Origin of the sequence: Fibrobacter sp. UBA7003 (assembly GCA_002449765.1) — a bacterium.
GTDB lineage: Bacteria > Fibrobacterota > Fibrobacteria > Fibrobacterales > Fibrobacteraceae > Fibrobacter.
In genome coordinates this window covers 251,369-309,039 of the sequence record DJXN01000014.1, presented here as the reverse complement: position 1 = coordinate 309,039, position 57,671 = coordinate 251,369, and the positions used below count along the sequence as shown (strand labels likewise).

49 protein-coding genes (1 of these 49 cut by a window edge) are annotated in these 57,671 nt (G+C 54.0%); 32 read left to right on the top strand and 17 right to left on the bottom strand.

Going from position 1 to position 57,671, the window contains the following annotated elements:
* The 5 genes from B2952_RS12150 to B2952_RS12130 form a co-directional block, all read left to right on the top strand.
* Nucleotides 1-75, top strand: partial view of a fibrobacter succinogenes major paralogous domain-containing protein gene (locus tag B2952_RS12150; RefSeq protein ID WP_290781633.1) — the final stretch only. The gene continues 2,916 nt to the left of window position 1, outside the view; 75 of the gene's 2,991 nt are visible here — the last part of the coding sequence; the start codon falls outside the window, past its left edge; its stop codon occupies nucleotides 73-75.
* A gap of 24 nt (nucleotides 76-99) precedes the next feature.
* Complete coding sequence (locus tag B2952_RS12145) at nucleotides 100-936, top strand: fibrobacter succinogenes major paralogous domain-containing protein (protein ID WP_290734123.1); 837 nt, start codon at nucleotides 100-102, stop codon at nucleotides 934-936.
* A 191-nt stretch (nucleotides 937-1,127) separates the two neighbouring features.
* Nucleotides 1,128-1,631 carry an RNA polymerase sigma factor gene (locus B2952_RS12140; RefSeq protein WP_173366593.1) on the top strand — a complete coding sequence of 168 codons (504 nt, stop codon included), beginning with the start codon at nucleotides 1,128-1,130 and terminating at the stop codon, nucleotides 1,629-1,631.
* A complete protein-coding gene (locus B2952_RS12135) occupies nucleotides 1,628-2,398 on the top strand; it encodes a hypothetical protein (RefSeq protein WP_290734125.1) in 771 nt (256 codons plus the stop codon). Before B2952_RS12140 ends, B2952_RS12135 begins: the two co-directional genes overlap by 4 nt.
* Nucleotides 2,399-2,402: 4 nt before the next feature.
* Nucleotides 2,403-4,688, top strand: coding sequence for a caspase family protein (locus B2952_RS12130; protein ID WP_290734127.1), 2,286 nt, complete (start codon nucleotides 2,403-2,405; stop codon nucleotides 4,686-4,688).
* A 9-nt stretch (nucleotides 4,689-4,697) separates the two neighbouring features.
* Here B2952_RS12130 and B2952_RS12125 read toward each other — a convergent pair whose 3' ends face one another.
* Complete coding sequence (locus B2952_RS12125) at nucleotides 4,698-5,042, bottom strand: Hpt domain-containing protein (RefSeq protein ID WP_290734129.1); 345 nt, start codon at nucleotides 5,040-5,042, stop codon at nucleotides 4,698-4,700.
* Nucleotides 5,039-6,742: a putative bifunctional diguanylate cyclase/phosphodiesterase gene (locus B2952_RS12120; RefSeq protein ID WP_290734131.1), complete on the bottom strand. Its 1,704-nt coding sequence runs from the start codon at nucleotides 6,740-6,742 to the stop codon at nucleotides 5,039-5,041. Before B2952_RS12120 ends, B2952_RS12125 begins: the two co-directional genes overlap by 4 nt.
* Nucleotides 6,743-6,866: 124 nt before the next feature.
* Between B2952_RS12120 and B2952_RS12115 the strand changes: the two genes are divergently transcribed.
* The 5 genes from B2952_RS12115 to B2952_RS12095 are packed head-to-tail and all read left to right on the top strand — an operon-like array spanning nucleotide 6,867 to nucleotide 14,264.
* Entirely contained in the window at nucleotides 6,867-7,142 is a 276-nt protein-coding gene (locus B2952_RS12115; protein ID WP_290734133.1) for a response regulator, read from the top strand.
* A 37-nt stretch (nucleotides 7,143-7,179) separates the two neighbouring features.
* On the top strand, nucleotides 7,180-10,071 hold the full coding sequence (locus tag B2952_RS12110; RefSeq protein ID WP_290734135.1) for an amino acid permease: 2,892 nt from the start codon (nucleotides 7,180-7,182) through the stop codon (nucleotides 10,069-10,071).
* A 20-nt stretch (nucleotides 10,072-10,091) separates the two neighbouring features.
* A complete protein-coding gene (locus tag B2952_RS12105) occupies nucleotides 10,092-13,199 on the top strand; it encodes a response regulator (protein WP_290734137.1) in 3,108 nt (1,035 codons plus the stop codon).
* A 31-nt stretch (nucleotides 13,200-13,230) separates the two neighbouring features.
* The gene (locus B2952_RS12100; protein ID WP_290727804.1) at nucleotides 13,231-13,608 is read left to right on the top strand and encodes a sensor histidine kinase; all 378 of its coding nucleotides are present in this window, start codon (nucleotides 13,231-13,233) and stop codon (nucleotides 13,606-13,608) included.
* Nucleotides 13,530-14,264, top strand: coding sequence for a response regulator (locus tag B2952_RS12095; protein WP_349679630.1), 735 nt, complete (start codon nucleotides 13,530-13,532; stop codon nucleotides 14,262-14,264). The genes B2952_RS12100 and B2952_RS12095 overlap by 79 nt, the downstream gene beginning before the upstream one ends.
* Before the next feature lie 8 nt (nucleotides 14,265-14,272).
* On the opposite strand, the gene nagZ is transcribed toward B2952_RS12095, so the two are convergent.
* The gene (nagZ, locus tag B2952_RS12090) at nucleotides 14,273-15,454 is read right to left on the bottom strand and encodes a beta-N-acetylhexosaminidase (protein ID WP_290727799.1); all 1,182 of its coding nucleotides are present in this window, start codon (nucleotides 15,452-15,454) and stop codon (nucleotides 14,273-14,275) included.
* Nucleotides 15,455-15,585: 131 nt separating this feature from the next.
* Here nagZ and B2952_RS12085 point away from each other — a divergent pair, with 131 nt between their 5' ends.
* The 4 genes from B2952_RS12085 to B2952_RS12070 are packed head-to-tail and all read left to right on the top strand — an operon-like array spanning nucleotide 15,586 to nucleotide 21,870.
* A complete protein-coding gene (locus tag B2952_RS12085) occupies nucleotides 15,586-18,087 on the top strand; it encodes a TonB-dependent receptor plug domain-containing protein (protein ID WP_290734139.1) in 2,502 nt (833 codons plus the stop codon).
* Entirely contained in the window at nucleotides 18,071-19,699 is a 1,629-nt protein-coding gene (locus tag B2952_RS12080) for a hypothetical protein (protein ID WP_290727795.1), read from the top strand. Before B2952_RS12085 ends, B2952_RS12080 begins: the two co-directional genes overlap by 17 nt.
* Nucleotides 19,700-19,719: 20 nt before the next feature.
* On the top strand, nucleotides 19,720-21,018 hold the full coding sequence (locus B2952_RS12075; protein WP_290727793.1) for an HD domain-containing phosphohydrolase: 1,299 nt from the start codon (nucleotides 19,720-19,722) through the stop codon (nucleotides 21,016-21,018).
* A 6-nt stretch (nucleotides 21,019-21,024) separates the two neighbouring features.
* A complete protein-coding gene (locus B2952_RS12070; RefSeq protein ID WP_290727791.1) occupies nucleotides 21,025-21,870 on the top strand; it encodes a 50S ribosomal protein L11 methyltransferase in 846 nt (281 codons plus the stop codon).
* 3 nt (nucleotides 21,871-21,873) lie between these two features.
* Here B2952_RS12070 and B2952_RS12065 read toward each other — a convergent pair whose 3' ends face one another.
* From B2952_RS12065 to B2952_RS12055, 3 genes are read right to left on the bottom strand one after another with little or no spacing between them, the layout of a single operon-like run.
* On the bottom strand, nucleotides 21,874-24,012 hold the full coding sequence (locus B2952_RS12065; RefSeq protein WP_290727789.1) for a YgiQ family radical SAM protein: 2,139 nt from the start codon (nucleotides 24,010-24,012) through the stop codon (nucleotides 21,874-21,876).
* A 35-nt stretch (nucleotides 24,013-24,047) separates the two neighbouring features.
* Nucleotides 24,048-24,704 carry an N-formylglutamate amidohydrolase gene (locus B2952_RS12060; RefSeq protein ID WP_290725716.1) on the bottom strand — a complete coding sequence of 219 codons (657 nt, stop codon included), beginning with the start codon at nucleotides 24,702-24,704 and terminating at the stop codon, nucleotides 24,048-24,050.
* A gap of 3 nt (nucleotides 24,705-24,707) precedes the next feature.
* The gene (locus B2952_RS12055) at nucleotides 24,708-25,403 is read right to left on the bottom strand and encodes a peptidase-C39 like family protein (protein WP_290725718.1); all 696 of its coding nucleotides are present in this window, start codon (nucleotides 25,401-25,403) and stop codon (nucleotides 24,708-24,710) included.
* A gap of 213 nt (nucleotides 25,404-25,616) precedes the next feature.
* Between B2952_RS12055 and B2952_RS12050 the strand changes: the two genes are divergently transcribed.
* The 3 genes from B2952_RS12050 to B2952_RS12040 all read left to right on the top strand — a co-directional run bounded on the left by B2952_RS12050 (nucleotide 25,617) and on the right by B2952_RS12040 (nucleotide 28,247).
* Nucleotides 25,617-26,447, top strand: coding sequence for a TIGR02147 family protein (locus B2952_RS12050; protein WP_290734141.1), 831 nt, complete (start codon nucleotides 25,617-25,619; stop codon nucleotides 26,445-26,447).
* A gap of 145 nt (nucleotides 26,448-26,592) precedes the next feature.
* Nucleotides 26,593-27,429 (top strand): hypothetical protein, encoded by an 837-nt coding sequence (locus tag B2952_RS12045; RefSeq protein WP_290734143.1) that lies wholly within the window; start codon nucleotides 26,593-26,595, stop codon nucleotides 27,427-27,429.
* A gap of 47 nt (nucleotides 27,430-27,476) precedes the next feature.
* Nucleotides 27,477-28,247, top strand: coding sequence for an outer membrane beta-barrel protein (locus B2952_RS12040; protein ID WP_290734145.1), 771 nt, complete (start codon nucleotides 27,477-27,479; stop codon nucleotides 28,245-28,247).
* On the opposite strand, the gene B2952_RS12035 is transcribed toward B2952_RS12040, so the two are convergent.
* The 3 genes from B2952_RS12035 to B2952_RS12025 all read right to left on the bottom strand — a co-directional run bounded on the left by B2952_RS12035 (nucleotide 28,244) and on the right by B2952_RS12025 (nucleotide 30,939).
* Nucleotides 28,244-28,903, bottom strand: a complete 660-nt coding sequence (locus tag B2952_RS12035; protein WP_290734147.1) for an epoxyqueuosine reductase QueH — start codon at nucleotides 28,901-28,903, stop codon at nucleotides 28,244-28,246. The genes B2952_RS12040 and B2952_RS12035 overlap by 4 nt on opposite strands.
* 15 nt (nucleotides 28,904-28,918) lie before the next feature.
* Nucleotides 28,919-29,311: a hypothetical protein gene (locus tag B2952_RS12030; protein ID WP_290734149.1), complete on the bottom strand. Its 393-nt coding sequence runs from the start codon at nucleotides 29,309-29,311 to the stop codon at nucleotides 28,919-28,921.
* Nucleotides 29,312-29,538: 227 nt separating this feature from the next.
* Nucleotides 29,539-30,939, bottom strand: coding sequence for a hypothetical protein (locus B2952_RS12025; RefSeq protein ID WP_290734151.1), 1,401 nt, complete (start codon nucleotides 30,937-30,939; stop codon nucleotides 29,539-29,541).
* A gap of 95 nt (nucleotides 30,940-31,034) precedes the next feature.
* Between B2952_RS12025 and rsmG the strand changes: the two genes are divergently transcribed.
* The gene (gene rsmG, locus B2952_RS12020; protein WP_290734153.1) at nucleotides 31,035-31,820 is read left to right on the top strand and encodes a 16S rRNA (guanine(527)-N(7))-methyltransferase RsmG; all 786 of its coding nucleotides are present in this window, start codon (nucleotides 31,035-31,037) and stop codon (nucleotides 31,818-31,820) included.
* Nucleotides 31,821-31,835: 15 nt separating this feature from the next.
* Here rsmG and B2952_RS12015 read toward each other — a convergent pair whose 3' ends face one another.
* Nucleotides 31,836-34,031 carry a PorV/PorQ family protein gene (locus tag B2952_RS12015; protein WP_290727774.1) on the bottom strand — a complete coding sequence of 732 codons (2,196 nt, stop codon included), beginning with the start codon at nucleotides 34,029-34,031 and terminating at the stop codon, nucleotides 31,836-31,838.
* Nucleotides 34,024-34,590 carry a hypothetical protein gene (locus B2952_RS12010; protein WP_173366397.1) on the bottom strand — a complete coding sequence of 189 codons (567 nt, stop codon included), beginning with the start codon at nucleotides 34,588-34,590 and terminating at the stop codon, nucleotides 34,024-34,026. Before B2952_RS12010 ends, B2952_RS12015 begins: the two co-directional genes overlap by 8 nt.
* A 77-nt stretch (nucleotides 34,591-34,667) precedes the next feature.
* On the opposite strand from B2952_RS12010, the gene B2952_RS12005 reads away from it, so the two are divergent.
* Genes B2952_RS12005 through B2952_RS11980 form a run of 6 tightly spaced genes read left to right on the top strand, consistent with a single transcriptional unit; the run spans nucleotide 34,668 to nucleotide 41,936 of the window.
* The gene (locus B2952_RS12005; protein WP_173366396.1) at nucleotides 34,668-35,912 is read left to right on the top strand and encodes an FKBP-type peptidyl-prolyl cis-trans isomerase; all 1,245 of its coding nucleotides are present in this window, start codon (nucleotides 34,668-34,670) and stop codon (nucleotides 35,910-35,912) included.
* The gene (locus B2952_RS12000) at nucleotides 35,912-37,444 is read left to right on the top strand and encodes a DUF1538 domain-containing protein (RefSeq protein ID WP_290727770.1); all 1,533 of its coding nucleotides are present in this window, start codon (nucleotides 35,912-35,914) and stop codon (nucleotides 37,442-37,444) included. The genes B2952_RS12005 and B2952_RS12000 overlap by 1 nt, the downstream gene beginning before the upstream one ends.
* A gap of 8 nt (nucleotides 37,445-37,452) precedes the next feature.
* Nucleotides 37,453-37,878: a hypothetical protein gene (locus B2952_RS11995; protein ID WP_290734155.1), complete on the top strand. Its 426-nt coding sequence runs from the start codon at nucleotides 37,453-37,455 to the stop codon at nucleotides 37,876-37,878.
* Nucleotides 37,875-38,240, top strand: a complete 366-nt coding sequence (locus B2952_RS11990; RefSeq protein ID WP_173366393.1) for a P-II family nitrogen regulator — start codon at nucleotides 37,875-37,877, stop codon at nucleotides 38,238-38,240. Before B2952_RS11995 ends, B2952_RS11990 begins: the two co-directional genes overlap by 4 nt.
* A gap of 51 nt (nucleotides 38,241-38,291) precedes the next feature.
* Nucleotides 38,292-38,906, top strand: coding sequence for a hypothetical protein (locus B2952_RS11985; protein WP_173380961.1), 615 nt, complete (start codon nucleotides 38,292-38,294; stop codon nucleotides 38,904-38,906).
* A gap of 15 nt (nucleotides 38,907-38,921) precedes the next feature.
* Nucleotides 38,922-41,936, top strand: a complete 3,015-nt coding sequence (locus B2952_RS11980; RefSeq protein WP_290734157.1) for a fused MFS/spermidine synthase — start codon at nucleotides 38,922-38,924, stop codon at nucleotides 41,934-41,936.
* Here B2952_RS11980 and B2952_RS11975 read toward each other — a convergent pair.
* Nucleotides 41,933-42,760: an outer membrane beta-barrel protein gene (locus tag B2952_RS11975; RefSeq protein ID WP_290727766.1), complete on the bottom strand. Its 828-nt coding sequence runs from the start codon at nucleotides 42,758-42,760 to the stop codon at nucleotides 41,933-41,935. The genes B2952_RS11980 and B2952_RS11975 overlap by 4 nt on opposite strands.
* Nucleotides 42,761-42,929: 169 nt before the next feature.
* Nucleotides 42,930-43,958: a porin family protein gene (locus B2952_RS11970; RefSeq protein WP_290734159.1), complete on the bottom strand. Its 1,029-nt coding sequence runs from the start codon at nucleotides 43,956-43,958 to the stop codon at nucleotides 42,930-42,932.
* A gap of 113 nt (nucleotides 43,959-44,071) precedes the next feature.
* On the opposite strand from B2952_RS11970, the gene leuS reads away from it, so the two are divergent.
* On the top strand, nucleotides 44,072-46,759 hold the full coding sequence (leuS, locus tag B2952_RS11965; RefSeq protein WP_290734161.1) for a leucine--tRNA ligase: 2,688 nt from the start codon (nucleotides 44,072-44,074) through the stop codon (nucleotides 46,757-46,759).
* A gap of 263 nt (nucleotides 46,760-47,022) precedes the next feature.
* Here leuS and B2952_RS11960 read toward each other — a convergent pair whose 3' ends face one another.
* Together B2952_RS11960 and B2952_RS11955 are read right to left on the bottom strand one after the other, a co-directional pair.
* Complete coding sequence (locus tag B2952_RS11960) at nucleotides 47,023-47,307, bottom strand: type II toxin-antitoxin system RelB/DinJ family antitoxin (protein WP_173382996.1); 285 nt, start codon at nucleotides 47,305-47,307, stop codon at nucleotides 47,023-47,025.
* Nucleotides 47,308-47,744: 437 nt separating this feature from the next.
* Nucleotides 47,745-48,269 carry an acyl-CoA dehydrogenase family protein gene (locus B2952_RS11955; RefSeq protein ID WP_290727760.1) on the bottom strand — a complete coding sequence of 175 codons (525 nt, stop codon included), beginning with the start codon at nucleotides 48,267-48,269 and terminating at the stop codon, nucleotides 47,745-47,747.
* On the opposite strand from B2952_RS11955, the gene B2952_RS11950 reads away from it, so the two are divergent.
* The gene (locus B2952_RS11950) at nucleotides 48,268-48,426 is read left to right on the top strand and encodes a hypothetical protein (protein ID WP_173366281.1); all 159 of its coding nucleotides are present in this window, start codon (nucleotides 48,268-48,270) and stop codon (nucleotides 48,424-48,426) included. The genes B2952_RS11955 and B2952_RS11950 overlap by 2 nt on opposite strands.
* A gap of 109 nt (nucleotides 48,427-48,535) precedes the next feature.
* Entirely contained in the window at nucleotides 48,536-49,702 is a 1,167-nt protein-coding gene (locus B2952_RS11945) for a hypothetical protein (protein ID WP_290727757.1), read from the top strand.
* Between the two features lie 163 nt (nucleotides 49,703-49,865).
* Here the strand turns inward: B2952_RS11945 and rhuM are convergent, their stop codons facing one another.
* Nucleotides 49,866-50,744, bottom strand: a complete 879-nt coding sequence (rhuM, locus tag B2952_RS11940; protein ID WP_290725757.1) for a virulence RhuM family protein — start codon at nucleotides 50,742-50,744, stop codon at nucleotides 49,866-49,868.
* Nucleotides 50,745-51,108: 364 nt separating this feature from the next.
* Between rhuM and B2952_RS11935 the strand changes: the two genes are divergently transcribed.
* The 5 genes from B2952_RS11935 (at nucleotide 51,109) to B2952_RS11920 (ending at nucleotide 56,277) form a co-directional block, all read left to right on the top strand.
* A complete protein-coding gene (locus B2952_RS11935; RefSeq protein WP_290727755.1) occupies nucleotides 51,109-52,881 on the top strand; it encodes an FISUMP domain-containing protein in 1,773 nt (590 codons plus the stop codon).
* A gap of 370 nt (nucleotides 52,882-53,251) precedes the next feature.
* Complete coding sequence (locus B2952_RS14220; RefSeq protein WP_367280926.1) at nucleotides 53,252-53,374, top strand: IS3 family transposase; 123 nt, start codon at nucleotides 53,252-53,254, stop codon at nucleotides 53,372-53,374.
* A 136-nt stretch (nucleotides 53,375-53,510) separates the two neighbouring features.
* A complete protein-coding gene (locus B2952_RS11930; protein WP_290727752.1) occupies nucleotides 53,511-54,857 on the top strand; it encodes a potassium channel family protein in 1,347 nt (448 codons plus the stop codon).
* A gap of 80 nt (nucleotides 54,858-54,937) precedes the next feature.
* Nucleotides 54,938-55,456, top strand: a complete 519-nt coding sequence (locus B2952_RS11925) for a helix-turn-helix domain-containing protein (RefSeq protein ID WP_290727750.1) — start codon at nucleotides 54,938-54,940, stop codon at nucleotides 55,454-55,456.
* Nucleotides 55,357-56,277 (top strand): IS3 family transposase, encoded by a 921-nt coding sequence (locus tag B2952_RS11920; protein WP_349678380.1) that lies wholly within the window; start codon nucleotides 55,357-55,359, stop codon nucleotides 56,275-56,277. The genes B2952_RS11925 and B2952_RS11920 overlap by 100 nt, the downstream gene beginning before the upstream one ends.
* 391 nt (nucleotides 56,278-56,668) lie before the next feature.
* Here B2952_RS11920 and B2952_RS11915 read toward each other — a convergent pair.
* Nucleotides 56,669-57,671 (bottom strand): acyl-CoA dehydrogenase family protein (locus B2952_RS11915; RefSeq protein WP_290781631.1); only part of this gene is annotated, 1,003 nt, incomplete at its 5' end.

Here is a 57,671-nt window from a genome sequence, read left to right as displayed (position 1 = left end):
GACGAATTCGACAAAGCTGACTTGTACGGCAGCGGCAAGGACTACGGGTACTCTGTCCGCTGCATCAAGGACTAATTTTAGGGTAGAGAGGTTAGGACAATGAAAAGAGTTTTGGCAATATGTGCCGTGTCTGCATTCTTGTTTGCGGCTTGCGGCGATGACGACAGCAGCGGTTTTACAACCCGCCCTGACGAGGATTCGTCTTCGTCTGTTTGCGAGGACTGCGACGGTTCAAGTAGTAGTTCTGCGGAATCGTTATCAAGTGATGCGTCGAGTATCAGTTTCTTTGAAGATGGAGTTACAGGAACTATGACTGATGGGCGTGACGGGCAAATATACAAGATTGTAAAAATCGGCAGACAAATCTGGATGGCGGAGAATTTGAACTACGCCTACACAGGTGTTCCCTTTGAAAGTGGCGATATTACCTTCGATTCCACGAGTTGGTGCTATGACAATGATCCTGCCAACTGCGCCAAATACGGTCGCCTTTACACGTGGTCCGCCGCAATGGATAGCGTGGGCAGGTGGAGCACGAATGGCAAAGGTTGCGGCGATGAAACGATGTGCTCGCCGACATACCCGGTGCGTGGTATTTGCCCCGAGGGCTGGCACCTGCCAACGGAATTAGAATGGGGTAGGCTATTTATATTAGACGGGTATACATCGACGGCGGCGGAGAGGCTCAAAACGACAAGTGGTTGGGCCGATAACGGCAATGGCTCCGATATCTATTCCTTTGCCGTATTGCCTGTTGGCATCAGGAGTGCAATTGAAGGGTACGTGGGTGAGGGCTACTGCACAACCTTTTGGACTTCTGATAGCGACGACGACTACTATGCGGATGCTAAGACCATGAACTACAACAGCAAAGGGGTGAGTGAGTATGGCTTCCACAAGAACTCCGGGTTCTCTGTCCGCTGCGTGAAAGACTAGCAATGAGGCGAGAGCAGCGCAGAAATGCTTGCGTTTTTGCATTGCCGAGCCGATTAGCGAGGGACTCCGTAGAAGTCCCCTGGCAAGCCGTTTGTTAGAAAGAAATGACCTCGCTAGCGCGCTAGCGGGGTTTTTGAGTTTTTTTTTAAATTTGCGGTGACACTTTTTACCTCCATAGGTGTTATACTAGCATGAAGGGCAATAATCAGGCAAATCGCGAGAAAATGTCCGGGCTGTACGAGACCTACGCCCCGATGGTTTTCAGGCGCTGCCTCTATATGCTCAGGGACGAATCCGAGGCCCAGGACATGATGCAGAACGTGTTTTTACGCGTTTTTGAGCATTGGGACCGCCTCGACGCGACGCAGCCGAGCAGCCTCTTGTGGAATACGGCGACCAGGCTCTGCCTGAACCGCATCCGAGACAAGCACCGCCGAGGCCTCGATGTGGATTCGAACGAACTGTTGTTGACTATTGCCTGCGCGGACGAAGACCATGAAGAACAGGAGGCGAAGGGAATCCTCGCGAAACTGTTCTCGCACGAGCCGGAGTCTAGCCGCACGATGGCCGTGCTGCATTTTGTGGACGGCATGACGCTCGAGGAGACTGCCCGCGAGGTTGGGCTCTCGGTGAGTGGTGTGCGCAAGCGTTTGCGTGGCCTGCAGGCCAAGGTAAAGAATCTGGAGGTAAAGTGATGATCCCCGATTGGAAACTGGAACGATACCTTACGGGCGACCTGCCCGAAGGCGAGATGCGCGAGATTCGCGAACTCGAGAAGACGGACGAGATGCTCGCCCATCGTGTGAAGCTGCTGCGCGAGGACAACGCGGCAATTCTCCGCAAGATGCCTTTCGAGAGGCTCGCGGAGAAGATGGATGCCCGCGACAATGGTGCGGAACGCAAGGACAACGTGGCGCGTTTCGGTTTCGTGAAGTTCGCGGCCGCCGCGGCCCTGGTGCTTGCGGTGGTGTCGGTGGCGCTCTTTAGCCAGCGCGAGATCGGCCCGGCTACGGACGGTGGTGCGCGGGCGATGGATGTTGCCTTGGCCGATGTCCCGGATGACGGCACGCGCATCAAGGGTCTGGATGCCCGCATGGAAGTCTGGAAGAAGACTGGCGACAGCGCGGTACAGATGTCGAACCTGGGCGAGGCACGCGAGGGTGACGAAATCCAGTTGCGCTACGCGGTGCCCGAAAAGTGCTACGGAATGCTCTTCAGCATGGATGGAAACGGGACCGTCACGATGCACATGGCCGATGGCTCGCAGGCGATTGCTCTCGAACCCGGCAAGATGACGACGCTCCCGTTCGCCTACAAGCTCGACAACGCGCCGAAATTCGAGAAGTTCTTCTTGCTCACGTCGCGTGCGGCGTTCGAGCTGGACGCGAACAACATTGATGCGCTGCTCAAGAGCAAGGGCGTGCGCTCCGTATCTATCACATTACGCAAGGTTGGGGAATAGTAGGATGAAGAACATTATCGAAAAGTTGGACGCGTCGATTACGCTCCATATAATTTCACTGATTGCAATTCTTTTTTTCGCTGCGGCTTCTAATGCGAATGCGGCCCAGCAGGGCGATAACGCGCGCATCAACCGCTACGTGGTGGCGGTGAGCGCGAACTATGGCGGGCAGGGCCGGCCGGTGCTTCGCTATGCGGAAAGTGACGCGAAGTCGTTCGCGAAGGTGCTCGGTGAGATGGGCGGCGTGCAGGCGGGTAACGTGGTGCTCGTGAAGGAGCCGGGCGTGGCCGCCCTCCAGAAGCAACTCGACGGTCTTGACGCGAAAATCGCGCAGGGCAAGAACGCTGCGGGCCGCAACGAGGTGCTGTTTTACTACAGTGGGCACGCCGACGAGAAGGGCCTGCGCCTGGGTAATGAGGTTTATGCCTGGAAGGAACTGCGCAAGCGCATCGACGCGATGAAGGCCGACGTGAAGATTGCAGTTATCGATGCCTGCGGCTCGGGTGCTATCACACGCCTGAAGGGCGGTGTGGCGGTGCCTGCGTTCATGGTGGACCAGAGCAGCGACATGAAGGGCTACGCGTTCATTACCAGCAGCACGCAGGATGAATCTAGCCAGGAAAGCGACAAGCTCAGGGGCTCGTTCTTCACGCACTCGCTGGTGAGCGGGCTCCGCGGCGCCGGCGACCTGAGCGGTGACGGCAAGGTCACTTTGTCCGAAGCCTACCAGTTCGCCTTTAACGAGACCCTGCAGCGCACCGAGAAGACGATGGGCGGCGCCCAGCACCCGAGCCGCGACATGAACCTCGCGGGAACGGGCGATGTGGTGATGACTGATTTGCGCAGCACAAGCGCTGGCCTCGAACTCGACGAGGACGTGGATGGCCGCCTGTTTATTCGCGATGAAAAAGGCGAACTCGTCGCGGAACTCTACAAGAAGGCGGGACGCGCGATGAGCCTCGGGTTCCCTGCCGGCAAGTACACCGTGCGCCTGGAACGCCCTGCGGAATTCAGCGAGGCGGCGGTGACGCTCCAGAACAACCGCCGCGAAAAGCTTTCGCACAGGCAGTTTGCCGCCGTGAGTGCCGAACAGACGACGCTCCGTGGCGAAATCGGCGGATTGCGTGACTGCACTGCGGGTGATTCTATCGCGTGCTCGCTCGACTCTCTCGATCGCAATGGCAAATACCGCGTGACCTTCCACGCGGTGGATAGCGACAAGGATCCGCGCAAGGGAATCCAGATTGGCGTCTTTGTCGCAGAGGCCGATGACTACATGCTCGGAACGCAGCTGAGCTTTATCGCGAACGTCGCGAAAAAGGAGATGCACGGCCTGCAGGTGACCGACATCTACAACGGCGCGAATGCGCATTTCGAAGGCGCGCAGATTAGCGGCATGATCAACTACGCGCAGTCCTTTGACGGTGCGCAGATTGCGTCGACGCTCAATATCGCGGGCAAGAATTCTTCGGGTGCGCAGGTTTCGGGTACGGCGAACTTCATTGCCGACTCGCTCAACGGCGCCCAGGTTTCTCCGGCTTTAAACTATGCGGGCCAGGCCGACGTGCAGGTGACTGCCGCCTTGAACATTGCGGGCGAGGCGGGTGTACAGGTTGATGCCGCCATGAATATCGCAGGAAAGTCGGACGTGCAGGTGACGGCCGCCATGAACATCGCAGGCACTGTCGAAGGCGCGCAGGTGAGTACCATGAACATCGCGGGCCGTGCGAACGGAAGGCAGGTCGGTATAATCAACATCTGCGGTACTTGCGAATCCACCCCGATAGGGCTCATCAACATCGTGGGTAATGGCGTTTGGAGCGTGACCTCTTCCGTAAACGAGATGGGTGCGCTCGGGCTTTCACTCCACTTGGGCACGGCCTACCTGTTTACCGCCATCGAAGGCACCCGCGAATTCGAGAAGGGCGAAAAGTTCAAGCACTTCTCCGACATGTACGAAACGGGTCTCGGTATCGGTACGCAATTCGGCAAGTACGGCAACCACTTCGAACTGGAATACATGTTCCTCAACGCACGTGAAGGATTCGGGACGGATATGGACGAGGACGACATCAACTTCCATCACCGCCTGCGCCTGGGCTTCGTGCACAAGCTGTTCCCGGGCTTCGGCATGACTGTCGGCGGCACGCTCAATATAGTGAGCGAAGGGAATGCAGATAAAGTAATTGTCAAGCCCCGCAGTGAATACCACGACGATTTCAGCGCCAATGGGCATAATGCGCGCTGGTGGCCCGGCTTCTACGCTGGCCTCACCGTGGGAAGGTTCTAAAAATAAAGTCTAATCCGCGCAAAGCCTGCCGAGTTCGTCCTTCTTTTCGAGGATGGTATCGAGCAGGCTTTTGTAATCCATGTCGGTATTGCTGCGGAGCAATTCGGTAATTTCTACAATCGGCGTGTAGAGCGGCGTGAGCGAGAGGTTGCCGAGGACACCCTTCAGCGCATGGGCCGCCTCGAAGGCGGCTTTCAGGTCTTTCGCGGCAATGGAATCCTTGAGCTTGTCGAAGTTGCCCTCGCCGGGAATGGTCGCCACGAGTTTCAGGTACAGCGCCTCGTTCCCGAAGCAGCGTGCAAGCCCCTCGGCGGTATTTGCCCCAAAAGCGTTCAGTTTTTCGATGGTAATCATGCGCCCCTCCGGCGTTCAAGTTCCTTTTCGATGAAGGGTACAAAGTCCTTCGGCGGAACCGGCTTCGAGAAGAAGTATCCCTGGATAATCTGGCAACCCATTCCCTTGAGGGTATCGAGCTGCGACTGCGTTTCTACGCCTTCCGCTACGGCAGGAATCTTGAGGAATTTCGCGATGCCCGCCACAAGTTCCACGAGCTTCAGGTTGCGTTCGTCCTTTTCCATGTTGCGCACGAACGACATGTCGATTTTCAGGATGTCGATGGGCAGCGTGGTAATCATGTTCAGCGAGGAGTATCCGGAACCGAAATCGTCCATCTCGATGCGGAATCCCTTCTTGCGCAGGTTCTCGATGACCTCGATAAGGCGCTCCATGTTCTCGCAGTAGGCGCTCTCGGTCACTTCGAGCATGTATTCTTCCGGAGAAAGGCCGTTTTCTTCGAGGAGCCGCATGAGTTTCGTTTCCAGTTCCGGGTCCATGATGTCGATGCGGGACACGTTCACGGAAACGGGCACCGTCACGCCGAATTCGTCCTTCCATTTGCGGATCTGTTTTGCGACTTCGTTCCAGACAAAGTTGTCTACTTTTTGTATAAGGCCGTTCCCTTCGAACAGCGGAATAAAGTCGCCCGGGCTGATGAATCCGAGTGTCGGGTGTATCCAGCGGATGAGGGCTTCTGCACTGGTGAGCCGCGGGGTGTCGCCTTCGATGTTGTATTTCGGCTGGTAATAGACAATCAGGTTCTTGTTGTCCATGGCGCTCTGCAAGTCGCGGATGAGAGTTTCCTCGAACATGTAGCGGGAATGCATCTCGTTGTTATAGCGGGTAAACGCCTGCGTCAGGTCGCCGCGGTTCTTGTCGCAGGCGGCCTTCGCGCGGTCAAACCATGCCTCGATTTCTACGTTGCGGTCCACGTTTTCCCACAGGCCAAAGCGCACGCGGATGTGGTTCACCTCGAAGAATTCGGTAAGGATTCCCTGGACGATGTTGCGGATGTTGTCGTAGCTTTCCTGGTGCGTCGCGAAGATATAGAACGTGTCTGCGTCTGCACGGCAGGCGATGGCGTTCATGGGGGCGAGTTCATTCTTGAGCGCGCTACCGATTTCTGCAAGCAGGCGGTCGCCAAAGTCCCTTCCGCAGAACTCGTTCACCAGGTGGAACTGTTCGATGTCAAATACTATTGCGTCGCGCGGGATGTCCCTGCTCCACAGTTCTATCTGGCGGATGTATTCAAAGAAGTAATCCTTGGTGTAAAGACCCGAAACATGGTCGCGCTCCGTTTGGCGGATAATGTCCTGGTCTTCGAAGAGTTCGATGATTCTTTCGCAGCGGGCGAGCACCACTTCGGGCATGTCGAAGGGCTTCGCGATAAAGTCGGCGGCGCCCAGTTTGAGACTGCGGACTTCGGATTCCTTTTCGGAGGTCATCACGATGACCGGAATGCGCTTGAGTGTTTCGGTGGTTTCTCTTTTTTTCAGGAATTCAAACCCGTCCATCACGGGCATGAGCAGGTCCAGCAGGATAAGCGAGAACCGCTTATCTTGCCTGGAGAGTGCTGCGAGGGCTTCCTTGGCGTTGTCGGCATATTCGACGTCGTAGTTCACGGAAAGGATATTACCCAGGATTTCTCGGTTTACCACCTCGTCGTCTACGATAAGGACGTGTCTCTTGACGGTAGTGATCTGGCGTAGTTTTTTCATTGGAGAAAACTCCTTTTATCCGTGAATAAATATATGTAAAAAGAAATAAAAAGGTATCGGATTGTGTGACAAAGCATTTTTTTTAGATATCTTTAAAACAGAATTACTAGAATACGAGGTCCCCATGTTCGGTCGACACCTTCCCCTGAGCGAACAGGCTTTGCAAGTTATCGAGCAGATCGGCGAAGACATGCCGGGTGGCTTTTTCATTTACAAGGCGATTGCGGCCATCAGGGCCATGACGACCTACGCAAGGAGAATCCCCATCGTGGCGATGACCGCGAACGCCTTTGCCGACGATATCCGCAAGGCGAAGGAAGTCGGCATGAACGACCATATCTCCAAGCCGATAGATTTCAAGGAACTTGCGAAAATTTTGCAGAAGTGGATAAGGGTGTAGCGTTATGTTGTCTGAAAAACACAAAAAATTGTCCGTTTTGAGTGCGTGGGCGCTCTCCTTCGGTTGTGCCGTAGGCTGGGGTGCATTCGTGATGCCCGCGACAACGCTCCTGCCGATTGCGGGCCCCCTGGGAACAGTTATCGCCCTTGTGCTTGGCGCCGTGCTGATGGGTGTTGTCGCCTACAATTTCCACATCATGATGAACCGCATTCCCGGCACGGGGAGCGTATTCTCCTTTACCAAGCAGCTTTTCGGCTACGACCATTCCTTCCTTTGCACCTGGGCCACGGCCCTTGCGTACTTGGCGGTATTGTGGGCCAATATGTCGGCCTTTGTGCTGTTTATCCGTTTCTTGTTCGGACCCGTATTGCAAAGGGGCTTCAGTTATACCATCATGGGCTACGAGGTCTGGGCAGGCGAGCTGTTTACCACGCTTGCAATTATACTTCTGTTCGGGTTCATCAGTTGCAGGAACACCAACGTGCTGCGCCTGGTGAATACGGTGCTTGCCCTCATATTCTTTGGCGGTGTGGTCGGCCTGTTTGCAATTATTGCCTGCAAGGGCGGGATTGATTTCTCGGATATGGGCCCGGCCTTTGCGACGGCGGGAGTCGCGAAGGACCATTCCCCCCTGATGCAGATCGTGAACGTGCTGGTGCTTGCCCCCTGGGCATTTGTAGGTTTTGGCGTGGTGAGCTTTGCCTCTTCCACCTATGACTTCAAGCCGAAATACAGTTTTGCGATTATGATGGCCGCCCTTGTTGCCGGTGCCATCGTCTATTCCCTCACCGCGCTGCTTTCGGTCTCGGTGACCCCCGCGAATTTTGGCGACTGGGAAGCTTATTTTACCAACCTGAAGAACCTCAAGGGCATTGAATCAGTCCCGGTATTCCACGCCGTTTTCAAGACCCTCGGTAACGGCGGCATTGTGCTGCTCGCCATAACCATCACGGCGGCCATTTCCACGAGCCTTCTTGGGCTTTACCGAACAATCGGGCGCATGTTCATGAGCCTTGCCAACGATTCCGTGATGCCGTCCTGGTTCGGGCATATCAACCGTCACGGCGCCACCAACTACGGCATTATCTACGTGATGCTCCTTTCCTGCATTATTCCGTTCTTCGGGAGAACGGCCATCGGCTGGATTGTGGACATCACCTCCATCAGTGCATCTATCATTTATCTGTATGTTTCTGCGGGAATAGTGAAAATTGCCCGCAGTGAAACCGGCAGGCGAAAGACAGTGCTGAACTTTACCGGAATCCTGGGTGTCGTAATATCCGCCTTCTTCTTTTTCTTCCCGCTTACGCCGACGCTTTGGAACATGAACACAATTGCCACGGAATCCTTCATGATTCTGATGGCGTGGAGCATTGTGGGGTTCGTCGTTTACAGGGCCGTGTTCATGCGCGACCAGGAGAACCGTTTCGGCAAGTCGGCCATCATGTGGGTGACCATGCTGTTCATATTGCTGTTCTCGGCGGTGATGTGGGAACGCCAGGTCACCAACGACGAGGCCGAGAAAGTCATTGTGCATATCAGCGAGTTCCATACGGATTTGCATAAAAAGATGCATATTCCCATGACCGAAGCCCAGGTGGTACAGGAAAAGGACTTCATGGAAGAGCAGATGGACCTTGTCCGTGATTCCCAGCTGAAGAACAATCTGGTAGAAACGCTCTTCATTATCCTGTGCATTTTCATCGTGGTGAACATCTACCGCACGCAGCAGCAGCGCGAACAGAAACTGGACCACGAAAAGCATATCGCCGAGGAATCCAACAGGGCAAAGACCATTTTCCTTTCGAACATGAGCCACGACCTGCGTACGCCCATGAATGCCATTATCGGCTACACCAACCTAGCGCGCAAACCGGAGGCGACTCCCGAGCAAATCCAGAAATACCTGACCAAGATCGATTCTTCGAACATGTACCTGATGGCCCTTATCAACGACATGCTCGAAATGAGCCGCATCGAAATCGGGAAGATGGAACTGGAAGAGCGGCCCACCGACCTGCGCAAAATGATGGATGAAATCCGCGACATGTTCGAGGCGCAGATGGTGGGCAAGAACATCGCCTTTGCCGTGAAATACGACGGCCTCAGGAACCCGGTGGTGCTCTGCGACAGGAACCGCATGAACCGCGTGATTCTGAACCTGGTCAGCAACGCATTCAAGTTTACTTCGGAAGGCGGGCACGTTTCCGTGACTCTCGCCGAAAAGGAATGCATCGAAGAGGGCAAGGCCGCGTTCGAAATCCGCGTGAAGGATGACGGTATCGGCATTTCGCCCGAGTTTGCAGACCGCGTGTTCGATGCCTTCGAGCGGGAGCGCGTCTCTACCATCAGCGGAGTGCAGGGTACGGGCCTCGGGCTTGCCATTGCAAAGAACGTGGTGTCGCTGATGGGCGGGACAATCAAGTTTGAATCGACAGTCGGCGAAGGAACGGAATTCTTCGTGAATGTGGTACTGAAGACAGCCGCTGGCACGGAGGTTCCCGAAAGTGGCAAGCGCAATATCTCCATCGCGGCCAAGGCGGATTTCACGAACATGCGGCTATTGCTGGTAGAAGACATGGAAGTGAACCGTGAGTTGGCAAAGATCATTCTGGAAAGTCTCGGGTTCAAGGTCGAGATGGCGGTAAACGGCAAACAGGCGGTCGAGATGGTGGAGAATAACCCTGCCGGTTACTACAACGGGATTATCATGGATATCCAGATGCCCGTGATGGACGGCTGCGAAGCGAGTCGCCAGATTCGAGCGCTCTCCGACAAGAAGAAGGCGGAAGTTCCCATTATCGCCATGACTGCGAACGCCTTTGGCGATGACCTCAAGAAGTCGAAAGACGCCGGCATGAACGCTCACCTGGCAAAGCCCATCGATGTCGGCATGCTCACGGAAACACTTGCGCAGTGGGTGCGGTAAAGTTTTAACAGGACAATGTTATGGAAACGAAAAAAAGAATCGGGATTGTAAGTATCGCCACTATCGTGGCCCCCATCATCGTTATCATCCTTGTGCTGGGGACAATCTTCACGGGTCGCCATGCGAGCGGGGATACGGAAAAGGCCGTGCGCAACGTGACGCTCCTCTTTATGAACGAACTCGCGAACCGCCGCGAACAGGTGGTGGCGTCGAAATTGAACGGCTACATCAACGACCTAGATGTGGCGGTGGGCCTGCTTTCAAAAGAAGACCTCGCAAGTACCGCAAGCTTGCAGAGCTACCAGCTCCGCATGAAGCAACTGTACGGTCTAGAAAAGTTCGCCTTCGTGGACACTACGGGTCTCATCTACACATCCCGCGGTACGCGCACCGACATTGATCTCTATAATTTCGATTACAGGACCCTGGCAAAATCCGAAATTTCATTAAAGAAAAACAGTGAAGAAAAGAAGACTGTTGTCATTGCCGTGCCTGTGGACCGTCTTGCCTTTAATGGTCGGGTTTTGGTCGTGAGCTTCATGGAAATCGACATGAACCGCATGCTGGAAGGTATTTCGCTGGAATCCGACCGGCAGGGAATTACATTTTGCAACATCTACTCGAAGGCAGGCAATTCGCTTACGAACCTGGTGCTAGGTGGGCTTGCGAGCGGCGACAATCTGCTTGCCGCCATGGAAAAAGCCGGATTCGAAAAAGGCTTCTCCATGGAAAAGATGCGCTCCGACTTCGCGAACCACGAGGCGGGCGTCGTTTCCTTCGAGTATAACGGCATCCGTGAAACTATGTACTATGTTCCCATCCATTCTACGGACTGGATGCTGACCTACCTTATCCGCGAAAGCGTCATCTCCGAGCAAATCGGTTCCATTTCGGAAGACATTTTGGAACGCAGCCTTCTGCTATCCGGAATTATCGCGCTAGTGCTCTTGACCGTGTTCCTGTTCCTCTTCATGCAAATCAGGCGTACCTCTCAACTCAAGTTAGAAAAAGAGGTGGCCGATGCCGAAAGCCGCATCAAGCAGGAAAAACTGGAAGAACAGCTTGCGCTCCAGCAGAAGTTGGTGGAAGAAGAACGCAAGAGGAACGAACAGCGTAACATGATTACCGCGCTTGCGTCAGATTACCGCAGCGTCTACTACCTGAACCTGGATACCGGAATGGCGATATGCTACCGCAAGGACGGCTCCGTTCCGGTACCTTTCAAGGAAGGGGACGAAATCGGCTACCTAGAAAGTTTCAAAACCTATGCCGAAAAGTTTGTCGCACCGGAATCTCGCGAAAAGTTCCTCGCCTTTATACAGCCCGAAAACGTGCGCGCGGGTGTCGCGAAGAACAAGATCTATACCTTGCGCTACCTAGCAAACCATGGCGGCAAGGAAAGTTACGAAATGCTGCGCATGGCGGGCGTGCACAATGCCGGCGACGCCCCGGATGCACCGCTCCGCATTGTAGGTTTCGGATTTTCCGATATCGACGAGGAAATGCGCGATTCCCTTGCCAAGAACCAGGCGCTTTCCGATGCGCTCAAGACGGCAGAAGAGGCGAGCAGGGCGAAGACCATATTCCTCTCCAACATGAGCCACGAAATCCGCACGCCCATGAACGCGATTATCGGCCTCGACAGCCTTGCGCTGCACGAACCCGAGATTTCGTCGAAGACGCGCGGCTACCTGGAAAAGATCGGCTCCTCCGCAGAACACCTGCTGAGCCTCATCAACGAGATTCTGGACATGAGCCGTATCGAGAGCGGCCGCACGAAGATCAATAGCGAAGAATTCTCGTTCCCCAAGCTTTTGGAGCAGGTGAACACCATCATCGACGACCAGAGCCGCACCAAGGGCCTGAACTATTCGTGCCATGTGGCGGGCAGCCTGGACGACTACTACGTCGGCGACGTCACCAAGATTCGCCAGATTCTCATCAACATCCTGGGCAATGCGGTCAAGTTCACCCCGAAGGGCGGAAACATCGACCTCAACGTGGAAAAGATTGCTGCGTTCGACAACAAGTCCACGCTCGTCTTCAAGATTAGCGATACCGGTATCGGCATCAGCAAGGAATTCCTGCCCAAGATTTTCGACACGTTCACCCAGGAAAACGCCACCACGGATTTCAAGTACGGCAGCAGTGGCCTCGGCATGGCGATTACCAAGGGTATCGTCGACATGATGAACGGTAAGATCGATGTAGAAAGCGAAAAGGGCAAGGGGACCACGTTCTGCGTGACGCTCACCCTCAACGATAGCATGCGCAAGCAGGCGACCGACGACGAAATCGAAATCCACCCGAGCGAAATGAGCGTGCTGGTGGTGGACGACGACGAGATTGCCCTGGGGCACGCGAAACTCGTGCTCGGCAAGGCGGGAATCCTCACCGACACGGTGCTTACGGGCAAGGAAGCGGTGGAGATGGCGAAACTCCGCCACGCGAGACGCGAGCCCTACAACCTGATTGTGGTTGACTGGCAGATGCCCGAGATGAACGGCATCGAGACGGCGCGCGAAATCCGCAAGGTGACCGGCGACGAGTCCGCCATTATCATATTGACGGCCTACAACTGGGACGACATCCTGGACGAGGCCCTGGCAGCCGGCGTGGACTGCTTCATTTCTAAGCCCTTGTTCTCGGGAATCCTGCTGGACGAATTCAAGAACGCCCTCCGGCGCAAGAAGGAACACACCTCGCTTGCGAAGAACAAGGTGGAACTTGCCGGAAAGCGGGTTCTCCTTGCCGAAGACATGGATGTCAACGCGCAGATCATGATGGAAGTGCTGAAGATGCGGGGCTTGCAGGTGGAACTGGCCGTAAACGGTCGCAAGGCCCTGGAAATGTTCCGCGACCATCCCGAAAGTTATTACGATGCCATCCTTATGGATGTGCGCATGCCCGAAATGGACGGCCTGGAGGCGACAGCAGCCATCCGCAAGCTGGAACGCGATGACGCCAAGAAGGTTCCCATTATTGCGCTCACGGCAAACGCCTTCGATGAGGATGTGCAGCGGAGCCTGCAGGTGGGCATGAATGCGCACCTTTCCAAACCCATCAATCCGGACCACCTTTACCAAACTCTTGAAGAAATGATCTGGACGGCAGAAAATAGGAAGTAATGGGTCATGACTTACTCGATTATAGGCTTTTTTGGCGACAATACTCCTGCTTATCGGTAACCGGGATGTGTTGCGGAAGCAGGACGGGTCGGAGTATTCGCGTACCCGCCTGTATTACCGGCGCTTCTTGCTCGGCGTACTTGTGTACTACATCACCGACATGCTGTGGGGTATCCTGGATATCAGCCGCATCGAATCGGGCAGCATGTCGCTCAAGAATGCAGAATTCTCGTTCGCGCATGAGCTCGAACAGGTGAACGCCATCGTGACGGCGCAGTGCCACGACAAGAAAATCCGTTACAGCAGCAACGTGAAGGACGGGGTGTCCAACTGCTATATCGGCGACGAGATGAAGCTCAGGCAGGTGCTCATCAACATTCTCGGGAATGCCCCCTGCGCTTTACCATAGAGGACACGGGAATCGGAATCGGCAAGGACTTTTTACCGCGCATGTTCGAGGCCTTTGCGCTGGAAGACGAATCCTACACCAGCAAGCACGGCAGCACGGGGCTTGGGCTCTCTATCACCAAGAGCATCGTGGAACTGATGGACGGGCACATCGACGTGGAAAGCGAGAAGGGTGTCGGTTCGAAGTTCACTGTTACCGTGATACTGCAGAAGTCCCCGCACAATGGCAGCGAACGTTGCTTGTCGGGCGGACAGCACGAAAAACCGCGCGCGACACTTTCCGGACGGACGATACTGCTCGCCGAAGACCTCCCCGTAAACGCGGAAATCATGGCGATGATACTTTCGATGCGCGAGATGAAGGCAGAGCGTGCGGAGAACGGGCGCATTGCCGTAGAGATGTTCAAGTCGCACGAACCGGGCTACTATTCCGCCATCCTCATGGACGTGCGCATGCCCGAGATGGATGGCCTCGAGGCGACCCGCGTCATCCGTTCCATGGACCGCGAAGATGCGAAGAGCATTCCCATTATCGCGCTTACCGCGAACGCCTTCGATGAAGATGTGCAGAACAGCCTGCAGGCCGGCCTGAACGCGCACTTGAGCAAGCCCGTGGAGCCCGAAACGGTGTTCCGGACTCTAGAAGAACTGCTGTAAACCTGCTTCTACTTTTTCAAGTCGAGAATCCGTTTGACGCTTTCGTCAATGCGGGTTTCCTTTATTTCGCCGTCTTCGACCGCCTTCACGACTGCATCGAACACCTGCGTGAATTCGCGGGAGCAAAGCACCACGTCGACGCCCGCCTGTATGGACTTGATGGCGGCTTCGGCGTTCCCGAACTGCGTGGTGATGGCGCCCATGTCCATCGCATCGGTCACGATGACTCCCTTGAATCCGAGTTCACCGCGGAGCTTGTCTTGCAGAATGACGGGCGAAAGCGTTGCGGGCAGATCGTCGCCGGTGACTTTGGGGGCGGCGATGTGCGCGGTCATGACCATCTTTGCGCCCGCCTTGATGCCGGCCTTGAACGGGACCATTTCACATTCGAGCATCTCTTCCCAGGTCTTGTTCGTCTCGGCGTAGCCGGAATGCGTGTCGGTCTTTACGTCGCCGTGGCCGGGGAAGTGCTTGAGCGTGCCGATGACGCCTGCGGAATCGAGGCCGTTCAGGTAACTTACCACAAACTTGGCGGCGGTCTCGGGGTCGTCCGAGAAGGCGCGCGGCCCGATGACAATGTTCTCGGGATTCGTGTTCACGTCGGCGACCGGGGCGTAGTCGATGTCGAAACCGTATTCCTTCACGTAGCTCCCGATGGTGAATGCCGCCTTGTAGGCTTCGTTCGGGTCGCCGCTTTCGGCGATGGCAGCCATGCTTTCGTACTTGGGAACGTCGAAGTTCCCGTTGTTCGCGATGCGCGCGACGCGTCCGCCTTCCTCGTCAATGGCAAGGAGCGGGCTGCCGTTCAACTCCCTGATTTCGGCGATGAATTCACCGAGCTGCGCCTCGTCCACGATGTTGTGCGCGTAAAGAATCACGCCGCCGACGGGGTAGTCCTCGTTTATCGCGAGCATGGTCTTGTTCACGTGCTGCAGCTTGTAATCCGGGAGTTCCGCATATTCGTTCCAGTGGATACTCGTATCAAGTGCCTCGGGGCGCACGAAGAACATCTGCCCCACTTTCTCGCGGATAGACATCTTGCTTATGTCGAGCGTGGAAGCGCTTGTTGCCGGAGTGTCGCCTTCCGGGCCGCTCGAGGAATTGTCGCCACAGGCTGCGAGGATAGCGATGGTTCCTATCAGTGCTGCGCCCTTCCAAGATGATATTCTTATGTGATTCCTGATTCCCATATACACCTTTGATTTTTTTTGCGGAAATATAAAAAGTTCGACATAAAAGGTGACACTTTTCGTGCCTTCGGGTGTTTAAATGACGAATAAGGTCCCTTATTTGCTATTTTTGCTTTAAACGCGAGATTTTTTTGAAATTTTATATTAGCATAATCGCCTTGTTGCTCACGACCGCCGCCTTCGCGCAGGGGGCGGCAGATTCCGCGCGGGTCCAGGGAATCGTCTTCAACGGCGTGGTGCAGGACCCTTCCTTTGCCGCAGGCGAAAAGCTGAATGTGGAAATTCTCGAGTCGGGCGAGGCGCTGCAGACTATGGTCGGGTCGCCTTTCAGCATCGTGCTCCCTGAAGATACGCTCTGGAATGTGTGCGTCACCAATTCCGATACGGCGGGTGCTGAGAAGGAAAAATGCTATGAACTTGTCTACACCGGGAGCGAACGCAGTTTCTCGCAGGCGTTGGGCGATAGGTTTGTTGCATCGGATAGCGCGAATGTCGCGTCTTCTGATTCCGCGGACGCGACCCCGGGTGATTCTACATCCGCATCGCAAAAGCCCGATTCCGCAGTCGCAAATGCAGGCCCCTCCGGCAGTTCCTCCTCTCCCGAAAAGGATGTCGATGTAGACGCCCTCCTTGCCGCTGGCAGCAACGAGAAGGTGACCGAACTCAAGAAGGTCGTGGTGCAGTTGCGCAAGCGGCCCAAGCGCAAACCGGGCGAATCGGTGGTTTCCGCGAAGTCCATCAAGCGCATGCCGGGCCTCGCCGAGGCCGACGTCATCAAGAGCATCCAGGCGCTTCCGGGCGTGGTGGCAAGTTCCGATTTCAGTTCCAAGATCTACGTGCGCGGCGGTGCGGCCGACCAGAACTTGTTCCTGTTCGACAACGCGGTCGTGTATTCCCCGGTGCATTTCTTCGGGCTGTTCAGCACGTTCCTTGTGGAAGGCATCGACGACGTGCAGTTCTACAAGAGCGGGTTCCCGGCGCAGTACGGCAACCGCCTGAGTTCTGTGCTCAAGATGGACGGACGCGCGGGCGGCCAGGATTCCGTGGAGGAATGGTTCAGCAAGTCGAGCGTCAAGATAAGTACGTTTGCGGCCCAGCTCCATACCGAAGGCCACAAGGGCGACGCCCGCTGGGTGATTGCAGGCCGCACAACCTACATCGGGTTCATGCTCGACCTGATGAATTCTATAGGGCTTTTGGATCTCGCGCTCGATTACGAGTTTACCGACCTGCAGGGCACGTTCATGTACAACTTCACTGAGGATACCCGCCTCAAGTTCAGCTTCTACGTGGGCAAGGACCGCCTGAGTTTCGACCCGCTCTATATGGACTGGGGCAACGTCGCCATCCCGGTGAATATCTCGCACCGCATCAACGGCGACTGGGATTACAACGCGACGCTTGCCTATAGCGAATTCTATCAGACCATGAAGGTGGGCGACCTCATGTCCATCGACATGTTCCTCTACACTTTCTCGGGCAAGCAGTGGGTCAACTTCCGCGGCATCGAGAACCACACGATTACTGCGGGCTACGAGCTGGAATACGATTACGAACGCTATCAGGAACAGATGTCCTCCATGAAGATTGCCGACATCCAGAAACCTTTCCACCACGTGGCCTACGTGCAGGATTCCTGGAAAATGAATCCCGACTGGTTGCTGCAATACGGTTTGCGTTTCAATTACCAGACGGCCGCGGAACACTTTGGGGTGGAACCGCGTGCGTCGCTCACGGTGAATCTCGATGAAACCAAGACGCTCGAAGTCTATGGCGGCTACTACCTGCAATACCTGAACTCGATTGTCTATACCGACCAGGAGACGCTCAACGAATTCTACTACCCGGCGACCACGACCACGAAGGGCAAGCATATCGAACCCGCATCGTCATGGCTCATTGCCGCAGAATATACCCAGCGCGATCTGTTCAAGGACTACGACGCGACCGTGGGCGTGTATTACAAGACGCAGAACAACCTGAATACGTTCCAGGCGGTACTCGACAGCAATGAGGAAACCGCGTCCAAGGATTTTGTGGTGGCCGACGGTTTCGGGACGGCGGAAGGGTACTCCTTCGGTTACGAGCTCTCGCTGCGCAAGAATAAGGGCTGGTGGTTCGGCGGCGTCAACTGGAGCCAGGGCATAAGCGTCCTCAGGACAAACGACGGGACGAAACCGTATTTCCCGAGCTGGCACCAGCCTTACGCGCTGAAGATGGACCTGGGAATCAACTGGAAGGGTGACGAGGATGCCATATGGAAACACGAAAAGAAGGGTCGCTACCTCCGTTCTTCGCTTGCCCTCAAGTATTCCGCCGGCATGCCCATCAGCGAGTACAAGGGCTATTACTACCGCAAGGAAATCGGGAGCCAGGAGTATTCAGACAAGATAACGGTGCTGCCCGGGAGTCGCAATGCGGGCCGCCAGACGGATTACTTCCGCATCGACGTGAAGGCCATCGATGTCGGTCGCGAAGGCAAGTGGAATTTCAGCTGGACGATCATCAACCTGACCGATCACGACAATATGTTCTACAGTTTCTACGATACGAGCAAGAATCCGCCCGAGAAGACAGAAATTACGCAGTTCCCCTTTTTGCCGATTATGCTGAACTATGAATACTATTTCTAGACTCCTCTGCGCATTTGCGGTCGCGCTGCTGGTCGCCTGTGATTTCCACGGCCCGTGGGAGTACTATCCCGAGGAACGCGACGTGTATACGGGTATCTACACCTACGGCTATGTCCTCGATGGGGGCGAATCCAGGATCTGCTTCTCGAAGGTCTATGAACTCGACGAAACATCTGCGGAACTCTTCGCGTTCTATGACAGCGCTTACGTGACCGTTTCGGGAAAATTCCGCGACGGGAACGGAAACGAAATTGACACTGTGGTAGAAATCGGTGCCGAGATGCCGGAAAATCCGAACTGCTTTTCCAGGCCGCAGGCCAAGGGCGAATATCGCGGTATCGTCGGTGAAACTTACACGATGGAAGCGTTTTTCAAGTGGGATAGCGCGGGCCAAACGGTAAAATCGACATATAGCGCGAAGGCGACGATTCCGCCGCCCGTGAAGGTCAAGGGACTCAGCGTGCCCCAGCAGGATGGTAGCTTCGAGTGGGTTGAAACCGACGGAAGCGATACCGTGCACATCAAGTTCCTGGAATTCCCGCTGGACATGGAAACTGTCAAGTGCGCTCTTGACTACGACAAGTCCATCAAGGGCGTGATTTCCATATTGCAATACGGCATGGAGAACGAGGAATCGATGAATACGACTGTCAACAAGATGTTGAGCGGTCTCGTGGAACCAGATTCGGAAGGCTATACCGGGATTTCCATGCATGACCCGCTGGAAAAGATGGCGAATCTCGGCTACACGGCAAAGCAGAGCATCGCCGGAATCCAGGCGCTCGATACGCTGTTCCTGCCGAACATGATGATGCCGCTCGGGCCTGTGTCGGTCGTGTTCTACACGACGGACGAACACTACATCGACTACGAGAGCAAAGTAAAGGGCTCCGTCTCGGATTCGCGCGTCGTCCCGGAATCCAACATCGAAAACGGCATGGGCGTATTCAGCGGGATGGCAAAGTCGACATTCTCGTTCTATGTCGAAGGCGACGACGGAGTTTCGATGGAACACATCGCCTTCCGTAACTGCGACGAGACTTCGGGCGACAATTCCGACAGCTGGGATTCGCGCGGGTGCAGGCTTTACCAGGATGTCTATTGCTCGGGGATGACTCCCGCGGAAATGGAATCTCATGGCTATGGCCTTGTGGAGGCGAACTACGCCGCCCATCTGTATTACAAGTACGACGAATACCGGAGCGAAAAGACCTGCTACCCTTCGCTAGTGAAGGCGGCGATGATGAACGATGAGGATAAATGGTCCGTGTACCTGCCCGACACCATTAGCGATGAGGACAAGTCCGATGCCTATGCCGACGGGTTGAAGCGCTACTGCATCGCAAGCGGCTTCAAGAGCAATTCCATCGCGGACTGCAGCGAACTCAAGGAACAGTGCCTGGAAAGCCCCGAAAGGAACAAATGCAAGGAATACCTGTGGAACTGGTGCGCCGACCGCGGCTGGCCAAATCGGATTGCCATCGATGATTCAACGTGCAGCAGCGCGCTTGTCAGCCGCTACTATCTGGAAGAGCAGAATTCGCCCATCCTGAAGCGCGAAGTGGATGCCCTTTGCGACTACTACAAGTTCCCGATTTGCAAAAACCGGTAATTTCTTGTTATCTTTTTTGCATGGGAAAAGACTATCGCGACCTCATAAGCAGGAATATCGTGCAGGATATGATGGAAGGCGTTCTCGCCATCCGTTTTGATGGCACCATCAGCTACGTGAACAACGCTGCTGAAAAGATCCTGGGCCGCGACCGCACGGAGATGGAAGGGAAAAAATTCGCGAGCCTCTTTTTTGGGGACGAAGAAAACGACGAATTCAACCAGACCGTCCTCGATGCCATCTACGATTCCGATACCGTCCACGAGAAACTGGTTCCCTATTTCAAGGGCGACAAGATGGCCCAGCTGCACGTTATCACTTCCGTGTTGCGGAACATGGGCGAGAAGGTGGGCGTGGTTACCGTCATCGGCGACGTTACCGAGCTTGCGGAACTCAAGATTCGCTCGGCGGAGCAGACGAAGCGCCTGCTCGATTCCATCGTCAAGACGCTTTCGCAGGCCATCGACGAGCGATCCTCCTATACGGCGAACCATACGCGCAATATGGTGCATATCGCCGAGGCGTTCCTGACATGGCTCGAAACGACGGACCATTCCTGGAAATTCGACGAGGACCGCCGCAGGAATTTTCTCATGAGCGTATGGCTGCACGATGTGGGCAAGCTTGCCGTACCGCTCGAAATCATGGACAAGGCGAGCCGCCTCGGACCGAAGCTCAAGGACATCGAGAACCGCTTCGAAAAGATTGACCTGCTCGAGGAACTCGCCGTATTCAAGAACCAGATGCCTGCGTGCGACATGGAAAAGCGCAAGCAGGACAGGGATTTTTTCCTCGCCGAAATCAGGCGCATCAATAACGCGGGCTTCGTTCCCGACGAAGCTCTCGCGTTCCTGGAGAATGCAAGGATGGTGACATTCCGCGATACGGACGGGACAGAACATCCGCTGCTTACCCCCGAAGAAATCCAGGATATTTCCATCCGCAAGGGAACGCTGAACGACGCGGAAAGGAACATCATCCAGAGCCACGTCACCGTGACGCGCAGGATTTTGAAACAAATCGATTTCCCAGAAAAGTATATGGATGTTGCCGCTTGGGCTTCCGAACATCACGAACTTTTGAACGGCAGGGGCTACCCCGACCATCTCGTAAACGAGAAAATCCCGAGGGAAGTCCGCTTGCTGACGATTCTCGATATTTTCGAGGCGCTTACCGCGAAGGATCGTCCGTACAAGAAACCGATGCCTATCGAAAAGGCGTTCTTCGTGTTGCACGACATGGAAAAGCACGGCGAGGTCGATGGCGAAATCCTCGGCTGGTTCGAACAAAGTCACGCATGGGAACAGTTGTCACTGTAGTTTATTATGCAGAAAGTTGAAACATGGTACAAGGCGGAGGGCTTTTGCCCTGTCGAAGATTTTGAACTCGCGAGCTACCTGCTTTTCGAGGCGGGAGTGGCGACGCTCGAGGAACTGGACCCGAAGGCGGAAGGCCGCACGGATTTTTGTTTTTACTCCGGAGACAAGGCGGAGCGTGACCGCATTGTGGCGGAGTTTCCGCAATATGGCTGGACGCTGAGCGAAGAGCCTGCAAAGGATTGGGACAAGTGGTGGCGCGACCGCGCGCAGCCGGTGCCTGTTTCTCCGCGTTTGTGGGTGCGCCCGCCCTGGGTGGAATTTACTCCCGATGACCCGAAAGCCGTGGTGCTGGAACTCGAAGCGAAAACCGCATTCGGGACGGGCGAACACGATACCACGAGCAGCTGCGCTACGCTCATGGAAAATATCGATTTCAACGGCAAGTCGGTTCTCGATATCGGTACGGGTACGGGCATTCTCGCGATGTTCGCCCGCCGCCTGGGGGCAAAGCTTGCTGTCGGTACCGAAATCGACCCACTCACGATTCCCTGCATTGCCGAAAACTTTGAACGCAACGGCTTTGGCGAAAGCGACTGCATCCTCGGATTCCTGGATGCGTTCAAGGATGGCGCGAAGTTCGACGTTATCCTCTGCAACATGATCCGTAGCGAACTCTGGCCGCTTCGTGACGACATCGAAGACTTGCTTGCCCCCGGTGGCGAGCTGATTATCTCGGGCCAGCTCCTGACCGAAAAGGATTACATTCTCAAGTGGTTTGACGAAGCCGGCTTCAAGGTGAAAGTCGAACGCGAAAGCGGCGAATGGTGGAGTGTGCTTGCTGTGAACGGCTAGCGTCTATTTGCCGCGCTTGAACGAGCTGAATTTCACCGGGGAATTGTCTTTTTTCCCGCCAGGTTTGCGGTCGCTGTGGAAAATCTTGCGTTCTCCGCCGTTGAAATTATTCCCGCGTTTGTCGCGTGATTCGCTATTTCCGTTGTTGCCAAACTGCGCGGCGCGCCTTTCCCTGCGGGCGGAATTTTCCCAGCGACCTTTCTCGCCGACTTTCTTGGGTACGATTGTGGTGGAGCGCGCTTCCCGCTTCTGCTGTTCGCGCTCGCGGTATTCCGCATTGCTTTCGCGTTCCTTGCTCGGGAAAAACTCCTTGCCTTCTGCCTTCGCGCTGCGGCTCAATAGCAGCCGTCCGATTTTCCCGAGTTTCAAGCGTTCCAGCGTCGCGCGAATTTGCGGGCGGTTCTCCGGAATGTACCAGAAGAAGAACTGTCTCTGGCTCTTCTTCTGCTCGGGTGTCTTTGCCACGTAAAGCGGCTTGCCGTCCGGCGTCATTTCGGAATAGAACATCTCGGTCGCAATCGTCATCGGCGTGGGCGTAAAGTCCTGCACCTGCTCCAGCTGGAACCCGAGCTGCTTTGTCTCGAGGGCGAGTTCCGCCATGTCGGCTTCCGTACAGCCGGGATGGCTACTGATAAAGTAAGGTATAATCTGCTGGCGCTTGCCGATGCGCTTGCATTCGTCGTCGAAGAATTCCTTGAACTTGTGGAACAGCGTAAAGCTCGGCTTGCGCATGAGCTTGAGCACTTCGTCGCTCGTGTGTTCCGGCGCCACCTTCAGGCGTCCGCTCACGTGGTAGTCGATGAGCTCGCGGGCGTATTCCTCGTGGTCGCGGCGCAGTTCTTCGTCATTCGTTTCCTGCAACAGCATGTCGTAACGCACGCCGCTCCCGATAAACAGGTGCTTTACCTTCGGGTGGTTGCGCACTTCGCGGTAGAGACTCAGAATCTCGGCATGGTGCGTGTCCATGTTGTCGCAAATCTTGGGCGTGAGGCAGCTCGGTCGTGCGCATTTCTGGCATCGGCTCTGGTCGCGGCCACGCATGTTGTACATGTTCGCGCTCGGGCCGCCCAAATCAGTGATGGTTCCGGCGAATCCGTCCATCTTCGTTATCAAATCCACTTCGCGCAATATGCTTTCGCGGCTACGGCTTGCGATAAATTTGCCCTGGTGTGCGTTGATGGCGCAAAAACTGCAACCGCCAAAGCAACCGCGGTGCGTGTTGATGCTGAACTTTATCATGTCGAACGCGGGCACGTTGCCGCGCTTCTTGTAACGCGGATGCGGTTCGCGCGCGTACGGGTATTCAAAGCTCTCGTCTAACTCGCCGTATTCGAGCGGCGGGTATGCGGGGTTTATTACCACAGTTTGTTCCGCGACATCCTGCAATACGCGGCGCTGGAACCACTTGTTGCATTCGATATCCACCTTGCGGCAGTTCTCTATCTGGTTCCGCTTGCTCTCGAGGCATTCCTCGTAGCTGGCGAGCCGCAGGTCTTCCCACTGGTTGCTCTTCGGGACGTTCCCCTTGGGCGCCAAGTATGCGGTTTGCGGTATGGAATGCAGGCTCGAGAACGGCACGCCTTTTTTCAAGAGTCGCACCATCTCCTTCAGGGGCTTTTCGCCCATGCCGTAAACGAGAAGGTCCGCCTGCGTATCGAACAGGATGCTCGGTTTGAGCCTGTCGCTCCAGTAGTCGTAATGCGTCACGCGGCGCAGGCTCGATTCCAGCCCGCCAATCATCAGCGGCACGTCGGGGTAGAGCTGCTTTAAAATCTTTGCGTAGGTGTACGTCGCGTAATCCGGGCGGAAACCCGCCTTGTTGCCCGGCGTGAAAGCGTCGTCGCTTCTCAGGCGTTTTGCGGCGGTGTAGTGGTTCACCATGCTGTCCATGCCGCTGCTGATTGCGAAGAACATTCGCGGGCGCCCGAGTTTCTTGAAATCGCGCAGGTCGTCGCGCCAGTTGGGCTGCGGCAAAATTGCAACGCGCAAGCCCTCGTGCTCGAAGAGCCTTGCCACCACGGCATGCCCGAAGCACGGGTGGTCCACGTAGGCATCTGCGCTGATGATAATCACGTCCACGTAATCCCAGCCGAGTTCGTCTAGGTCTTCCTTGCAGATGGGGAGGAATCGCGGATCGTACATGAGGATGAAAATAGAAATTTTTGAAGCGGCTATCGCTAGCCGAGGAAAAGCTTTTGGTTGATTTCTATTTCGATGCCGACATAGGCGGTGCCGAACTTCTTGCGGAGCGAGGTGGTAAGTCCGTCCGACTTGCCGAGGTAGGGATAGTTCCGCCGGATCTTAAGTCCGGGGGCGCGCGCCTGGATTTCCTTGATGATGGAGGTTGCGACCTGCGTTTCCCATGCGCGTGCGGGGTCGTAGAGTATTCCGATATCTGCGTTTCGGACAACGTTGTTTAGTACCGGAGTGAAACTGTGAATGCCGAGGTGGATGACGCAAGGAGCGCCCAGGCCTTCTCCTTGGGCCTCCGCATTAGCGACCGCCTTGGCGACGAAGGATTCGACGGCATCGTGGTGCCGCTTCCAGATTTTGAAAATCCTGTCGCGGGTAAACCCTTTTAGCTCGCGAGAATATTCCGAAAGGATGTCCGGATGATTTTCGCTGCGGTTCAGGTCGATGACGAGCCTCGAAAATTTGCCTGCGATGTAGAAATCGGGATGCAGCCTGCGGACGAGCCTGCGATAGACTCCATAAGCGCCGATGTCGTATCCGCGGTGGGATTCGAGGACCTCTTTCGGGATGTGCAAGAATCTCGGCACGGCGTTGCTTGCGTGCTCGCAGGTAATGACGAGTGCCGGGAATTTCTGTTTCATGCGCTATTTCTTTTCCACGACGAGGATGTTCCCGTCGTAGGTCATGACTCCGAGGAGGATGCTATGGATGAGCCTGAACTTGTCGACCTTGTAGTAGGGGCCGTTTGCCATGGGGTTGGTGCAGTCGGGGTCGGCAACGAGGAATTGCTTCTTTTGGTCGAGCCCGTAGAGGACCACGAAATGCCCCATGGGGTCGCCATGGATGTCGTCGAAAACGGACTGGTCCTTGTCGTTGGTATACTCGCGGGGACTGCGGTAGAGGTAGGTGGCGCTGAGCCCGCAGAGGACGGGAATGTCGCGCTTGAAGTAGTGCTCGAACATGCTCGCGCGCAGATCGGCTGTCGCGACGGTCCCGCCCAAATCCAGGAAGCGGATATAGGCTTCGATGGCCTTGCGTAGCTTGGGCGCGTGCTTTGCCTTGTGGAGCTTTTCCAGCTTTTCGCGGAGCTCGGGCATCTTCAGCTTGCTCCAGGTGGGGTCAAAAATCTTGAGGTTGTACGAATAAATGGTCGCCTTGAACCCGCGCTTGAGAGCGTCGATTCCGAGAAAGACGCCCAACGTGCCGCCTTCCTCAAGGAACTCGATTTCGGAGATGAGCTTTTCGAGTGGTATCTTGTAGCCAAGGTGCGAATACACCGCGTGAAGGCTGGTCGGTCCGCACGTGACATCGTCTGGCTGAGGGAGAATCTTGATTTCCATCTTTTTGCCTCGATTCGAACGTGGCGGTTTGATACACAAATCGTCGGGCGAAATATACAATTTAATTCGCCGTTTGGCTCTTGCTTTGCCCTTTATGAAACGGTGTGTTTCATAAAAAGCGAGAAAAAACGCAAAAATCATAAAAAACTATTGAAAATTTTAAAATTTTGTTGATTTTGTTTCATAGATTAGGTAAATTATAGCCGAGGAACCATGAAACCGATAACGGAATATGTGGATTACCGCGAATACATGCGGGACTATTACGGGGAACGCAAGAGGGTCTCGTATTTTTCGTGGCGTGAGTTCGCGAAACTCGCCGGGTTCACGTCGTCGGGATACCTGAAGCTTGTCTGTGACGGCAAGACGCGCCTGAGCCGGGTTGGGGCGGTGAAGGTGGCCGGTGCCATGGGCCTTGCGGGATTCAGTTCGCAGTATTTTTGCCTGCTGGTGGAATACTGCGATGAGTCCGACGAGAAAGTTCGTCTCGAAATCTATTCCCGGATGCGCGCCCTTGTGGAGGAGAATGGGGTGCGCATCCTGGGAGCCGAGGCGTTCGACTATTTCAAGTCATGGGTGAATCCGGTGGTGCGCGAACTGGCTCCGATTATGCCGGGTGCCAAGCCTTCCGAAATTGCCAAGATGTGCGTGCCCGAGGTGACGGCGGGCGAGGTCCGCAATGCGCTTACGCTCATGGTGCAGGCGGGTCTGCTGCAGTTGAAGCCCGATGGATCCTTCGTGCAGACCAACAAGGGCCTGTCGGGCAACCCTCAGCTGATTTCGAGCGCAATCCTTGCACTGCAGAAACAGCTCGCGATGCTTGCCGCCGATGCAATCGATTACACATCCCGCGAAGACCGCAACATCTCGGGCCTTACCTTCGGCGTGGACGAAAAGACCCTGTGGCACCTTTCCGAAGAAGTGGACCGCTTTCGCGAGAAAGTCAAGGGCATTCTTTCGAAAGTAGAATCTTACGATCGCGTTTATAGATTAAATTTACAGTTGTTCCCTCTCAGTTCACCACTTGGAGAAAAAGATGCTTGATATAAAGTTTATTTGCAATAAACGGTCCCTGTCTGGGATTCTAGTTTCTCTGAGCTTGGTATTTTCCGGTTGCGTCGGCTTTACCGAGGACTGGTTTGTCTGTGGGGATGCCAGTGAATCTGCCTCGCCTGGGGTGGAGCAGGCTTTGTCCCCTTATTATAACGCGGCCCGCTTTGTTGCATCTGGCAAAGTGGATGTGGATAAGAAGAAGGATTCGGTCACGATAGTGCTGGAAACGCTCGGCGGTTGCATCAAGGAAGGCGATGCTTTTGACTGGGACTGGGATTTCTATTTCGCGGATTCGAAGACGTATGCCTACGGTTTCCGGGATGATACGCTCTTGCTCACGAGAATCTATGAACCGGATCCGTACGAAGTAGACCAGGAGAGATACGAGGAATCGTTTATCTTCGTTGGCGGTACGTCGGGTAAGCTGGATGGAATCTGGAAAAATACGCAGTGCCGCTACCGTGAAGACAAGATGTACTGCATGAATGATGGTTACGATCAGTATTTCAAGTTCGATGGCGACAGGGTGGAATACCGCATCGCGGATCGCGAAGGTTACGACTACATGCAGACGGTTTTTGTGGACCAGCTGTTCGATTTCCTTGGCGACGGAGGCTCCATCCAGCTCGAAACTCCCTACTACTATTCGGATACGAAATACGAACAGGAAAAATATGGGATTAGCATTTTGGATAAGACGGATTCCACGATGAAGTTTACCTATGCCGACTGGACGTTCGACCTGAGCGTAGATTACGCCCGCTATAAAGACAGTCTGTCTGTAACCCTGAGATCGGGAGACGTGAGCTGTGTGGGTACGGTCCGCGAAACGACCTTGCCCGAAATGTGTTCGGACGGCAATGCGGATTACTTATATAAGTCGAGTTCGGGCGCGTTCACGTACAGGCGGATGAATTCCCGCGAGTTCGAGGCCTGCATCGACGGCATTCTTGGGCGCGAGCAGAACGAATGACGCTCTGCGCACGCTAGGCGCAAAGGAAAAAGTTAGGAGGAATACGGATGGTTTGGAGAAAAATTGCAGGAGGCATGGCGGCGTTGACCCTTTGCTTGCCTCTGCTTGTGCATGCTGCCGGAAAGTCGGATGGCAAACCGCTTGATGTCGGTGTCCGTCTGGGGGCGCAGATTTCGAATCTTATGACGGATGCGAATTGGGGACCGTATCCCGATATTTCGGGGCCGGGCGGAGTGCTTTCGGTTGATTTCTCGCATGGGTTTACGGATAACTTTTACCTGCATACGGCACTTGGGCTGGATTACCGCACCTTCTATGCTTATGGCGAAATCGGCATCCCTTGTGCTGCTCTCGAAGGCGAGGAACCGTGTGGCGGCTACTGGGAAGGCTACGACGTAAATTCGTTCTTCTATCTGGAAATCCCAGTAATGGCGCAGTGGCGCACGTCAGCGCTGTTCTTGGAAGCGGGACCGGTCGTCGACATTCTGCTTCGCATGAACGAGGACTACATTTTGCCCGAAAAGTATCGGAACGACAGGTGCTACGAGGACAAACGCTTCGGTGCGGGTGTCGTCGCGGGAGTCGGCCACATGTTCGATTTCGGGCTTTCGATAGATGCGCGTGTGTCGTTCCAGTTTACCGACTTGGTCGAGGGGGACAAGAAATGTCTCACGATGCATTCCGAGGAAGTTGAGATGCGCTTTGACTCCGAGACGGAAGAGACGACAACTAGGGTTCTCTGGGAATCCGACGAGTATATGGACGGTAGCTACTACAAGCTGCTGAAATACCAGATTGGTATCGGCTACTGGTTCTAGGGTGTAGCGCCTTCGCTTTTCTTGGCTTCGCGCTCTTCGGCTTCGCGTTTTGAATAGGCGCAGCCGCAGTAGTTTTGACGGTAGAGGTTGTATTCGGCGGAGAGCTCGATGGAACGCTTATTGCCGCCCTTGCGCTTGAAGTCGCTGGGGAGCGCCTTGACGCCGTAGATTTCGCCCTGTTCCTTCGCGACCACGTTCAGCATCTGTTCGTCCTTCTTGGGGCTGATGGTGAGTGTTGTGGTAAAATAGTCGAATCCCATCTCCTTCGCGAGCTTTGCCGTTTCGCCGAGACGCAGCTCAAAACACTTGCGGCAGCGCTTGCCGCCCTCTTTCTCGTCTTCGAGCCCGCGTGCGATATCGTAGAATTTTTTTGGGTCGTATTCGCCCTCGATAAATTCCACCGGATACTTTGTCTTGAATTCGCTTACGAACCGCCTGATTTCGGCGACGCGGTGGGCGTATTCCTCGGAAGGGGCGATATTCGGGTTGTAGTAGAAAATCGTTATCTTGAAGAACTGTGAGAGGTACTCGATGCAGTAGGTGCTGCAGGGCCCGCAGCAGGCATGCATCAGGAGCGTGGGCACAATACCCTTGCGCTGGTTCCACCGGATGATGTAACCGAGGTCGCGCTGGTAGTTGTGGTAAGCTTCGGGCATTCCGTGAACCTCTTGCTAGTCCCAGTTGAGCGTCCCGAACGCGGTTATCCAGAAGCAGACAGTCGCGACGATGGCAAAGAGCCCCATGACGGTTTTTTCCTTGTGGCTCGTGCTGAAGAGCACCGTGGCGGTATAGAACGTGAGGTAGACCGCGAAGAAAAACGCGAGTATGCGCGTGATCATGAACGGGATAATCTCGGGAACGATACGGCCCGCGCTGAGCAGCACGAACATCGCGACAAGCTGCATGCAGATGGGGACGATGAATGCCTTGCGCACTTCCTTGGGGACGACCTTGTTGCGGCCGTTCATGGCGTACATGCCGAGTGGTGCGCCGAACGCGAGTGCCACGTTCAGTGCGATGGACGGCAGAAAGAAAACAGCCCCGAGGATGGTCGCGATAATCATGCCGTAAAGATAAAAAAACGACCCCTTCAGGTAAAGGAGGTAACCTAAAGGGGTCAGGGAGTGTTTGGGTATCTATAAGATACCTATTTTCGGGCCCCGTGTCGATAAAAAACGTAGGTTTCTTGTTTACGGCCGTGAACATGGCAAATCCCCAAAAGTGGCTTTTTTAGGCGAAAATCGCCGAATTTCGGGGTGTACAGGGTGGTTTCTGGCTGGTTATGGACGGGTTAGAACAGGATTTTTGAAGAAATTTGCGCATGCGTGGGCCGGATTTCCCCTTCGCCGGTTTTCTTGAAGGTGGCGATGAGGGAGAGCGAAAGGTGGTCGCCGGTGAGGCGCGTCTCGCTCCGGACTTGCGTGTTGTTGAGGGGGTGCGAGTCGGGGGCCACGAGCGAGAGTCTGAACAGGTTTTCGCGCTTGCCGGGGAGATTTTCGGAAACGGCGGCGCCGATTTCGAGGCGAGGCCGTTTCCATGTCGCGTCGGTGCGGTCGTGCTCTGTCCGTGCGCTGCCCGTGAATGTCGCCTTGAACGCGCCGAAGTCGAGTACCGACCGCAGCATTCCTTGGTAGATAGTTTGTCTGCAATCTTCCGAGGCTTCGCGGCAGGTAATTTTGGCGCCGCCGCGGATAGTTGGCGGCCCGCTTTCGATATCCAGCGCGAGCCTTCCCGAAATGCTGTCGGAGTGAAGCGGCGATAGGATGCGGACGCTCGCCGAGACCCGCGTGTCGAAAAATTCCTTGGCGCGGAACGTGAGGTTCTGCGTTGTCCAGAATCGGTTCTTGAGGATGCTTGCGCTCAGGCGAGTGGACGCGGGAACGCTGTCACCGTGGATGTAGCCGGTGGTGCGCCAGGAGACGGACGATGAATCCCTGCCGTGTAGCTGGTATTTTATGAGCGGGGCGATCTCTCCGATTTGCTGCCAGAACGCGATTTGGCCGGCGGGGAAGGCGGCCTGCGCCATGACGGAATACGTGTCTGCGGTTTTCCACAGCGCTGCCCTTGCCGTGAAGTCCTTGCCGTGGGTGTATCCGACATGTGCCCGCGAGGTTCCGGAAGTGTCGATGAGCCCGCCGAGGTCAAATGTGCCGCGGCTCGGCGTACCGAAGGAGTAGGCGAGTGCGGTTCCCCAGAGAGTGTCGGTGGGGATGGCGCTTTTGAGTTCTCGTGTGGAAATCTGCCCGAAGTGCGCCTCTCCATGCTTGTTTTTGTAAGAGAGCAGCTCCTGCGTGCCGAGCCGCAGCGTTAGCCTGTGGAGGTTGAAGAGGAATTCCTCGCGGTGGGTATCGACGTGGCCTGCGGAATCGAACCTCATTTTTGCCGCAAGGTGCCCTCCGTAATTTTTTTGCGCCTTCGGGGTGCGCTTCCTGCTGGCGGCCTTCATCTCGCAGGGCTCGCTCACATAGATTTCGGCGAGTGCGCATGCCTCCTGTGCGTTGCCCTCGTCGAGCAGAGAAAGCATCTCGCTTGCCTCCTCCGCCTCGATGGTCCCGTCGTCCCACCATTCGAATATTTGCGCTTCGGACAGCCCTGCGGAATGGGACGCGAGCGGGAGAATGGCCCAAAGCATCGCGAAGGCTTTCGCCAGGGTTCTGTTTGCGGTTCCGCACCGCTCTTTTTTTGCTTTCATGTTTGCCTCTACCTATAAAAACGATTTCGCGGCCAAAATGTGCCGTTTTGCCCGTTTTTTTTTAGAGGCTGCGTTTATGTTTTTAAATTTGGACCATGGCAAGCGATTCCTGGCATAAGAATCCAAAGAAGTGGTCCGGCCGCACTCCCGCCCGTGCAGGGAGCTCCGCCGGTCGCGATTTCGTCCCGCACCTCAAGGCCCCGCGCACTGACTTTCCGCTGTTTAACGGGAAGCGCGTAAAGCCTTCGCTGGAAGGCCTCGACAAGCTCCTGCATTACTACGGCGTTGAACTCGAACCCGCGACGCTTGCGCAATTTTGGGAGTTCCATCAGCTGCTGCGTGCGAACAACGACGACCAGGACTTGACGCGCCTCAACGCGTTCGAGACGATGGTGGAACGCCATTACGCCGACTGCACGCTCATCAATGCGTATGTTCCCGAGTGGCCGGCCCGCATGATCGATATCGGCAGCGGAGCCGGATTCCCCGGAATCCCGCTCAAGCTCGTGAACCCGCATGTCCGCCTCACGCTCTGCGAACCGCGCCCGAACCGCATCAACTTTTTGAACATGGTCATCGAGAAGATGGGCCTCAGGGGTATAGACGTGTTCGGTCACAAGGTGACGAGCCGCAGCATGACGATTCCCGTGGATGGCGTCATCAGCCGCGCATTCGAATGGATGGAAAAGACCCTCCCGCGCCTTGCGAATTCGCTCAAGGTGGGTGGACGCGTGTATTTTATGAAGGGTCCGGGTGTCGCCGACGAGCTGAAGGTTTTCCACCCTGAAGATTTCGGCTACAAGCTAATTGCGAAGCACTTCTACACTATCCCGAACAGCACGCAGGACCGTGCACTCGTGATTCTCGAGCGCGTGGAATAAAGCGTAAATATCTGCTTAGAACTTGAACAGCATGCCGAAGCGCATCTGTCCGTCGCGCACGCCGTCGTTGTCGCCCACGTCCATGATGGTCGCGAAGTCGAACTGCAGCATGTCCGAAATCATGAGGCCGAAACCGAAGTCCATCTCGTTACGCTTGCCGGTCTGGTCGTAGAGATAGCCGAGGCGGAGTGCGATGGTGTTCGAGTAGATGAATTCGGAACCGACGTTGAAGACGCCCTGCATGAGCGAGTTCTTGAACGCTTCGAATCCGTGACCTCCGCGTTCGGGATGCCCGATGGATTTCCAGCAACTGATGTAGAACGGTTCCGGGTTTCCCTTGTCGTCGTCGTAGACGACTTCGCGGTTGTAGTCCGCCGCGATAGTGAGCTTGTAGTCGGCGAGCGAAAGGATTTCGTACGAAAGGCCGAGGCGCCAAGTCAAGGGAATCGGGTCTTCGATGGTCTTGTCCACATAGTAGACGCTCGGACCGATATTCGCAAGGACAAGTGCGAAATTTAGTTTGTCTATGAACAAGTCTTTCTTGAGTACGCCGATGTCGAATGCATAGCCGAAGGTGGTCGCTTCTTCTTCGCCAGCGCCCGCTCCGGAACTCAGGTCGGAATAGAATAACTTGATGCTGAGGCCCAGGCCCCAGTTGTTCGGGAATCGCGTGCCATAGCTTACGCCGCCGACGATTTCGGAACTGTTGTAGGCTACGAGGTCGTCCATGTCGACATCGCCGGAAACGACTGTCGAACCGAAGCTCACGAAATTCACGAAGAACCCGAGCGTTCCCCATTCCGCAATGGGAATGGTCATGCCCCCGAAGAGGTGGTAGAGGTCGGGAATGTTGAGGACGGGCAAAAGCTTTTCGTAGAAGGCGACAAGCTGGTAGTCGGCGTCCTTGTAGAGTTCCATGCCGTTTGCTGTGCTGAACCAGACGTCTCCGCCCTGCGGCAGGACCTTCCAGACCTTGTTCGTGGAAAGGCCGTTGCCGGAATGGAAGTGGAGCCACTCGTCGTCCTTCTTGACGCTGCCTTCCTGTTCGGCGACTCCGCGTTCAAGTTCGGCCTTGCGTCCGCTTGCGGTCGCGTAGTCCGGCAGGTGGCGCCACACGCCCTTGTCGGTAGCAATCCAGATGTGTCCCTTCTGGTCGACGGAGATGTCGTTCACCACGTTCCCTTCGAATTTCACCTGTTCCCACTTGCGCAGGTTGAAGTGGCTTAGCCCCCCGTTATGCGCAGCCCATACATGGGCGGAACTGTCGACGGCGAGTGCGGTCGGGTGCAAGTCCATGATGCCGTCCTCTTCGTTGAAGAGGCTCCAGCGGTCCTTGTCGTTTACGCTCTTCTTGGGAACGAGCCTTGCGATGCCCGCTCCGTCGACTGCGACGAAAAGTTCCTTGCGGCTTTCCGACCACACGAGGTCGTTGATCTTTTGGCTCGGGAGCACCTTGCCCTTCTGTTCGAACTGGCCGTTACGGTAGAGGAAAAGTCCGTTGTCGGTGCCAATCCAGAGCGAGGCTCCCTGGTTTTCGAGCGCAGTGATGCGGTGGGAACCGAGTTCGCTCTCGTAGCTCTTCCAGGCCTTGCCGTCGAAGCGGTAGAGCGCCTTCGGGGTGCCCACCCAGAGCTTTTCGGTGCGGCTCTCGTAGAGGATGGCAGTAATCGTATCCTTCACGACGAGGTCCCAGGGAATCTTTACTTCCACGACGTGCGATTCGTCGTCGGCGTTCTTGATGTCGTTGAATTTCTTGACCTGGCGGGTGTATTCGTCGAGTCCGCGTTCGGTGCCCGCGAATACGCGCACGGCGTCTTTCACCTTCGCGTTGCCCTGGAGCGTGACGGTGTGGTAGTTGATCCACTGTTCGCCGTCGAACTTGAGAATCCCGTTCACGGTGCCGGCCCAGAGTTCGCTCTTGGAGAAGAACCCGTTCTTGGAACGGCTGGCCATGTTGGTGAAGTGCGGGGTCGTCTTGGCATCTGCCGGATACGAGACCTTCCATTCATCGGAAAGGGGGCCGAACGCAAGTCCTGCGGGGTTGTAGTACATGGCCGACGCGTCGTCGGCGAGGGCTGCTCCCACTTCGCCCATGCCCAGCTGGCGTGCGCCGACGGGCATTTCGAGCGTGATGATGGCAGAACCGGCCGCAAGGGCTATTGCGGGCGCTACGAAAAAGGCGAATAGTGCGGGTCTTAGGGAATTAAACAAGTTGCCTCCAGTCCGGGACATCGTAGGTGCTTCCGTGGGTGGGGACCACCGCCTTCCATCCGGACTTGCTGGGGTTTTCCCAGGGCTGCTTGGGCAGGAGCCTGCAGTCGCATCCGAGGACGTAGGGGGGTAGAATTTCTGCGTGGTTGCGGATTTGTTCGCGGGTGATGAAATTCTCCTCGTGGACGAATTTCACGTATTCCTTGCCCTTGGGGCCAAGTTCGATTCGGTAGGTGACGGTGCCGTTCTGGTCGCCTTCGTCGATAGTCTTGATGGTTTCCTCGATGCTCGCCTTCCATTGTTCCAGATATTGCTCGCGCTGTTCCGGGGTGAGCTGTTCCTGCGTTTCGAGCCAGGCACGGATGGAATTGTCCGAGGGCTTCACGGCGGTAATCGATTCGCGGGCGGGACGGACTACGACGGCGTACTTGCCGGAAACGTCGATGACCGGCTTCACCTCTTCCTTTTCGTCGGAGCTGTGGATGACCACGTAGGCGCCGATTCCTGCCAGGATGATGGACAGGATAATGATAACGATGACGATGATGACTGATAGCATAATCTTCCCGTTCTATATTGCAATTTCTCTTTTTTCAAAAAACTAGCATTTTTCTATCTTGTGGGGTAGGAGATTTTATGTCAAAATTGAAGATTTTTCTGATTCTTGGCTTGGCGTGCATGGCTTGGGCGGTTCCGTACAATGTGGAAGTGGTCAAAACCGGCGATGGCGACGAGATTCGTGCGGGCCAGCTGATCAAGGTGCACTACAAGGGTTTTCTCTATGCAGACGTGGCGGCAGATACGGTCAAGCTGGATTCTGCGGTAAAGGCGGCGCCGAAGGACACGTCCGTTGCGGATTCCGCTTCGGAAGAGCCGACCGCGACGGGCCCTGTTCCGTTTGCCGATACATACGCCAGCGGCGAACCTCTCGAATTCACGATTGGCGTGGGCCAGGTGATTTCTGGGTGGGACAAGGGCCTCCTCGGCATGAAGGTGGGCGAAGTCCGCAAGCTTACGGTTCCTTACACCATGGCGTATGGCGAAAATTCCCTCGAAGGAATTCCTCCCTATTCCGACCTCTACTTCGAAGTGGAACTGGTGGCTGCCGAAAAGCCCATGGAACCCGACGTGTTCCCTGCCGACGTGAACAAGATGAAGTGGCAGGACAAGGACAAGGGCCTCAAGATTTTTGAGGAGAAAGCCGGAACGGGCAAGCCTGCGATGGCCGGCTCGAACCTGAAGGTGCATTACACGGGCTGGCTCCTGAGTGGCCGCAAGTTCGGAAGTTCCAAGGATCTCGGCAAGCCTTTCGAGGTGGTGCTTGGCGCGGGCAAGATGATCAAGGGCTGGGAAATAGGCCTTGACGGCATGCGCGAAGGCGGCGTGCGCTGGCTGCGCGTGAGTCCGTCCATGGGCTATGGAGCCACCGCGTTTACGATGATTCCGCCGAACTCCACGCTCGTGTTCCGTGTCGAACTTGTTGAATCGATGGTCGATCCCGAGATTGCCGCCAAGATGGATTTCTTCCCCGATACGACGACGCTCTCTTTCGAGAACGGCTCCGAGGGTCTCCGCTATGCGGTCATCCAGCAGGGCGAAGGCGAACCTGCCAAGGCCGGTGCGAACGTGAAGGTGCATTACACGGGCTGGCTCACGAACGGATACAAGTTCGATAGCTCCCGCGACCGCGAACAGCCTTTCTCCTTCCCGCTTGGCGGCGGACGCGTTATCCGCGGATGGGACCTTGGCGTGGCGGGCATGCTCCCGGGTGAAAAGCGAATCCTCATGATTCCGCCCGGACTCGGTTACGGAAGCCGTGGCGCAGGTCCGATTCCAGGCGGCGCGACCCTCATTTTCGCGGTGGAGTACCTGGGCGAGTAATGTTCAAAATTCTGTTTGAAAAGCTGAAGGAAGCGTTCGCGTCCGTATTGCCTGTGACGCTGATTGTCCTTGTGCTTTCGTTCACGCCGCTCGTTGATTTTTCGCTCAAGGAGCTTGTCGTCTTTTGTGTGAGCGCTGTGTTCCTGGTAGTGGGAATCGGCCTTTTCAACCTGGGCGCCGACCTCGCCATGACGCCGATGGGCGAACAAGTGGGTTCGGGCCTTACCAAGTCGCGCAAGCTTTTGCTGCTCCTTTCGGTCTGCTTCGTGATGGGAGTGCTGATTACGGTTGCGGAACCTGACCTCTCCGTGCTTGCCGAGCAGGTGAAGAACGCCGTGGAACCTGTGCTCTTGATCGTGACGGTCGGCGTGGGTGTTGGGCTCTTCCTGCTCCTTGCCATCGTGAAGATTGTGTGGCGCAAGGACCTTTCTTCTATCATCATCTTTTTCTATATGGTGCTGTTCATGCTCGGAATGCTGATGCTTACCTTCGGCAAGGAGCAGTTCGTGCCGCTCGCCTTCGATTCCGGCGGCGTGACGACCGGCCCCATCACGGTGCCGTTCATCATGGCGCTCGGCGTGGGCGTCGCCGGCGCCATCGGCGGCAAGAATGCGAACGAGAACAGCTTCGGCCTAATCGCCCTCTGCTCCATCGGCCCCATCATCGCACTCATGGGCCTTGTGCTTTTTTCGAAGGGCGACCTCACGTACCAGCTCTCTCCGGCAAGCTATTCCATCGATGCGAACCTCGGCGAAAACTTTGTCCCGGCGCTTGCGGCAGTCGCCAAGGAAGTTCTCGTGGCGCTTGGACTCATTGTCGGATTCTTCATGGTACTGCAGTCCGTGGCGCTTAGGCTTTCGAAATCAAAACTCATGCAAATCGCTTTCGGCATCGGTTACACGTTTGTCGGTCTCGTCGTCTTCCTTACGGCGGTGACGGTCGGGTTCATGCCCATCGGTTTTGAACTCGGAATGGAGCTTGCGAAGTTGCCTCGTGCGCTGGTCGCATCCGGATTTGTAATCGGCATGGTGGTCGTGCTTGCGGAACCCGCTGTCCACGTGCTCAACAAGCAGGTCGAGGATATTACCGGTGGCCTCGTGAGCAAGCGTTCCATGCTCGTCGCGCTTTCGGTAGGTGTCGGACTTTCCATCGGGCTTTCGATGATCCGCATCATTGTAGGCTTCCCGATAATCTACTACCTCATTCCCGGTTACTTTATCTCGCTTGCGCTCTCGTTCTTTGTGCCCAAGCTCTACACGGCAATCGCCTTTGACTCGGGCGGCGTCGCGAGCGGTCCGCTTACGTCGAGCTTTATCCTTCCGCTTTCTATCGGCGCGTGCTCCGTGATTCACGATGGCGGACAGTCCGTGTTGAGCTATGCGTTCGGCATTGTGGCCATGGTCGCGATGACCCCGCTCATCACAATCCAGGTGCTTGGTTTCAAGGCTATCGCGACAAACAAGCTGAAGAACCGCATGATGATGCGCCGCATCCAGGACGCCGACGACGAGCAGATTATAGATTTTGTGTAGGTTGGAATATGGCTGAATCCAAGAGAACAGGAATCGCGAGAAGGTTTTACGGGAAGGCGGATGGACGTTCGCGTGTATCCATGAATCGTCTCAAGATTCTCGTTACCATCGTGAACCGTGCGAAGGCGGACTTCTACATGGACCATATCCAGTCCTTCGGGGTGAACATGCAGATGGTCGTGTTCGGCCATGGTACCGCCCCGCGCGAAATTGCGACGGCGATGGGTCTCGCGGATTCCGAACGCGCGGTCGTTTTCAGCGTTATCGGCGAAAACCACCTGCGCGCGGCCCTCGACAGCCTCGCCGAAAAATTCAACACGATTGCGGGGGGCAAGGGGATTGCCTACACCATCCCGATGTCGAGCATCATCGGCAAGTCCATCTTCAACTTCCTGAGCGACAACCGCGATGCGGTACGGAGGAACGAAAAATGAGCGGATTCAACCACGAAGTTATCCTGTGCATTGTGAATAACGGTTTCTCGGAGACCGTGATGGAAGCGGCGAAGGATGCCGGCGCGCGCGGAGGCACTATCCTGAATGCGCGCGGTACGGCGAACAAGGAGGCGGAATCGTTCTTCCACATCGCCATCCAGCCCGAAAAGGAAATCGTGATGATTCTCGTGGATGCAAAAATCAAGGATGCCGTGCTCCACGCCCTCTACCAGAAGGCGGGCCTCGACACGATGGGGCAGGGTATTGCTTTTTCGATACCCGTGGAAAATGTCGTCGGTCTTACGCCGTGGAAAACGGAACCGAAGGAAGGCGACAAGGCCGCGGAAAAGAAAGCGGATTAGTTATTATTTGTCCGTAGAAGTTTTTTATGCCGGATTGGCGAGGAGTACATTATGAAGTTGTATAAAAAGTTTGTCTTGGGCCTGCTTGCCTTTGCGTCCCTCATGATGCTCGGCTGTGCGAATCCGAATGCGGTTTCCATCCGCAAGCATTTCTGGCTGGGAGATTACTACGTGAAATCGCCGGTGCCCGAAGCCGTGGAAATCGACATCCCGTTCAACTTCGGCTATTATCAGGAGTGGGGCTATCGCTTCGAGGCCTTTTCCATGGAACAGAGGGTGTTCAAGGTGTCCCTGCAGCAGCACGGCGTCACGCTGAACTACCGCGGCATGCCTGCATCTTTCTTGGACAAGGATTCCACGTTCAACCCGCCCCCGATGGCGAATGCGGAAGCCTTCGTGAAATACTTCCTGCAATGGGACAGCGACTATTCGTTCAACACGTTCGATCCGCTGAAGGGCGGGAAGGTCGTTTCCGCTCGCTATGACACCGAGAAACAATTTGGCGTTATCAACATGGTTGGAGTGAAAGGCTACAGGGAGAGCGTGGGAGCCATGCTCACGGCGAACAACAACCTGTTTGTAGTCATGGCTAGTTCGTTTGCTGGCGCCGACCTCGAAACTTACGTCGTGCGTGCGATGAAGTCAATTTCGTTTGAGAAAAACTGATTCTAGGGGGAGCCCATGAACGTTCTCATCTATTTCCTGTTTGCCCTTTCCGGGTTCGCTGGCCTCATATACGAAGGTTCATGGGCGCGGTACCTCAAACTCTTTCTCGGGCATTCCAGTTACGGCCAGGTGCTTACGCTCTGCATCTACATGGGCGGGCTTGCCATAGGCAGCTTTGTCGCGGGCAAGATGGTCGAGAAGGTGAGGCGCCCGCTGCTCGGGTATGCCGCGGTGGAACTTGCCATCGGGATTGGCGGTGTGGCGTATCACCCGCTGTACAACGCGCTCACGGGATTCTTCTTCGATAGCGAATGGGTGGCGGGTCTCGGGTTCACGGGTGCGGAAATTGCAAAGATTGTGCTTGCCACGGGTTCGACGCTCCCGATTGCGATTGCGGTGGGCATGACCTTCCCGTTCATTGCTGCGGGTCTCATGCGCAAGAGCGGCGCGGAAGTCTCGCTCCCGATGCTCTACTTCACGAATAGTTTCGGTTCCGCTATCGGTATCCTGTTTACGAGCTACATGCTCATCCCGGTTCTCGGGAATCACGTTACCTTGTGTGTAGCCGCGTCCATAAACTTCCTGCTTGCCGCTATTTTCGGGTATATTGGGTTTACCACGACGCCGAACCACGAGGATGACGAGGATGAACTTCCAGGCGATGCCGCCGAGGGGGTAAGTGTTGCCCGCGAGCCCCTGAACGAGGACTACGCGGCAGAACACAAGCTTGCGATGCCCCCGAAGTCTACCTGGTTCTGGATTGCGGGTATCACCGGCCTCACATCGTTTGTCTATGAAATCGTGTGGATTCGCCTGCTGAGCCTCCTGATGGGGTCGTCGAGCCACAGCTTCGACCAGATGCTTTCGGCGTTCATTCTCGGGCTTGCCATAGGCAGTGCCGTCTCGGGCAAGCTTCTGAAGAAGGATTCCCTCGTCGTGCTCTCGATGGCGCAAATCCTGATGGCCTTCTTTGCGCTCTGCACGCTCTACTTCCACAAGCCGTTCTGGGAGATGATGAACGAGGCGAACCAGATATTCAACCCCACGAATGACGGTTACGTTTGCTGGAGCCTCTTCAAGTATGCGCTCTCCGTGCTGTGGATGGTTCCCACGAGCTTCTTTGCGGGCATGACGCTCCCGCTCATTACGATTATCCTCACGCGCGCCTTCAAGAGCGAAGCCCCGATCGGCAAGGTCTACGGCTGGAACACCGTCGGCTCGATTCTCGGTTCGGCTGGCGGCGGACTCCTGCTGCTCCCGCTGCTGCAGCTCAAGGGCGCCCTCGTGCTCGCCGCGGTTCTCGACTTCGCGATAGGCTTCGCGTTGCTTGTCGTTTATCGCAAGCGCTTTCGCTACAGCGTCGCGTTCTACGTGATTTGCGCCTTCATGGTGCTGCCCTCCATCTTCGTGAATTTCGACCCGCACCTGATTACCTCGGGCGCGTTCCGTGCCTACAAGAACCTCCATCCGGACGAGAAGATTATCGTACGCGACGGCAAGACGGCGACCATCAGTTTCCACGAATCCAACGTGCACTACTACATCAAGACGAACGGCAAGGCGGATGCGAGCCTCGGCAAGGACCGCTCGCGCCCCATCGAGGGTGACGAACTGACTCAGGCCGCGACCGCGTTCATGCCCATGGCCGTGAAGGATAAGCCCTACGATGCCGCGATGGTCGGCTTCGGAAGCGGCATGGGCGCACACTACCTGCTTGCCGACCCGCTCCTGAAGGATTTCGACTGCGTGGAAATCGAGCAGGAGATGATGGACCTCGCGAAAGGATTCTACCCGTGGAATTCCCGCGGTTACGATGACCCGCGCATCCATATCTACATCGACGACGCGCAGACGTTCTTCCTCACGAACCGCCGCAAGTACGACCTGATGATCAGCGTGCCCTCTAACCCGTGGGTCTCCGGCGTGGCAAGCCTCTTCAGTCACGAGTTCTACACCAAGATGCGTCGCTACATCAAGCCGGGCGGCCTGTGGGTGCAGTGGATCCAGACTTACGAGTTTAACGACCAGCTGTTCCTGAACATATTGAAGGCGCTCGATGTCGCGTTCCCGTACGTGAGCCTGTACAAGGCGCCGGAAGAACCCGACATCATCATTATCGCAAGCGACGAGCCCGTTTACCAGAAGGCGATTTCGCGCTTCAGCACCGACTCCACGCTCATGAAGGAATTCGAGCGCATCCACCGCGACCCGGAATTCTTCGGCGAACAGAACTTCCTGTTCACTTCCAAGATGGTGCAGTCGCTCATGGATGGTGTGGCTCCGAACAGCATCTTTACGCCGATGGTCGACAACAAGGCGGAGGAAGCCCGCTTCGTACATTCGCAGGCGCATATCGTGCAGGTGTTCGACAGCTGCGAAGTGTGCTGGCCCGAATACCTCGATTCCGCGGAGAACGCGCTGCGCCGCCCCGCCCGCGTGAAGCAGATGATGCAGAATGCGGTTGACCCTTACAAGCAGCTCGCGCTGAACGCCTACCTCGATGACGTGCAGGCGAAGCTCGATTCCGCGAGGGGATTTACGCACAGCGAGCCCGATTCCGTCTCGACGCTCTCGGCCATGCCGGCATTGCCGGCCGCTGCGGAATCTTCACCCCTGTGGGTCAAGTTCCGTGTCGACTATATCGAGTGGATCCGCGGGGTCCCGCTGGAAGCCCGCGATACGAACGAGGTCTACGTGAAGGTCCGCACGCTCGTGAACGAGGGTGCCTTCCCGTCATCGTTTGTCGACGAGTTCAACATCATGGAATGCGCCCGCACCAAGGATTACCAGACTGCGGCCCGCCTCGTTGCGGACTTCTACGAGAAGTACGAGATGAAGGCGATGGACGAGTTCTTCCTGCGCAATGCGCTGCTCATCGCGATGCTTGCGGGAGAGTCTGAACTTGCGAACGCCATCTACGTCGATGCCATCAAGGAACACGAAAGCTTCTTCCCGGTGGAAAAGTTCCTGATCGAACGTGAAATCGTGAAGCTGCGCCGTGCGGCGCTGAAACGGCAGGTCAGCCGCTAGAACATGAAGCTTGCGCCCGCGGTCACGTAGAACGTGAGGAAGTTCGAGTTTTCGAACGTGCGCTCGGCGTTGATGGTTGCGTTGAGAAGGTTCGTGAATCCTTGCGTCACGCGGAGGTTGAGGTGGACCCAGCGCGTAAGCATGTATCCGAAATCTGCGGTCCCGCCAATTTCAAAGCTGTTGGTCTTGATGGTGTTGTCGCGCCTGGTGTCATCGCCCGAATCCATGTTCTGGTTGAATTCGGAAGAGGAGGTGAGCGCAAGGCCGAGGTTCAGGCCGAGGCCGACGAAAATGTTGTAGTCGACAAAGGTGTAGCGCACGATGAGCGGGATTTCGAAGAGCATGATGTCGAGGCTTGCATCGTTGTCGCCGAAATCGGTGTCGATGGCGTATTTGTAATGCCGGTAGTTGAATACGAGTTCGGGCACCATGCTCAGGTTCTTGACGCCGAGCGGCATCTGGACCATGAGGCCTGCTGCACCCTGGTAGCCGATTGTCCAGCCTTCGGTCTCGCCGCCGAAGAACGTGTTGATGCCGGCGCTTCCGCGGACACCCAGCAGGATTGCGCGCGCGAAGCCTTCGGTGCGCTGGCGGTTGATTTCGGCCTTGGAAGTCTTCTCCTTGCGGTATTGCGCATATTCGGCGGCGTAATCTTCGTCGCCCGCGAATTCGCTTGCAGTGGAACCGTCGTAGGTCTCGTTTCCGGAACCGCTGTTGGATGTAGATTCGGAGGAGTCGTCGAATTCGTCGAAATCGACTGCAAATGCAGATGCCGAAGAGAGCAGCAGGGCGGAAACCAGGAAGGGGAGGACTTTCGATTGCATGCTAGAATAATAATAAATACGAAGTTGAACCTAGGTTAACCTGATAAATCTTTCGTGTAAAATAAAAATGTTTTCGCGAAAAAGACTCTGGCAAACTTTTTTTTACTAGGAAAGGCCCGTAGAAACCATGAAAATGGCTCCTTTTTGGGGCTTTTTGTTTCAAGTTTTGCTAGAGGAGGAAGGAGACGCCGACGGTCACGTGCAGGCCGTAAAGCGTGGTCTTCAGCATGCTCGTTTCGGCGATGACGTCTTCGTTCAGGAGGTTCGTGAAGTTCTGCAGGAACCTCACGTCGACGGCGACGTTTCTTGCGATGAAGTAGCCCAGGTCGACGATTCCGCCGAGTTCGATTCCGGCAGCGGGAAGCGTGTTGTCGTGGGGATCCTCTTCCTCGATGCCCTTCTTGGTATCGATTGTCTGCTTGAACGTGGAGACGTCGGTGAGCTTGAGCCCGAGGTCGAAGCCGAGCCCCACGAAGAAGTTGCCCTCGTTGATGGCGTAGCGCAGGATGACGGGTATTTCGAAGAGTGCGATGCTGATGGTGGCTTCGTCGCTTTCGCTGTAGTCGTCGTAGACGAATTCGGCTTCGTAGTTGTAGCGGCGGTAGCTGAAATCCAGTTCTACGACGGAGGATAGACCGCCGTTGCCGATGTTCATCTGCGCAATCAGGCCGCCGGTCACTTCGATACCCAGGTTCCAGTCTTCGGCGTTGTGACCGAAGGACTTGTTGATGCCCGCTCCAAGGCGGAATCCCAGTTCGATAGCCTTGGTGAAGCCTTCGCGGCTTGCGCGGGAGATGTCGGAATTCTCGTTGATGTAGCGGTCGTAGGTGTCGTCGTCCTCGTCGTCATTGTCGCTTGTGGTGGTGTTGTCCTTGCATTCGGGAAGCAGGGAATCAGCGGGGGTGCAGTCTTCTTCCTCGTCGTCGTTTTGGGCGACAGCCTTTGGCTGCTGAGGCTCGGGTTCTGCGCTGGGTTCTGCGTTGGCGTCCGTAACGGGTGCTTCGCTGACCGCTTCACCGCATCCATCCCCGATGCAGGAAGGCGCCTGTTCGTCATTCCCGTCGTTCATTTCGGTGCTGCCACCATTCTGCGAGGCAATCCACGCGGAATCGACCTCGGCTTCATATTCCTGAGCGGCGGCAAAGGAACAGAAAAATCCCAGAAAAACGATGACGATGGATGCCCTGAACGACTTCATGGCCCCAAATTTAAAAAAATAGGTGCCGGTATGAAAGGGCTTCCTGAAAATTCTCTGTTGTAAAAGATTGTTTTTTTCTAGATTTCCCGCTGAAAAAATTAAGGACATAAATCATGGCAAAGTACAATCCGCAAGAGATCGAAACCAAGTGGCAAGCCTACTGGGAAGAACATCAGACTTTCAAGACGGGCGAAGATAAGTCCAAGCCCAAGTATTACTGCCTGGACATGTTCCCGTACCCGAGTGGCGCAGGCCTCCATGTGGGTCACCCCGAAGGCTACACCGCAACAGACATCATCTGCCGCTACAAGAGAAGCCGCGGTTTCAACGTGTTGCACCCGATGGGTTGGGACGCTTTCGGCCTCCCTGCCGAACAGTACGCCATTCAGACCGGTACGCACCCGGCCATTACCACCAAGAAGAACTGCGACAATTTCCGCCGCCAGATCAAGCGCCTTGGCTTAAGCTACGACTGGAACAAGGAAGTCAACACCACCGACCCGAAGTATTACAAGTGGACGCAGTGGATTTTCAAGCGCCTTTACGGCACCTGGTTCGATGAAGACCAGCAGAAGGGCCGCCCCATCGAAGAACTCCCGATTCCTGCCGACGTCGAAGCAAAGGGCAAGGAAGAAGTCCGCAAGTACAAGGATTCTAAGCGCCTCGCTTACTACGCCGACGCTCAGGTGTGGTGGTGCAAGCATTGCAAGATTGTTTGCGCTAACGAAGAAGTCTTGAACGACGGCAGCCACGAAAAGTGCGGCACCAAGGAAGTCGAACGCCGTAACCTCAAGCAGTGGCTCATGCGCATTCCTCTGTATGGCGACCGCTTGCTGAAGGGCCTCGACAAGCTTGACTGGCCGCAGGGCGTGAAGGACATGCAGAAAAACTGGATCGGCAAGAGCTACGGTGCCGAAGTGGACTTCCCGATTGCCGACGCTAACGGCAAGCCGACCGACCGCAAGCTCCGCGTTTACACGACCCGTTGCGATACGCTGTTCGGTGCCACCTACATGGTCGTCGCCCCGGAACACGCGATGGTGCCGGAACTCACGACTGCCGAACAGAAGGCCGCCGTGGAAGAATACGTGCACGCCGCCGCTTTGAAGAGCGACCTCGACCGTACGGAACTTGCCAAGGAAAAGACCGGCGTGTTTACCGGTAGCTACGCCGTGAACCCGCTCACCGGCACCAAGATTCCGGTGTGGGTCGCCGACTACGTTCTGACCGGTTACGGCACCGGCGCCATCATGGCCGTGCCTGCTCACGATACCCGCGACTTCGATTTCGCGAAGAAGTTTAACCTGCCGGTTATCTGCATCATGGAACCCGATGCAAGCTGCCCCGAAGACGTTCGCCCGAAGGTTCTCGCAGGGGACGCCTGCTGGGCTGCCGACGGCACCTACATCAACAGCCAGAATGACACGCTTTGCCTGAACGGCCTCAACAAGAAGCAGGGCATCGCGAAGGTCATCGAATGGCTCGAAGCCAACAAGATCGGCAAGGCCACCGTGAACTACAAGCTCCGCGACTGGCTCTTCAGCCGCCAGCGCTACTGGGGCGAACCGTTCCCGATTATCCACTGGGAAGACGGCGAAATCTCTACCGTCGATGATTCTGAACTGCCGGTGCTGTTGCCGGAACTCAAGGACTACAAGCCGGGTGACGGCGGACAGTCTCCGCTCGCAAACGCCACCGAATGGCTCCAGGTCACGGACAAGAACGGCCGCAAGGGTATCCGCGAGACGAACACCATGCCGCAGTGGGCAGGCAGCTGCTGGTATTACCTGCGCTACATCGATGCCTGCAACGGCGACGCATTTGTTGCAAAGGAACTTGAAAAGTACTGGATGCCGGTGGACCTCTATGTGGGCGGTGCCGAACACGCCGTGCTCCACTTGCTCTACAGCCGCTTCTGGCACAAGGTGCTCTTTGACCTCGGCCTCGTCTCTACCGACGAACCGTTCCAGAAACTCTTCAACCAGGGCATGATTCTCGCCTTCGCTTACGAAGACGCCGCGGGCTCCAAGGTCCCGACCGACGAAGTGGAAGAGAAGAACGGCAAGTTCTTCAAGAAGGGAACCGACATCGAGCTCAAGCAGATCGTGGCGAAGATGAGCAAGTCCCTCAAGAACGTCGTGAACCCCGATGATGTGGTGCGCGACTACGGTGCCGATAGTCTTCGTTTGTACGAAATGTTCATGGGTCCGCTGGACGCCGTGAAGCCGTGGCAGACCAAGGGCATCGAAGGCATGAACCGCTTCCTCGGCCGCGCCTGGCGCTCTGTTGTGGGCGACAGCGATGAAGCTCCGGTCTTTGTGGATGAAACCGCTCCGGAAGCAATCGAGAAGGTGATGCACCAGACCGTCATCAAGGTCACGAGCGATATCGAGAACATGAGCTTCAACACCGCGATTAGCCAGCTGATGATCTTCAACAACGAAATGATGAAGATGGACAAGCGCTACCGCGAACCGTGCGAAACGTTCGTCAAGTTGTTGCACCCGTTTGCCCCGCACATCGCCGAAGAAATGTGGAGTATCCTCGGTCACAACGAATCGCTCACGAACGTCGCCTGGCCGGAAGCCGACCACTCCAAGGCTGTGGAAAACACCGTGGAAGTCGTGTTCCAGGTGAACGGCAAGGTCCGCGCCAAGGCATCTGTTGCCAAGGACATGGACAAGGCCGAACTTGAGAAGCTTGCGCTTGACAATGAACGAGTCAAGGAGTTTATGGCGGGCAAAACCGTCGTGAAGTCGATTGTTGTGCCCGGCAAGCTCGTGAACATCGTGGTGAAGTAACTAGAGTGTCATCCTGGAGCGTCTGTAAAGACGCGATAGGATCCATAAAAATTCAGACCGTAGCCTAACCGCTGCGGTCTTTTTTTTCACCCTCCGCAAAACATAAGCGACTCAGCAATCCCCACGAAAATCAGGAACGGAAGAACCTTCAACAACAGGGTAATGGCGCAGGCGTCTCCTGCGCCTTCTTCCTATTTCTTGAACAAATCGCTGTGCGAACCTGTTCGCGTCAGCGTCAATATGAGCGCATTGCCCGAAATTCTTTACTTGTCGAGAATGTCCTTAATCATTGCGTTTGCGTTCTTGTAGGATTTGGCCTTGCGTTTTCCTGACGCGATTTCGTTTGCTTCGGCCATGGCGGCGATGGTCTCGTCGTTGGGTGTGTCAAGGGCGATCTCGAACGGGATCTTGCGGAGACGGACGACCTGCTTCAAGAAAACGGTAATTGCCGTAGACATGTTCATCCCGAGCTGGTCGAACAGGGTTTCGGCTTGCGTTTTGAGCTTTGAATCGATTCTTGCGCTGATTGTATTCATTGTGGTTCCCATAAAGTGCTCCTTTTTTTACTAAAATTTATATAAAAGTTAGTAAAAGAGCAATACAGTGTATTAAGTTTTATCCGTTTTTACCCGCTACAGAACATTAAAGACGCGAAAATCCCCACGAAAATGAGTATTGGCAGCACTTTCAGCAGCAAGGTAATGGCGCAGGCGTCCCCTGCGTCACCAGCCCCGAAAAGAGCCGATATGTCCCCAAAGGGGACCATAGCTACTAAACAGCAAAGCTGCAAGTAGCTGGAGGCCTAGCACGATAAGGAAAGTTACCAGCATAGAACCTCGCTCCCTATAAATATATAAACGAGGGGATGTCATAATATGACATAGGCTGTTTTTTGAAAAAAGAAAACCCCGACTCGTTAGAGCCGGGGCAATTTCTTTATGGATTGCTTCGGGACTGGCGCCCCTCGCAATGACGAAGAAGCAGCTTATGCCTGCTTATAGCTCTCCATCGCTTCCACGCTCAAGCTCTTCACGAAGTTGTAGTGCTTGGCGACTTCGGCTTCGGCGAGGTTCAGGTACACCTTCATGCTCTTGTCGAACAGTTCCGGTGCCTTGGAGGCGTCGCGGAGCATGAGCTGGCTCATCACGCAGTTGGCTGCGAGTTCGTAGAGGTGGCGGCTGCAGAGGTCGGTGAACTCGTTGTTGTTCGCTGCCTTCACAACTTCGATGGCTTCGTTGAACTTCGCGTCCATGGCCTTAGCGCGGGCCTTGAGGCTCTCGTATTCGGCGGCCACTTCGCCCGCTTCCAGTTCCTCGAGCATCTGGCTGTAGGTACCGGTGGTGATGTGCGGGAGGGCGGCAACCGTCTGCAACTGCGTCGTGCCTTCGTAAATGGAGGTGATGCGTGCATCGCGGTAGAGGCGCTGGCAAGCGTATTCGAGCATGTAGCCCGAACCGCCGTGCACCTGGATGCTGTCGTAGGCGTTCAGGTTGGCGTATTCGGAGTTCATGCCCTTGGCGAGTGGAGTGCATTCGCTGGACATATGCTATGACGTCGCGGGCTACAAGTTTACCATTCGTTCTAGCTTCGACATGATGATGGACCCGGATTCCGGCGACATCATTCTTAAGCTACAAAACGACAGCGTCAAGACCACCAAAAGCTGATGGGAACATGCCGCTTGCTCTGAAAAATGAACCGTCAATTTATAATGGGTTGCCCGCGAAAGGGCAACCTTTTGTATATTTTGTATGTAAACTGAAATAGGAGGATAGAATGGTGAAAAAATTTTTGATGGCGGGCATTGCGGCGTGCCTGTTTGCCGCTTGCGATGAATCAACTTCGTCACAGGCTCCGGAACAGGAAGAAGTTGTTGCGGTGGAAAGTTCGTCGGGGGATGACTCGATCGTTTCGTCATCGGGAACAGAAAGCTCTTCGTCGGAAAATGTGGCTGGTTCCTCGGCGACGGATCCCGCTGCAAGTTCTTCGTCCCAGGAGGCACAGACGAGTTCCGCATCGCAGGAACAGGCGACCAGTTCTGCAACGGCCGCCCCTGAAAGTTCCTCTTCCGAAGAATCCAAATTGCCGCAGTATGACAAGTTGCCTTTCGATACCACGGGCGTAAAACCGGACGTGTACGACTTTGTACCTGTTGATACGGGCGCAAAGCAAGAAACGTACAAGTATGAACCGATTGATGAATCGTACTATACATCGTATGGCGAAAACGCGAAGAATATCCGCTGGGTATATCCGAGAGACTATGAAGGATACTGCTATATCATAGATGAACCGAACGGGGAGTATGGTGGCGGATTCATGTCTACGTCGGCCTATTTGGAAAGGGTCGTCATTGTTCAGGATGATTCGCTGCTATATGCCGATTTGTACGAATGCTCCGACTATGTCTGGGACGGTTGCCGTAACTCCAAGGATGCCTACCTGGCAAAAATCAAGGTCGGCGATGACGTCTATTATTACAGGGAATTTGAAGATGAGCTAAAGCTTGTGCAGCTGACGGATTCTACGGTGTCCGAATGGACTGTCAAGAATCCAACCTATGTTGCGCCTGTTGTCGAATCGCATAGCGGCTGGCCGAAGAGCATGTTTGCAGACGATGCCTTGGTAACATTTGTCGGCGACGATCCCAATTCCGACTACGCCGATACACTGTACATCGAGAAGTACAATGTGAAAATTACAGACGGCGAAAATACATGGATCTTTGAAAACGATACATGCACGGAACGGGGATATTCTCCTGCCTCCGACCTGAGCGCAAGTGAATCCTGCAGCGGGTATATCAAATACCACAACGAATCGAAAGCGTGCATCAAGCGCAATCTGGGCACTGCGTCCTTTGTCAGGCTGTGCCGCCCGCAAAAAGACGTGTATGCAAGCTGGAAAGTCTGGTGCATTCTGGATCAAGAAAAACCGGACTGATTTTAAATAGTGCTTGAATGGGGGAAGTATCCCCCTCGCTTCAGGCCCGGCCAAAATCCCAAAGGTCAGTGAGCCTGCCGAACCGCCGAAGGGCCGGGTCTTCCGCTACCCTCTCTCCTAGGGGTCAAACCCCTAAGACCCCGAAGTGGTAAAATGCAGCTTTCTATTTCACCATCGCAAGTACCTGCTCCTTGGTGACGAAGTTCAGTACTGAAAATGCCGTCATTTGATTACCTAAATCCTTGAACGACGCCCCTACATGATAAACTACGTCATCGACGATGACGAAACGGTCGTGGACTTCGCGCATGTTCTCCAAGTGGACCGTCGGAAATTGCCGATTCAGCCGTGCCTCTTCCTCTCTCATAGCGTGAGTGATTCTAGCGGAATAGATCGTCGCATTCACACCCTTGGCGCGTTTTGCCATAAGCGAAAGAACCATGTCGTTGGCATACGGGTCAATGATGACGATTTCCTTTTTTGCGGAACGCACCAACTGCACTGCGAATTCGTAGCCGCTCCAGTGCGCATGTGCAGGCAACAAACCTTCGCTTGGCGGCAAGTTCGTCTTCACGAAAAAATCCACTTGCTTTTCGAGATTGATTATGCGGGAATCATGGTTCTCCAGCTTGTTTTCGTGAGATATCAGCCGTTGGTTGATGCTGCAACCCCTTAGCAAATGCTCTTTAAGTACTTGATTTGCCCATTGACGGAAACGTGTTCCTTGAATAGACTTTACGCGATAGCCGACTGAAATGATAACATCAAGATTGTAAATCTTCGTTTTGTACTTTTTCCCGTCATTTGCAGTTAGTAAGGATTCCTTACATACTGAATTGGCGTCCAATTCGTGTTCTTGGAAAATATTCTTGATATGGAGGGTGATATTGTTTCGCGTGCTGTTGAACAATTCTGCCATCTGCGCCTGCGTGAGCCATACGGTCTCATTTTCAACACGGACTTCGATATGAAATTCTCCGCCCTCCGGCTGGTACACGACAATCTCATTTTTGCCTGCAACAGGCTGCACATCTTTACTCATCTTTCGCTCCTGCCCGCAAACATGCTTGAAATTGCGGGTCTTTTTTTCTGCAGTTCAAATATATATTCTTTAAATGTCATATTATGACAGTTGGATGAAATTGTGATTTTTTTTCAGTTTTGGGAAAGCTTATGCAAAGGGGAGGGCTCGCTCCAGGCTCGGTCAAGGTCCCTGAGCCTGCCAAAGGGCCGGGTCTTCCGCGCACCCCCACTGCGGGGCTCAGACGCCGCCCCGCAACGCCTGGCTTACCCTGCCTGCCCTATGATGCTAGAAAACTTAAACTCGCGATAAAAAAAGAGGCCACTTAAGCCCCAAGGGTGTGCCACTTAGCAGGAAAAAAGGATATATTTCAACTTAACTGGTAATGAATATGGTCGTTCATAAACCCACTATAAAAAACTACAAATCCAATAAAAAAATGTTTTCCAAGCCCTTTAAATTCCTCCTTCTAATGTTTATCGCGACAGTCTCCTTGACGGCTTGTGGCGATGACGGAGCATCATCAACCTCTTCAAAAAACGAGGATTCTGCAGAACTTCCGCAGGATAGCCTTGCGGAGGACCGTTACAGCAGTTCGGAAGACGTTTATCCAAGCGACAGACAATCCTCTGATTCCACCTTGATAAGTTCCTGTTCTGCTCAGGATAGTTCTAGCAGTGCCGGAAATGATGTTCAAAGTTCGTCATCCACGGACGAGTCGTCCAGTACAGACAGTTCAGAAACTTCTTCATCATCCGATGGCGAAGACAAGCCAGGGAGCGTCACAAAAGTCGCATGGCAGTACCTTAACCCATCAATCAAATACGGAGAATTTACCGATGAACGCGATGGACAGGTATACAAGACCGTAGTAATTGGTGATCAAACTTGGATGGCCGAGAACCTAAACTACGACTATAACTATGGTTCTGCAAGAAGCTTGTGCTACAATCTAACTGCAGACAGCTGCGAAAAATATGGTCGTCTTTATACTTGGGCTGCAGCAATTGATTCCGCAGAAATATTCAGCGCGATGAGAACGACACCATTTAGGACTGCGGAAATGGGTTTTGTTAGAGGAATCTGTCCAGAAGGATGGCGTTTGCCGAGCAATTATGACTGGAGAACCCTGTCTGAACTTGTTGGAATTACATATACTGGCGGTTCTGCATCTTCAGCTGGACGTGGAAAGCTTTTGTCAGCAAATGCATGGTCTGTTAGTAGCAACGCAACAGATGTTTTTGGCTTATCAATTCTTCCTTCAGGATATTCATTAGGTATTGATTCGATGTTTTACCCTGCCACGACCAGGTTCCATTCAAGCACCGAACTTACCACCCTTCCCTCCCATCATTACAGTTACATAACCTATACCGTGAGTGGTTATCATCCTATGTACGTCAATCTTCCTATGCTCCCAAAGGATTGTGGAATTTCAATCCGGTGTGTAAAGGACAATAAAACCATTCCAGCGATAATTCAAAATCAGACAATTGTTGATAGTAGCGTGTATGATGCCGTAGCAAACAAACTTACGGATCTCCGCGACAACAAGGAGTACAGAACAACCACAATCGGCGATCAAGTATGGATGGCCGAGAACTTGAACTACGCTTATAACATAGGTTCTGCCCAAAGTTACTGCATGGAACACGATCATCGCTATTGTGATAAGTTCGGACGACTATACCTGTGGAGCGCGGCAATGGATTCCGCAGCGATTTTCAGCGAAACAGGTAAAGGTTGTGGGTATGGTACGACATGTGGAGATGCGGCATCCTTCGATGCTGGCTACAAGGTACGAGGCGTTTGTCCCTCCGGTTGGAGGTTGCCAAATCGTAAAGACTGGAATGCATTAGTTAAATTCCTAGGTAATTCGGGCGGTTCAAAATTGCGTTCAACCAGCGGTTGGTACGTAAGTGATGATATCGACGGCAACGGTACGGATGACTTTGGATTTAATGCAATTCCTACAGGACATTGCGTGAACGACGGATCCTTCACCCTTTCCAACTATGATGCGTCATATTGGAGTAGCGAGGAAGAAGATGATGACGTGTGGGCGAGTTTTATTTCCCTATCCTACAATGATGATGAAATAACATTTCCTGTGATTGGAAAAAGAATTGCAAGTTCTGTCCGCTGTATAAAAGAATAAAAGTTCCTTATTTTAAAATGGACTGCTTAAGCCAAGACTTGTATTAACAAGTTCATTAAAGTTGTCACTTCTACACAGACTTTGGGGCCTTCTAGATCGTTTCTAGGGCGAGCTTGAACTTTGCGATGAGCAACTTTGTCTCGGGGACGAAGCGGGAGCCGCGGGACTTGCGTTCGTGGGAAAACTCGTTCATACGCTTGGAAAAGTCGCTGTCGCAGACCTTGTTGGATCATGCAGGAGTTAATAAGAGGGTAGCATAAGCTATTATATTTATTGCCCCCCCAAAAAAAGGTAAAACAATGGCAATAATCTATAACCGAGGCATAGATTTTTCTGTAAAAAACAACTACAACTCCGAGACAAGGGGAAGATCTACAGGCGGAACTTCAAGGGCCTTGAAGACGTGCGGGTGGCCGTTTTCAAGTACATTGAGCTATTCTACAACTGGAAGCGGCTCCACGGTTCGCTGGGGTACATGACTCCGGTTGTATAGGCTTAAAAAGGAGGTCGCTTAGGCCAAAAGGGTATAACCACTTAGCAGGAAAAAGGATATATTTTAACTTAACCGGTAATGAACATGGTCGTTCATGAACCCTCTATAAAAAACTACAAATCCAAACTGGATATGGATGATGAAATTAGTAAGAATAGTGATTGTTCTTCTTACGGTTGGCCTTGCAATCTACATTGGTATGGGAATGCTTGAGGTTTTTCCGAGTTTGTCTCCTTTGCCTTTGTGGCTGGAGGGAATTGTTGCATTTCTATCACTTCTTCTCGGTATTGTCCTAGGCTATGGAGCGTTCAATCTCCATAATAAAAAGCAAGAAATTATCAGTGAAAGGAATGAAGAAGAGGTAAAACGACGTTGTGGAGGTGTTTATGATTTATTGAATCTAAAAAGCGATTCTTCCCGTGGAATCGAATGCGTGGATTTTTCGAACTCTTTCGGTGATTTATTCAATGATGACATAAAGTTTGAAAAGAGATCCGGTCAGGAAATAGCGAATCTTTGCAAAATAGACGAAGAAATTCATATAGACAATACTGTAATTGACGCTGGCAAAGAACTTGTCATATCAAGAAAAAATCGTGTAATCGTGAAACGTTGTATAGTGTTAGGTGCTTTGACTATTGATGATAACAACTGTAATTCGAGTATTCTTATTTCAGATTGTTTGTTTTTTGGCAAATTGACCATAAGAGGAACGACTCTGAATAATCATGATTGCTCCTTGTCTGTTGAAAAAGTCTTTGCGGATCAAATTGACATTTCAGGGGTTGTGTCCAATTTGAAGATGCGCTCGGTTTCGTCTGGTTCGCTAAATTTTGTTATGGCTGACGTTAAACGCTCTGATTTGAGAATGTGCAAATTTTCATCGCTGCGATTAGTTTGCTCAAGTCTCGACTTTGAATTTAATGCAAGTCTTGCTTTAAACGTAAAAAATACCTTGCGTGAAAAATTGGTGAAAAAATGGACACCTGTAAAATTAGTTATGGTTGAATTTCAAACTGCGAAAAAAAACTATAGAGACGTAATGAACTTGCTGATTGATGGCGATCAGTTTAAGTCAGTAAATGATAGAGCAACCCTGATTTACTATAGAAATAAAATGGACTTGAATGGTTTCATGAAGTTTTTTTACGTTATTCTTGGTGGAATGATTGAACCAAGGTTCGTATTCGTTTGGATGTTTGTAGTTTTGTGTTTATTTGGGGGCATATATTATTTTTTGGATGACCCTTTTGTTGCTGAATGTATTAATGCGACAGGAAACTGCAGCCGGAGCGCAAATGGAATTGGAGAATCGATTTATTTTTCAATTATAACGCTAACCACTGTTGGCTACGGAGATTTAACTCCGTGTTCTTACGCTCGTTTTTGGGCTTCTTTAGAAGGCATTTTAGGCATTCTGTTAGGTGGTGCTTTTTTGATAGCCGTGTCACGAAAATATTTTGATCGATTTAACGATTTGTAATTTTATTTTAGAAATAACATAAGAAACATTGCCTTGAGGTGAACTGAACCCCAAAAGTTGGACACAACTATGAGGTTCTCATGAACGATAAACTATTAGAATGGCAAAAGGTCATTGACCTATATAAAGAAGGTCTTACTCCAAAAGAAATATCCAGAAAAGTGTCGTTTGATGTTCGCGACATATGTCACAAGTGTCGCGAATTTGAGATTTTGGGGCGACTAGTAGAGCCGAAAAAATGTACATTCCGTGCATCGAATGCATTGAAGCAGAAAGCCATAGAAGCCATCGTTGTTAAATCGCAGCCATATTATGAAGTAACCGCAAAATATGGTATTAGCAGAAAATCACTAATGGACTGGGTTCGCAGGTTTCGTCATGGAGGATACGACGAACTGCTTGCAATAAAACCAAGAGGAAGACCCCGAAAAATGTCAAAAAGCACGTCAAGGATTTCAAAAGGGAAAAGTGAAATCGATCGACTTAAAGAAGAAAATGAATACTTGAAAGCGGAGAACGCCTACTTAAAAAAATTGAAGGCCCTAGACCAAGAAGATGCCGGGATGTTCGGTATAGGGCCGAAATCGTCCGGGAATTAACAAATGAATATGCCCTCAAGTATCTTCTGAAGGCCAGCGGACTATCGCGTTCTACATACTACTATAACCTCCGTAGAAAACCGGACCGCTATGCGGAAGAACGTATCCGAATCAGGTCTGTTCATGCGGCAAACAAGGGACGTTACGGCTACCGCAGGATAGACGCGCAACTCAGAAATGAGGGCTACACGATCAACCACAAGACTATTTGCAGAATTATGAGAGAAGAAAATCTGAAAAACATCCGTAAACGCTGCAAGTACCGTTCGTACAAGGGCGAAATTGGGAAAACTGCGCCGAATAGGCTCAATCGCAACTTCAACCCAAAGGCTCCCGACAGGAAGTGGACAACCGATGTGACACAGATAAATATTGGCGTGAACAAATGCTATTTATCGCCCATACTAGATATGTACAATGGCGAGATAATCTGCTACACGATTTCCAACCATCCGGATCTCAAGATGGTTATGAATATGCTTGACAAGGCGTACTCCTTAAAACGTAAATGGAAAGGGCTAATTCTACATTCCGACCAAGGGTGGCATTATCAACATGTAAAATACCAGAAATCATTACGAGAGCATGGAATTATTCAAAGTATGAGTCGTAAAGGAAATTGTCTTGATAACGCCATGATGGAGAACTTCTTTGGAATAATGAAAACTGAATTTCTCTATCCGAATACATTTCGTGATATAGGTCATTTCAAGCGGGAATTAAAAAAATACATCGAATACTATAACAATGATCGGATAAAGCTTCGCTTAAATGGAATGAGTCCGGTTCAATACCGAACTCATAACGGAGTTTTATCCTAAATTTTAATTGTCCAATTTTTGGGGTTCACATCACAAGGCCGGGGGGAGGCGGACTTTTTTTTGACAGATTAGTTAGGTTAAATTTAGACTTTTTCCGTAGTCATCAGGGGTCATTTCACCAAGATTCATCTATATTCTATCCTTGCAGAACCATTCCAAATAATCATTCAACTCTTTTTTAAATTCGTTTTTGGTAACACCTGCTGTAAGCTTTCCCATAATCGGAAGACCTTTAGATGAAGTGCTTTCTGATTTGAAAAAACAGTTCGTGTGATGGTTTACAAGGAGTCTATAGAAAAAGACCTCGGTTCATCACCGAGGCCTTTAATTTTATGGATTCTATCGCAGCGGCCCTTCGACAGGCTCAGGGACCTTGCTCCAGAATGACTTCTTACGCCTTCCTGTAGCTCTCCATCGCTTCCACATCCACGCTCTTCACGAAGTTGTAGTGCTTGGCGACTTCGGCTTCGGCGAGGTTCAGGTACACCTTCATGCTCTTTTCGAACAGTTCCGGTGCCTTGGTAGCGTCGCGGAGGAGCAACTGGCTCATCACGCAGTTGGCTGCGAGTTCGTACAAGTGACGGCTGCAGAGGTCGGTGAACTCGTTGTTGTTCGCGGCCTTCACAACTTCGATTGCCTCGTTGAACTTCGCGTCCATGGCCTTCGCACGGGCCTTGAGGCTCTCGTATTCGGCGGCCACTTCGCCCGCTTCCAGTTCCTCGAGCATCTGGCTGTAGGTGCCGGTGGTGATGTGCGGGAGGGCGGCAACCGTCTGCAACTGCGTCGTACCTTCGTAAATCGAAGTGATACGAGCGTCGCGGTAGAGGCGCTGGCAAGCGTATTCGAGCATGTAGCCGGAACCGCCGTGCACCTGGATGCTGTCGTAGGCGTTCAGGTTCGCGTATTCGGAGTTCATGCCCTTCGCAAGCGGCGTGCAAGCAGAGGCGAGCTTCTGGTAGAGCTTGAGTTCTGCCTTCTCCTCGTCAGTGAGCTTGCGGGTGCGCTCGATGTCCTCGAGTCCCTTGTAGATGTCCACGTAGCGGGCTGTCTGGTACAGGAGTGCGCGGCCTGCGTCGAGGCGTGCCTTGATGTTGGAAATCATCTCATAGACGGCGGGGAAGTTCACGATGGCCTGGCCGAACTGCTTGCGGTCCTTGGCGTAGGCGAGGGCTTCGTTGTATGCCATCTGGCTGATGCCCACGGACTGTGCGGCAATGCCGAGGCGGGCGCCGTTCATGAGTGCCATCACGTACTTGATGAGGCCGAACTTGCGGCGGCCACAGAGCTCAGCCTTCGCGTTCTTATAGACAAGTTCGCAGGTCGGGCTTCCGTGGATGCCGAGCTTGTTCTCGATGCGGCGCACGTTCACGCCGCCGTCGCGCTTGTCGTAGATG

What these genes read in the sequence shown, in the direction of transcription:
- B2952_RS12145 (WP_290734123.1), top strand. Translation starts at nt 100, where the DNA reads ATGAAAAGAGTTTTGGCAATATGTGCCGTGTCTGCATTCTTGTTTGCG.
- B2952_RS12140 (WP_173366593.1), top strand. Translation starts at nt 1,128, where the DNA reads ATGAAGGGCAATAATCAGGCAAATCGCGAGAAAATGTCCGGGCTGTAC.
- B2952_RS12130 (WP_290734127.1), top strand. Translation starts at nt 2,403, where the DNA reads ATGAAGAACATTATCGAAAAGTTGGACGCGTCGATTACGCTCCATATA.
- B2952_RS12125 (WP_290734129.1), bottom strand. Translation starts at nt 5,042, where the DNA reads ATGATTACCATCGAAAAACTGAACGCTTTTGGGGCAAATACCGCCGAG.
- B2952_RS12120 (WP_290734131.1), bottom strand. Translation starts at nt 6,742, where the DNA reads ATGAAAAAACTACGCCAGATCACTACCGTCAAGAGACACGTCCTTATC.
- B2952_RS12115 (WP_290734133.1), top strand. Translation starts at nt 6,867, where the DNA reads ATGTTCGGTCGACACCTTCCCCTGAGCGAACAGGCTTTGCAAGTTATC.
- B2952_RS12105 (WP_290734137.1), top strand. Translation starts at nt 10,092, where the DNA reads ATGGAAACGAAAAAAAGAATCGGGATTGTAAGTATCGCCACTATCGTG.
- nagZ (WP_290727799.1), bottom strand. Translation starts at nt 15,454, where the DNA reads ATGGGAATCAGGAATCACATAAGAATATCATCTTGGAAGGGCGCAGCA.
- B2952_RS12080 (WP_290727795.1), top strand. Translation starts at nt 18,071, where the DNA reads ATGAATACTATTTCTAGACTCCTCTGCGCATTTGCGGTCGCGCTGCTG.
- B2952_RS12075 (WP_290727793.1), top strand. Translation starts at nt 19,720, where the DNA reads ATGGGAAAAGACTATCGCGACCTCATAAGCAGGAATATCGTGCAGGAT.
- B2952_RS12070 (WP_290727791.1), top strand. Translation starts at nt 21,025, where the DNA reads ATGCAGAAAGTTGAAACATGGTACAAGGCGGAGGGCTTTTGCCCTGTC.
- B2952_RS12065 (WP_290727789.1), bottom strand. Translation starts at nt 24,012, where the DNA reads ATGTACGATCCGCGATTCCTCCCCATCTGCAAGGAAGACCTAGACGAA.
- B2952_RS12060 (WP_290725716.1), bottom strand. Translation starts at nt 24,704, where the DNA reads ATGAAACAGAAATTCCCGGCACTCGTCATTACCTGCGAGCACGCAAGC.
- B2952_RS12055 (WP_290725718.1), bottom strand. Translation starts at nt 25,403, where the DNA reads ATGGAAATCAAGATTCTCCCTCAGCCAGACGATGTCACGTGCGGACCG.
- B2952_RS12050 (WP_290734141.1), top strand. Translation starts at nt 25,617, where the DNA reads ATGAAACCGATAACGGAATATGTGGATTACCGCGAATACATGCGGGAC.
- B2952_RS12040 (WP_290734145.1), top strand. Translation starts at nt 27,477, where the DNA reads ATGGTTTGGAGAAAAATTGCAGGAGGCATGGCGGCGTTGACCCTTTGC.
- B2952_RS12035 (WP_290734147.1), bottom strand. Translation starts at nt 28,903, where the DNA reads ATGCCCGAAGCTTACCACAACTACCAGCGCGACCTCGGTTACATCATC.
- B2952_RS12030 (WP_290734149.1), bottom strand. Translation starts at nt 29,311, where the DNA reads ATGATTATCGCGACCATCCTCGGGGCTGTTTTCTTTCTGCCGTCCATC.
- B2952_RS12025 (WP_290734151.1), bottom strand. Translation starts at nt 30,939, where the DNA reads ATGAAAGCAAAAAAAGAGCGGTGCGGAACCGCAAACAGAACCCTGGCG.
- rsmG (WP_290734153.1), top strand. Translation starts at nt 31,035, where the DNA reads ATGGCAAGCGATTCCTGGCATAAGAATCCAAAGAAGTGGTCCGGCCGC.
- B2952_RS12010 (WP_173366397.1), bottom strand. Translation starts at nt 34,590, where the DNA reads ATGCTATCAGTCATCATCGTCATCGTTATCATTATCCTGTCCATCATC.
- B2952_RS12005 (WP_173366396.1), top strand. Translation starts at nt 34,668, where the DNA reads ATGTCAAAATTGAAGATTTTTCTGATTCTTGGCTTGGCGTGCATGGCT.
- B2952_RS12000 (WP_290727770.1), top strand. Translation starts at nt 35,912, where the DNA reads ATGTTCAAAATTCTGTTTGAAAAGCTGAAGGAAGCGTTCGCGTCCGTA.
- B2952_RS11995 (WP_290734155.1), top strand. Translation starts at nt 37,453, where the DNA reads ATGGCTGAATCCAAGAGAACAGGAATCGCGAGAAGGTTTTACGGGAAG.
- B2952_RS11990 (WP_173366393.1), top strand. Translation starts at nt 37,875, where the DNA reads ATGAGCGGATTCAACCACGAAGTTATCCTGTGCATTGTGAATAACGGT.
- B2952_RS11985 (WP_173380961.1), top strand. Translation starts at nt 38,292, where the DNA reads ATGAAGTTGTATAAAAAGTTTGTCTTGGGCCTGCTTGCCTTTGCGTCC.
- B2952_RS11980 (WP_290734157.1), top strand. Translation starts at nt 38,922, where the DNA reads ATGAACGTTCTCATCTATTTCCTGTTTGCCCTTTCCGGGTTCGCTGGC.
- B2952_RS11975 (WP_290727766.1), bottom strand. Translation starts at nt 42,760, where the DNA reads ATGCAATCGAAAGTCCTCCCCTTCCTGGTTTCCGCCCTGCTGCTCTCT.
- B2952_RS11970 (WP_290734159.1), bottom strand. Translation starts at nt 43,958, where the DNA reads ATGAAGTCGTTCAGGGCATCCATCGTCATCGTTTTTCTGGGATTTTTC.
- leuS (WP_290734161.1), top strand. Translation starts at nt 44,072, where the DNA reads ATGGCAAAGTACAATCCGCAAGAGATCGAAACCAAGTGGCAAGCCTAC.
- B2952_RS11960 (WP_173382996.1), bottom strand. Translation starts at nt 47,307, where the DNA reads ATGGGAACCACAATGAATACAATCAGCGCAAGAATCGATTCAAAGCTC.
- B2952_RS11950 (WP_173366281.1), top strand. Translation starts at nt 48,268, where the DNA reads ATGCCCTTGGCGAGTGGAGTGCATTCGCTGGACATATGCTATGACGTC.
- B2952_RS11955 (WP_290727760.1), bottom strand. Translation starts at nt 48,269, where the DNA reads ATGAACTCCGAATACGCCAACCTGAACGCCTACGACAGCATCCAGGTG.
- B2952_RS11945 (WP_290727757.1), top strand. Translation starts at nt 48,536, where the DNA reads ATGGTGAAAAAATTTTTGATGGCGGGCATTGCGGCGTGCCTGTTTGCC.
- rhuM (WP_290725757.1), bottom strand. Translation starts at nt 50,744, where the DNA reads ATGAGTAAAGATGTGCAGCCTGTTGCAGGCAAAAATGAGATTGTCGTG.
- B2952_RS11935 (WP_290727755.1), top strand. Translation starts at nt 51,109, where the DNA reads ATGAATATGGTCGTTCATAAACCCACTATAAAAAACTACAAATCCAAT.
- B2952_RS11930 (WP_290727752.1), top strand. Translation starts at nt 53,511, where the DNA reads ATGATGAAATTAGTAAGAATAGTGATTGTTCTTCTTACGGTTGGCCTT.
- B2952_RS11925 (WP_290727750.1), top strand. Translation starts at nt 54,938, where the DNA reads ATGAACGATAAACTATTAGAATGGCAAAAGGTCATTGACCTATATAAA.